This is a genomic window from Streptomyces sp. NPDC104106 (assembly GCF_055584345.1).
The window spans coordinates 1-55,906 of the sequence record NZ_JBVJMF010000032.1; the positions used below are offsets into that span (position 1 = coordinate 1).

At 69.0% G+C, this 55,906-nt stretch carries 52 protein-coding genes and 9 pseudogenes; 33 read left to right on the top strand and 28 right to left on the bottom strand.

The window, feature by feature from the left end; all coding sequences use genetic code 11:
* Positions 1–261 precede the first annotated feature (261 nt).
* Positions 262–731: pseudogene (locus ACZ60X_RS41565) on the top strand (TspO/MBR family protein).
* A gap of 103 nt (positions 732–834) precedes the next feature.
* Here ACZ60X_RS41565 and ACZ60X_RS41570 read toward each other — a convergent pair.
* A complete protein-coding gene (locus ACZ60X_RS41570; protein WP_469610624.1) occupies positions 835–1,131 on the bottom strand; it encodes a hypothetical protein in 297 nt (98 codons plus the stop codon).
* 534 nt (positions 1,132–1,665) lie between these two features.
* On the opposite strand from ACZ60X_RS41570, the gene ACZ60X_RS41575 reads away from it, so the two are divergent.
* Together ACZ60X_RS41575 and ACZ60X_RS41580 are read left to right on the top strand one after the other, a co-directional pair.
* Positions 1,666–1,884: a LexA family protein gene (locus ACZ60X_RS41575; protein ID WP_469610625.1), complete on the top strand. Its 219-nt coding sequence runs from the start codon at positions 1,666–1,668 to the stop codon at positions 1,882–1,884.
* Positions 1,881–2,081: a hypothetical protein gene (locus ACZ60X_RS41580; protein WP_469610627.1), complete on the top strand. Its 201-nt coding sequence runs from the start codon at positions 1,881–1,883 to the stop codon at positions 2,079–2,081. Before ACZ60X_RS41575 ends, ACZ60X_RS41580 begins: the two co-directional genes overlap by 4 nt.
* An 8-nt stretch (positions 2,082–2,089) precedes the next feature.
* Here the strand turns inward: ACZ60X_RS41580 and ACZ60X_RS41585 are convergent, their stop codons facing one another.
* The 4 genes and pseudogenes from ACZ60X_RS41585 to ACZ60X_RS41600 form a co-directional block, all read right to left on the bottom strand.
* A complete protein-coding gene (locus ACZ60X_RS41585; protein WP_469610629.1) occupies positions 2,090–2,326 on the bottom strand; it encodes a hypothetical protein in 237 nt (78 codons plus the stop codon).
* Between the two features lie 272 nt (positions 2,327–2,598).
* A pseudogene (locus ACZ60X_RS41590) lies at positions 2,599–3,078 on the bottom strand (formylglycine-generating enzyme family protein); the annotation flags it as partial.
* Positions 3,062–3,479 (bottom strand): annotated as a pseudogene (locus tag ACZ60X_RS41595) (integrase); the annotation flags it as partial. The pseudogenes ACZ60X_RS41590 and ACZ60X_RS41595, both read right to left, overlap by 17 nt.
* Before the next feature lie 462 nt (positions 3,480–3,941).
* The gene (locus ACZ60X_RS41600) at positions 3,942–4,397 is read right to left on the bottom strand and encodes a DUF4232 domain-containing protein (RefSeq protein ID WP_469610631.1); all 456 of its coding nucleotides are present in this window, start codon (positions 4,395–4,397) and stop codon (positions 3,942–3,944) included.
* A gap of 75 nt (positions 4,398–4,472) precedes the next feature.
* Here ACZ60X_RS41600 and ACZ60X_RS41605 point away from each other — a divergent pair, with 75 nt between their 5' ends.
* From ACZ60X_RS41605 to ACZ60X_RS41630, 6 genes are all read left to right on the top strand, one after another.
* Positions 4,473–4,805, top strand: coding sequence for an SRPBCC family protein (locus ACZ60X_RS41605; protein WP_469610632.1), 333 nt, complete (start codon positions 4,473–4,475; stop codon positions 4,803–4,805).
* Positions 4,805–5,011 carry a hypothetical protein gene (locus tag ACZ60X_RS41610; protein ID WP_469610634.1) on the top strand — a complete coding sequence of 69 codons (207 nt, stop codon included), beginning with the start codon at positions 4,805–4,807 and terminating at the stop codon, positions 5,009–5,011. Before ACZ60X_RS41605 ends, ACZ60X_RS41610 begins: the two co-directional genes overlap by 1 nt.
* A complete protein-coding gene (locus tag ACZ60X_RS41615; protein WP_469610636.1) occupies positions 5,008–5,232 on the top strand; it encodes a MarR family winged helix-turn-helix transcriptional regulator in 225 nt (74 codons plus the stop codon). Before ACZ60X_RS41610 ends, ACZ60X_RS41615 begins: the two co-directional genes overlap by 4 nt.
* A gap of 106 nt (positions 5,233–5,338) precedes the next feature.
* A complete protein-coding gene (locus tag ACZ60X_RS41620) occupies positions 5,339–6,508 on the top strand; it encodes an IS630 family transposase (RefSeq protein WP_469610638.1) in 1,170 nt (389 codons plus the stop codon).
* A 147-nt stretch (positions 6,509–6,655) separates the two neighbouring features.
* Positions 6,656–7,774: a YncE family protein gene (locus ACZ60X_RS41625; RefSeq protein WP_469610640.1), complete on the top strand. Its 1,119-nt coding sequence runs from the start codon at positions 6,656–6,658 to the stop codon at positions 7,772–7,774.
* Between the two features lie 375 nt (positions 7,775–8,149).
* Positions 8,150–9,067, top strand: coding sequence for a cupin domain-containing protein (locus ACZ60X_RS41630; RefSeq protein WP_469610641.1), 918 nt, complete (start codon positions 8,150–8,152; stop codon positions 9,065–9,067).
* A 182-nt stretch (positions 9,068–9,249) separates the two neighbouring features.
* On the opposite strand, the pseudogene mihF reads toward ACZ60X_RS41630, so the two are convergent.
* Positions 9,250–9,561 (bottom strand): annotated as a pseudogene (gene mihF, locus ACZ60X_RS41635) (integration host factor, actinobacterial type); the annotation flags it as partial.
* A 236-nt stretch (positions 9,562–9,797) separates the two neighbouring features.
* Between mihF and ACZ60X_RS41640 the strand changes: the two are divergent.
* Entirely contained in the window at positions 9,798–10,124 is a 327-nt protein-coding gene (locus ACZ60X_RS41640) for a nuclear transport factor 2 family protein (RefSeq protein ID WP_469610643.1), read from the top strand.
* 592 nt (positions 10,125–10,716) lie between these two features.
* On the opposite strand, the gene ACZ60X_RS41645 is transcribed toward ACZ60X_RS41640, so the two are convergent.
* The 4 genes from ACZ60X_RS41645 to ACZ60X_RS41660 all read right to left on the bottom strand — a co-directional run bounded on the left by ACZ60X_RS41645 (position 10,717) and on the right by ACZ60X_RS41660 (position 13,199).
* The gene (locus ACZ60X_RS41645; RefSeq protein WP_469610644.1) at positions 10,717–11,127 is read right to left on the bottom strand and encodes a preprotein translocase subunit TatB; all 411 of its coding nucleotides are present in this window, start codon (positions 11,125–11,127) and stop codon (positions 10,717–10,719) included.
* A 624-nt stretch (positions 11,128–11,751) separates the two neighbouring features.
* Positions 11,752–12,477, bottom strand: a complete 726-nt coding sequence (locus tag ACZ60X_RS41650; RefSeq protein ID WP_469610645.1) for a hypothetical protein — start codon at positions 12,475–12,477, stop codon at positions 11,752–11,754.
* 185 nt (positions 12,478–12,662) lie between these two features.
* Positions 12,663–13,067 carry a hypothetical protein gene (locus tag ACZ60X_RS41655; protein ID WP_469610647.1) on the bottom strand — a complete coding sequence of 135 codons (405 nt, stop codon included), beginning with the start codon at positions 13,065–13,067 and terminating at the stop codon, positions 12,663–12,665.
* 3 nt (positions 13,068–13,070) lie between these two features.
* Positions 13,071–13,199, bottom strand: a complete 129-nt coding sequence (locus tag ACZ60X_RS41660; RefSeq protein WP_469610649.1) for a hypothetical protein — start codon at positions 13,197–13,199, stop codon at positions 13,071–13,073.
* Here ACZ60X_RS41660 and ACZ60X_RS41665 point away from each other — a divergent pair.
* Positions 13,185–14,663 carry a serine/threonine-protein kinase gene (locus ACZ60X_RS41665; protein WP_469610651.1) on the top strand — a complete coding sequence of 493 codons (1,479 nt, stop codon included), beginning with the start codon at positions 13,185–13,187 and terminating at the stop codon, positions 14,661–14,663. The genes ACZ60X_RS41660 and ACZ60X_RS41665 overlap by 15 nt on opposite strands.
* Positions 14,627–15,022, top strand: a complete 396-nt coding sequence (locus ACZ60X_RS41670) for a hypothetical protein (protein WP_469610653.1) — start codon at positions 14,627–14,629, stop codon at positions 15,020–15,022. Before ACZ60X_RS41665 ends, ACZ60X_RS41670 begins: the two co-directional genes overlap by 37 nt.
* Before the next feature lie 780 nt (positions 15,023–15,802).
* Here ACZ60X_RS41670 and ACZ60X_RS41675 read toward each other — a convergent pair.
* The 6 genes from ACZ60X_RS41675 to ACZ60X_RS41700 form a co-directional block, all read right to left on the bottom strand.
* Entirely contained in the window at positions 15,803–16,360 is a 558-nt protein-coding gene (locus ACZ60X_RS41675; RefSeq protein WP_469610737.1) for a class I SAM-dependent methyltransferase, read from the bottom strand.
* Positions 16,361–16,453: 93 nt separating this feature from the next.
* The gene (locus ACZ60X_RS41680; protein WP_469610655.1) at positions 16,454–16,897 is read right to left on the bottom strand and encodes a hypothetical protein; all 444 of its coding nucleotides are present in this window, start codon (positions 16,895–16,897) and stop codon (positions 16,454–16,456) included.
* Between the two features lie 126 nt (positions 16,898–17,023).
* Complete coding sequence (locus ACZ60X_RS41685) at positions 17,024–18,031, bottom strand: glycosyltransferase family 2 protein (protein ID WP_469610657.1); 1,008 nt, start codon at positions 18,029–18,031, stop codon at positions 17,024–17,026.
* Between the two features lie 284 nt (positions 18,032–18,315).
* Complete coding sequence (locus ACZ60X_RS41690) at positions 18,316–18,546, bottom strand: hypothetical protein (RefSeq protein WP_469610659.1); 231 nt, start codon at positions 18,544–18,546, stop codon at positions 18,316–18,318.
* A 430-nt stretch (positions 18,547–18,976) separates the two neighbouring features.
* Positions 18,977–19,201, bottom strand: coding sequence for a hypothetical protein (locus ACZ60X_RS41695; RefSeq protein WP_469610661.1), 225 nt, complete (start codon positions 19,199–19,201; stop codon positions 18,977–18,979).
* Complete coding sequence (locus ACZ60X_RS41700; RefSeq protein ID WP_469610663.1) at positions 19,202–20,701, bottom strand: NB-ARC domain-containing protein; 1,500 nt, start codon at positions 20,699–20,701, stop codon at positions 19,202–19,204.
* A gap of 264 nt (positions 20,702–20,965) precedes the next feature.
* On the opposite strand from ACZ60X_RS41700, the gene ACZ60X_RS41705 reads away from it, so the two are divergent.
* Genes ACZ60X_RS41705 through mctP form a run of 5 tightly spaced genes read left to right on the top strand, consistent with a single transcriptional unit; the run spans position 20,966 to position 28,306 of the window.
* Positions 20,966–21,376, top strand: coding sequence for an OsmC family protein (locus ACZ60X_RS41705; protein ID WP_469610665.1), 411 nt, complete (start codon positions 20,966–20,968; stop codon positions 21,374–21,376).
* Between the two features lie 33 nt (positions 21,377–21,409).
* Positions 21,410–23,452, top strand: a complete 2,043-nt coding sequence (locus tag ACZ60X_RS41710) for an FAD/NAD(P)-binding protein (RefSeq protein ID WP_469610739.1) — start codon at positions 21,410–21,412, stop codon at positions 23,450–23,452.
* Entirely contained in the window at positions 23,452–25,116 is a 1,665-nt protein-coding gene (locus ACZ60X_RS41715; protein WP_469610667.1) for a histidine phosphatase family protein, read from the top strand. Before ACZ60X_RS41710 ends, ACZ60X_RS41715 begins: the two co-directional genes overlap by 1 nt.
* Positions 25,117–25,118: 2 nt before the next feature.
* Complete coding sequence (locus ACZ60X_RS41720) at positions 25,119–26,687, top strand: MFS transporter (protein WP_469610669.1); 1,569 nt, start codon at positions 25,119–25,121, stop codon at positions 26,685–26,687.
* Positions 26,684–28,306 (top strand): monocarboxylate uptake permease MctP, encoded by a 1,623-nt coding sequence (gene mctP / locus ACZ60X_RS41725; RefSeq protein WP_469610671.1) that lies wholly within the window; start codon positions 26,684–26,686, stop codon positions 28,304–28,306. The genes ACZ60X_RS41720 and mctP overlap by 4 nt, the downstream gene beginning before the upstream one ends.
* Positions 28,307–28,325: 19 nt before the next feature.
* On the opposite strand, the gene ACZ60X_RS41730 is transcribed toward mctP, so the two are convergent.
* Positions 28,326–28,925 (bottom strand): TetR/AcrR family transcriptional regulator, encoded by a 600-nt coding sequence (locus ACZ60X_RS41730; protein WP_469610673.1) that lies wholly within the window; start codon positions 28,923–28,925, stop codon positions 28,326–28,328.
* 166 nt (positions 28,926–29,091) lie between these two features.
* Here ACZ60X_RS41730 and ACZ60X_RS41735 point away from each other — a divergent pair, with 166 nt between their 5' ends.
* The 3 genes from ACZ60X_RS41735 (at position 29,092) to ACZ60X_RS41745 (ending at position 30,875) form a co-directional block, all read left to right on the top strand.
* Entirely contained in the window at positions 29,092–29,238 is a 147-nt protein-coding gene (locus ACZ60X_RS41735) for a hypothetical protein (RefSeq protein WP_469610675.1), read from the top strand.
* A 112-nt stretch (positions 29,239–29,350) separates the two neighbouring features.
* Positions 29,351–30,001, top strand: coding sequence for a peroxiredoxin-like family protein (locus tag ACZ60X_RS41740; protein WP_469610677.1), 651 nt, complete (start codon positions 29,351–29,353; stop codon positions 29,999–30,001).
* 376 nt (positions 30,002–30,377) lie between these two features.
* A complete protein-coding gene (locus tag ACZ60X_RS41745; RefSeq protein WP_469610679.1) occupies positions 30,378–30,875 on the top strand; it encodes a GNAT family N-acetyltransferase in 498 nt (165 codons plus the stop codon).
* Positions 30,876–30,911: 36 nt separating this feature from the next.
* Here ACZ60X_RS41745 and ACZ60X_RS41750 read toward each other — a convergent pair.
* The 3 genes and pseudogenes from ACZ60X_RS41750 to ACZ60X_RS41760 all read right to left on the bottom strand — a co-directional run.
* Positions 30,912–31,361 (bottom strand): annotated as a pseudogene (locus tag ACZ60X_RS41750) (transposase); the annotation flags it as partial.
* 90 nt (positions 31,362–31,451) lie between these two features.
* Positions 31,452–31,598: pseudogene (locus ACZ60X_RS41755) on the bottom strand (phosphatase); the annotation flags it as partial.
* 117 nt (positions 31,599–31,715) lie between these two features.
* Positions 31,716–33,473, bottom strand: a complete 1,758-nt coding sequence (locus ACZ60X_RS41760; protein ID WP_469610681.1) for an alpha/beta fold hydrolase — start codon at positions 33,471–33,473, stop codon at positions 31,716–31,718.
* 196 nt (positions 33,474–33,669) lie between these two features.
* On the opposite strand from ACZ60X_RS41760, the gene ACZ60X_RS41765 reads away from it, so the two are divergent.
* The 7 genes and pseudogenes from ACZ60X_RS41765 to ACZ60X_RS41795 all read left to right on the top strand — a co-directional run bounded on the left by ACZ60X_RS41765 (position 33,670) and on the right by ACZ60X_RS41795 (position 42,809).
* Positions 33,670–35,079, top strand: a complete 1,410-nt coding sequence (locus tag ACZ60X_RS41765; RefSeq protein ID WP_469610682.1) for a hypothetical protein — start codon at positions 33,670–33,672, stop codon at positions 35,077–35,079.
* Between the two features lie 93 nt (positions 35,080–35,172).
* Positions 35,173–35,487, top strand: a complete 315-nt coding sequence (locus tag ACZ60X_RS41770; protein ID WP_469610684.1) for a helicase associated domain-containing protein — start codon at positions 35,173–35,175, stop codon at positions 35,485–35,487.
* A 333-nt stretch (positions 35,488–35,820) separates the two neighbouring features.
* Positions 35,821–36,900, top strand: a complete 1,080-nt coding sequence (locus tag ACZ60X_RS41775; protein ID WP_469610686.1) for a hypothetical protein — start codon at positions 35,821–35,823, stop codon at positions 36,898–36,900.
* Positions 36,901–37,094: 194 nt separating this feature from the next.
* Positions 37,095–37,939, top strand: a pseudogene (locus ACZ60X_RS41780) (integrase); the annotation flags it as partial.
* Positions 37,934–38,242, top strand: a pseudogene (locus ACZ60X_RS41785) (integrase core domain-containing protein); the annotation flags it as partial. The pseudogenes ACZ60X_RS41780 and ACZ60X_RS41785, both read left to right, overlap by 6 nt.
* Before the next feature lie 638 nt (positions 38,243–38,880).
* A complete protein-coding gene (locus ACZ60X_RS41790; protein ID WP_469610688.1) occupies positions 38,881–41,241 on the top strand; it encodes a discoidin domain-containing protein in 2,361 nt (786 codons plus the stop codon).
* Between the two features lie 62 nt (positions 41,242–41,303).
* Positions 41,304–42,809 carry a protein kinase domain-containing protein gene (locus ACZ60X_RS41795; RefSeq protein ID WP_469610690.1) on the top strand — a complete coding sequence of 502 codons (1,506 nt, stop codon included), beginning with the start codon at positions 41,304–41,306 and terminating at the stop codon, positions 42,807–42,809.
* Positions 42,810–43,240: 431 nt separating this feature from the next.
* On the opposite strand, the gene ACZ60X_RS41800 is transcribed toward ACZ60X_RS41795, so the two are convergent.
* Positions 43,241–43,381 carry a hypothetical protein gene (locus ACZ60X_RS41800; RefSeq protein WP_469610744.1) on the bottom strand — a complete coding sequence of 47 codons (141 nt, stop codon included), beginning with the start codon at positions 43,379–43,381 and terminating at the stop codon, positions 43,241–43,243.
* Between the two features lie 104 nt (positions 43,382–43,485).
* On the opposite strand from ACZ60X_RS41800, the gene ACZ60X_RS41805 reads away from it, so the two are divergent.
* Both ACZ60X_RS41805 and ACZ60X_RS41810 read left to right on the top strand, forming a co-directional pair.
* On the top strand, positions 43,486–43,854 hold the full coding sequence (locus tag ACZ60X_RS41805) for a hypothetical protein (protein ID WP_469610692.1): 369 nt from the start codon (positions 43,486–43,488) through the stop codon (positions 43,852–43,854).
* Between the two features lie 200 nt (positions 43,855–44,054).
* Positions 44,055–44,636, top strand: a complete 582-nt coding sequence (locus ACZ60X_RS41810) for an RICIN domain-containing protein (protein ID WP_469610694.1) — start codon at positions 44,055–44,057, stop codon at positions 44,634–44,636.
* 296 nt (positions 44,637–44,932) lie between these two features.
* On the opposite strand, the gene ACZ60X_RS41815 is transcribed toward ACZ60X_RS41810, so the two are convergent.
* On the bottom strand, positions 44,933–45,484 hold the full coding sequence (locus ACZ60X_RS41815; RefSeq protein ID WP_067045205.1) for a helix-turn-helix domain-containing protein: 552 nt from the start codon (positions 45,482–45,484) through the stop codon (positions 44,933–44,935).
* Between the two features lie 207 nt (positions 45,485–45,691).
* Between ACZ60X_RS41815 and ACZ60X_RS41820 the strand changes: the two genes are divergently transcribed.
* Positions 45,692–46,846 carry an alpha/beta hydrolase family protein gene (locus tag ACZ60X_RS41820; RefSeq protein ID WP_469610696.1) on the top strand — a complete coding sequence of 385 codons (1,155 nt, stop codon included), beginning with the start codon at positions 45,692–45,694 and terminating at the stop codon, positions 46,844–46,846.
* 1,210 nt (positions 46,847–48,056) lie between these two features.
* Here ACZ60X_RS41820 and ACZ60X_RS41825 read toward each other — a convergent pair.
* Together ACZ60X_RS41825 and ACZ60X_RS41830 are read right to left on the bottom strand one after the other, a co-directional pair.
* Positions 48,057–48,470 carry a nuclear transport factor 2 family protein gene (locus ACZ60X_RS41825; RefSeq protein ID WP_469610698.1) on the bottom strand — a complete coding sequence of 138 codons (414 nt, stop codon included), beginning with the start codon at positions 48,468–48,470 and terminating at the stop codon, positions 48,057–48,059.
* Positions 48,467–48,988 carry a peroxiredoxin-like family protein gene (locus tag ACZ60X_RS41830; protein WP_469610701.1) on the bottom strand — a complete coding sequence of 174 codons (522 nt, stop codon included), beginning with the start codon at positions 48,986–48,988 and terminating at the stop codon, positions 48,467–48,469. Before ACZ60X_RS41830 ends, ACZ60X_RS41825 begins: the two co-directional genes overlap by 4 nt.
* A gap of 171 nt (positions 48,989–49,159) precedes the next feature.
* Between ACZ60X_RS41830 and ACZ60X_RS41835 the strand changes: the two genes are divergently transcribed.
* Positions 49,160–49,774, top strand: coding sequence for a TetR/AcrR family transcriptional regulator (locus ACZ60X_RS41835; protein WP_469610703.1), 615 nt, complete (start codon positions 49,160–49,162; stop codon positions 49,772–49,774).
* 840 nt (positions 49,775–50,614) lie between these two features.
* On the opposite strand, the gene ACZ60X_RS41840 is transcribed toward ACZ60X_RS41835, so the two are convergent.
* A protein-coding gene (locus tag ACZ60X_RS41840; RefSeq protein WP_469610705.1) for an IS630 family transposase occupies positions 50,615–51,696 on the bottom strand; the annotation gives its coding sequence in 2 pieces (ribosomal slippage) (positions 50,615–51,192 and positions 51,192–51,696; 1,083 coding nt in all).
* A gap of 239 nt (positions 51,697–51,935) precedes the next feature.
* Between ACZ60X_RS41840 and ACZ60X_RS41845 the strand changes: the two genes are divergently transcribed.
* Entirely contained in the window at positions 51,936–53,078 is a 1,143-nt protein-coding gene (locus ACZ60X_RS41845) for a helix-turn-helix domain-containing protein (protein WP_469610707.1), read from the top strand.
* Positions 53,079–53,226: 148 nt separating this feature from the next.
* Here the strand turns inward: ACZ60X_RS41845 and ACZ60X_RS41850 are convergent.
* From ACZ60X_RS41850 to ACZ60X_RS41860, 3 genes and pseudogenes are all read right to left on the bottom strand, one after another.
* Positions 53,227–53,808, bottom strand: a pseudogene (locus ACZ60X_RS41850) (transposase); the annotation flags it as partial.
* Positions 53,726–54,256, bottom strand: coding sequence for a hypothetical protein (locus ACZ60X_RS41855; RefSeq protein WP_469610709.1), 531 nt, complete (start codon positions 54,254–54,256; stop codon positions 53,726–53,728). The pseudogene ACZ60X_RS41850 and the gene ACZ60X_RS41855, both read right to left, overlap by 83 nt.
* Positions 54,257–54,392: 136 nt before the next feature.
* Positions 54,393–54,872 (bottom strand): cupin domain-containing protein, encoded by a 480-nt coding sequence (locus ACZ60X_RS41860; RefSeq protein WP_469610711.1) that lies wholly within the window; start codon positions 54,870–54,872, stop codon positions 54,393–54,395.
* A gap of 105 nt (positions 54,873–54,977) precedes the next feature.
* Here ACZ60X_RS41860 and ACZ60X_RS41865 point away from each other — a divergent pair, with 105 nt between their 5' ends.
* A complete protein-coding gene (locus ACZ60X_RS41865) occupies positions 54,978–55,634 on the top strand; it encodes a TetR/AcrR family transcriptional regulator (protein ID WP_469610713.1) in 657 nt (218 codons plus the stop codon).
* Positions 55,635–55,906 lie beyond the last annotated feature (272 nt).

Below are 55,906 nucleotides of genomic sequence, written 5' to 3' on the forward strand. Positions count from 1 at the left end.
CCAGCGCCTGCTGGAGAACCGCGTCCACATCGAACTCGTCCACCACAACCACCCGCATCCGCCCGACATGACCCCCTTGATCCACATTCTCCGCCATCGCCGTGTCAGCCAACGTCCGAAAGGGAACGGACTCGAGGCTGGCGTGATCACCGTCTGTGCCGATCCGCGACCTTCGGTACGCCCTGTGCGGGGTAGGGAAGCCGTATCAGCATGAGGCTGATCAGCGATCGGACAGGCCCAAGACGGGCGCCGGGACCGTGGATGCGCTACGGAGCCAGCGGCGTGGCAGTGGCCGCCGCGGCCGTGGCCGGAGCCGGCGCCGTCGACCCCGACAGTGCCTGGTACAGGTCCCTGCGCAAGCCTGCATGGCAGCCGCCGTCATGGGCGTCGGCGCCGTGTGGACGCCGCTGTACGCCACGATCACCTACGCCGCCGGCCACGCTCTGGGCACCGTCCCCGACCCGCGTCAGCGCGCCCGCCTGGTTAGCAGCGTGGCCGTCAATCTGTCACCTAACGCGGGGTGGAACTGGCTCTTCTTCGGTCTGCGCAGCCCCAAAGCCGGTCTGGCCGGCACGCTGCTGCTCAACCTCCGCAACGCGCAACTCATCCGCCACACCGCCCGCACCGACCCGCCCGCGGCTCGTGCGCTCCGCCCTATGCAGGCTGGTGCGCCCTTCGCCACCGCCCTGAACGCCGCCCTCGTCCAGCAGAACACCGGAAATGCACGGTGACTCTCCGCCCGCCCGAGCCGGAAGCCAGGTGGACGACGATCCGCTGCTCGCACCTTCCAGCGTGTTCTCGGAAAGGGCCGGCCTGGCGAGTGCTCTGTCACGGTCAGGGCGTATCGCCGGAGTAATAGAAGCGGCAGCTGACGCCGGGGCCGGGTCTGCAGGGTTCGCCGGGGCGTGGGTCGTACAAGGCGCGGCCGCCAGGCCAACGTCCGGGTTCGGTGGACAGGGCGACACCGTCGTCGACTTCCTCGGTCCGCCACCCGTGGATGTCCAGCAGCAGGCCGCCCAGCGGCCCGCCGACCAGTTCGGCGTAGGTCCGGTGTGGGAGCGGGCCGGGGTTGGGGTCGTCGTGTTCCGCGCCGTAGACCCGGCCGTTCAGCAGCTGCTCATCGCCGTTCATCTGATCAGCGTTGCAGCCGCCACCGACCGCGGGCTTGCCCAGGGCTGCCCTGGGCTTGCCCGCGTGGTCGGTGGCCGCGGCTTGCCCGGGTCAGGTGCGGAAGCGGGAGAGCCAGCCGCCGGCCTTCTGCGCGGCGGCCTGTTCCTCTGCCTCCTGGCGCGGGCGCATCCTGCTCCTGGCGCTCGCGTTCGTCGGCTTGGGCCTGCGCTTGTGCTGCGACGGCCCGGTCCTGGCATTCCTCGCACAGGTGCGGGTGTGACTGGCGCTTGCTCCAGTCCGGGGTGTAGCCGATCGCCTCCCACCTGGCGTCGGTGAACTTCTGCCCGCAGTCCGTGCACACCGGCCGCCGCGCCTCCCGCTCCGTACGGCGCCGCTGTTCTTCCCTGGCGGCCTGGCGGCGGCGGGCGAGGTAGGCGTCCCGGCGGGCGTTGCCGATCGCGTTCAGCAGCGGCTGGCGGTGGTCGCGGGTTGGGAGGCAGGTCGTTCACGTGTCTAGCTTGCACCCCAAATTCGAACAGGTGATCTATTCGAGGCGTGCGACAGGTCGACTACCTCACCGAGGCGCAGGAGCGCGTGCTCCGATGCATCCGCGATCACATCACCGACCACGGGGAAGCCCCGACAGCCGCCGAGATCGGGGCTGCGGCCGGCCTACGCAGCAACTCCTCGGTCCACTATCAGCTGGTCGAGCTGGAGGCGAAGCAGGCCATCGTCCACGAGCCCGGCCGGTCACGAGGAATTCGGCTCGCATGACGAGCGCCGACCGGTACCACCTCCTGCTCGCCTCCGGCGGCCGGTCGGTACAGCGCGGCTGGTGGAACAGCGAGGAGACCGCGCGCCGGAAGTTCACCCGCTGGATCGGCGAGTACGGCAGCATCCCGGACGCCCGCATCACCCTCACCGACGAGGGCGCCGACGGGGAGTTGGCCGCGTGGCCGGAGCCGGAATGACACCGGCCCTAGTCACCCGTCCCGGTGCTCATCCGCACGTACAGGCCCTGGCATTCGCCGAACCACTTGTGGCCCTCGGCGAGAGCGCGGGCGCCCTCGGTGCGCATCCGGTCACTCATGGGGATCACGCACGAGCGGACCACTTCCTGCTGCCGGTCCGTCCCGAAGTGAGAGGCCGCCAGTTCCACGCTCTTGGCCATGGCTGTGGCGGCATCGTTGACGGACTCGAAATCGGCTCCTGCCATCCCGTCGACTTCCCACGCCCATGACATTCGCACGCCCATACCGCCAGCGTAGGCGCGGGTGGGAGGATGCGGCCCGGCGTTGTCAGTGGCGGATCGCAGGCTGAACACATCATCAGCCCATTGCTCTGGCGCTGATCCTGCCCCGGCCGTGATGCAGACGCTGTTGGCTCGCAAAGGCCCTCGGCTGCCACGACAGGACCGCCACCCGCCTCGTCACGGAAGTCGGCGGAACCTGGAGCCGATACGCCCCTGGGGATCACGCACGGTGAGCATCAGTCCCTGACAGACCGTGCGATGCGAAAGCCCACGTCGTCGACTTGGAAGGTCGGGTGGCTACGGCGGCGCACGGAGGCCCGGCAGCTCCAGTGCTCGTCGAACCAGCCACCGCCGCGCAGCACACGATAGGTGCCATAGACCTCGGCGTCGTAGACGTCCCAGCACCACTCCCAGACGTTGCCGAGCAGGTCGTACAGCCCCCACGGGTTCGGCCGCTTGCCGCCCACGTCATGCACTCGCTCCTGCGAGTTGCCGCGATACCAGGCGACCTCGTCGAGCGGCCCGTAACGCGGTCCGGTCGTCCCGGCCCGACAGGCGTGTTCCCACTCGGCCTCGGTCGGCAGCCGGTACCCATCGGCGGACGGATCCGACGCGATGCCTTCGCCCTCGGCAGGAAGGCGGTAGGCGGGTGTGAACCCGTCCCGCTGCGACAGAGCGTTACAGAACCGGACCGCGTCCCACCAGGAAACACCCGTGCACCCGGCGGTAGCCCCAGGACGGGTTCTCCCGGGCCAGGCGCAGGATCAGGACGCGGATCGAGCGGACGGTGGGCGGCCGCCCGGGCCGCTTCGGCCGGCAGGTACGGGCATGGCGCTGCTTCATGAGGCCGCGGTGCCAGCGCAGCACGGTGTCGGGATGGACCAGCAACCGGAAGCCGGCACAGCACTTGGCGGGGCAGCGGCACCAGCAGAGCGGCGAGGAGGGTCCGGTCTTCCGGAGCGAACTTCACCCGGGCTGCACCGAGCTGCCGCTCAAGGACGATGATCTGGTGGCGCAGGGCGAGGATCTCCGCATCCTTGTCGCGATCGCTCATCGGCAGCAGCCGCAGCGCGGCGAACGTGTTGATGCCGGTCAGGTAGGCAGGACGCAGCAACACGAGCGCTCATCCTGCCGTACCGCCGAACAAGCCGCTGAGCTGCACGGATGACATTCTCGGCAGGCGCAAGGCCGGAGAGCTCGACGCGTCCGGGCCACGCAGCGAATGGACGGCCGGCGCGAGGGCGCGGCCGGGTCTTGCCGGCGGCAAGTTCAGTTCCTCGGCAGGGAGCGGAGTGAAGGTGTTTCAGCCGTGGCGGCTGATCGTGGTCGCCGCTCGGGCACACCGGGCGTCATGACAGATGACAGGCTCGGCAGACGGCCCGACTCGGGCCGTTCAACGCGCGGGCCCTCACGTGTGGACAGGCAGGGACCCCGTGATCCAGTCCAGCGCACAGCGCACCCCTCCGATGCATTCCCCCGTGCCGCCCCGTGAGACGGCACCCGGTAGACCATGGTCAGCGGTCATCGGTGCCATCACGATCGCACGACAATCGAACATACGCACAGCTTTTATTGCCGTCTACCGCGGACGCGGTGCGCCCACGTGAATGGTGTCGCAGAACACCGGGGTCACATGCCGGCCGTGCGGGTCGGTGATCTGCAGCGAAGCGCCATAGTCGGTGGACGCGGGGTGCGGTGGCAGCACTTCGATGCGCGGGGCGTCGTCGACCGGGATGGCACAGGAACCGTCTGCGGAGGGGGATGCCGGGTAGAAGAGTGGGAAGTCCACCGTTTCGGCATGGTTCAACACCATCCGGACCGGCGCCTTGGCTTTCGGCTCCGACCAGACGGCAGGGCCTTTGCCGACGTACGCCTGCACCTTCGGACAGCCATCGAAGGCACAGGGCGCGGCGCTGGTGTTGGTCGCGCTCAGCAGAGCCGTCGGCGCCTTGCTCGGCTTATGGGTGAAGAGCGTCAGCTTCCATCGCAGCTGCGCGGTCCCACATGCGGCTCCCGCCGAGGCCGTGGGGGACACACTCGTCCGTCCCCCGCCGGGGGTCGCCGCCGTCGCCCGGGACGACGGCCCGGCGCCCGGCTTCCCGGCGTCCGGATGCGCTGGACCGCACGCCACGGCAGCCGCCATCACCGTACGTTCGCGGCGGGCACGCAGATCACGATGACGCCGCCCGGGGACGACCCGGTACTGCTGCGCATCGCCGAGGCGGTCGAAGACGAACTATTCGTCGACGAGGCGCGCTTCAACGGCCTGCTGCTGCGCACCATCCACCGGATCGACCGGATCGACCAGGACCGGATCCGCGTGGCGTACCGGATGGAGATCACCGGCGCCGGCGCCGACGAGGCCGGCCCGCAGATCGGCCCGGGCATCACCGCCGACTGGCCCGAGACAATGGCCTCGCTGGCCGAGCTGGCTCTGAGCTGATGCCCCTCAGCCCCGGCGACAGCCCCGGATTCCTGCTGTGGCACGCCACCCTGCGCTGGCAGCGCGACATCGCCACAGCCCTGACCCCGCTCGATCTCACCCACGTTCAGTTCGTGCTGCTCGCCTGCACCTGGTGGCTCAACACCCAGGGCGAGCATCCCAACCAGCTGGCCCTCGCCCCCAAGCCGGCACCGACGTCAAGATGACCTCCCAGGTACTACGCATCCTGGAACACAAAGGACTCATCGAGCGTGAAGTCGACCCGGCCGACACCCGCGCCAAACGACTGCGCGTCACCGACACCGGCGCCGACCTGGCCCCACGCGCGATTGCCGCCGTTGAGCGCGCCGACGCGCGGTTCTTCCAACCGGTGCCCCTCGACGACGCGGTAGCCCTGCTCGGCCGCCTGGCCCATCCCGAAACCTGAAACGCCCTCACCGACAACTGCAGGCCACCGAACCCGAACCCACCGGTCGGTGGCATCTGCAACAGGCCGGCCCCACCGCCCCAAAAGGAACGGCCGCCCTCCTCTCATGCCTGTCACCCCCGCCGTGGCCGTCGTGCTGACCGCCTCCGAGCGCCACCGGCTGAAGAAGATGGCCTATGGTCACACGACACCGCATCAGGCCCGGCAGCGGGCAACCATCGTGCTTCTGGCGGCCCGAGGCTGCCCCAACGCCCGGATAGCCGCGCAGACGCGGATGCACGTGGACACGGTGCGCACCTGGCGGGGCCGGTTCGCCGCCGGCGGCCTGCCTGCCCTGCCCGACCGCAGGCGCTCGGGGCGACCGCCCTCGTTCACCCCGCTGCAGGTCGCCGAAGTCAAGGAGCTGGCCTGCCAGTTACCCGCCGAGACCGGGACCCCGCTGTCACGCTGGTCGTGCCCGGAACTGGCCCGCGAGGTGGTCGCCCGGGCCATCGCCCCGGCCATGTCGGCCTCCACCGTGCACCGCTGGCTCAAGGCCCACGCGATCAAGCCCTGGCAGTACCGGTCCTGGATCTTCATCCGAGACCCGAGCTTCCAGGCCAAGGTCGCCCGCGTGCTGGACCTGTACGCCCGCACCTTCGACGGCGAACCCCTGGGCGAGGACGAGTACGTCATCTCCAGCGACGAGAAGACCTCCATCCAAGCCCGCTGCCGCTGCCACCTGACCCTGGCCCCGGGCCAGGCCCGGGCGATGCGCGTCAACCACGAGTACGGCCGCGGCGGCGCGCTGGCCTACCTGGCCGCCTACGACGTCCACCGCGCGAAGGTCTTCGGCCGCTGCGAACCCAAGACCGGCATCGTCCCCTTCATGAACCTGGTCACCCAGGTCATGAGCACCGAGCCCTACGCCAGCGCCAAGCGCGTCTACTGGGTCGTCGACAACGGCTCATCCCACCGCGACCGAAAGGCCATCGCCCGCCTGACCAGCGCGTTCCCGAACGCGGTCATGGTCCACACCCCCGTCCACGCCTCCTGGACCAACCAGATCGAGATCTTCTTCTCGATCGTCCAACGCAAGGTCGTCTCACCCAACGACTTCACGGACCTGGCCCAGGTCCGGAACCGGCTCCGAGCATTCGAAGACCGCTACAACGCCACGGCACAGCCGTTCCAGTGGAGGTTCACCACCACCGACCTGGACGATCTGCTGGCCCGACTCGACCGACACACCCTCGCCGACCGACAAGAAGAATCCTCCGTCGCCCTGGCTGCCTGATCAACCCCGAAGGACTTCGAGAGCCGACCACTAAGACACGCTCACGTGGCTCATTGTGTTCGAACGAACACATACTGTGCTTGTGGGTATGGAGCGGGGGGCAGACCTTGAAGCGTCCCAAAGTCGCGTGGAAGGACGCTTGGTTTCATGGCTCACCGCAAGGTGTATCTCGCCGTCGGCAGGACCAGCACCCGGATCTACCGCTTTGACCCCATCGACGGAGACACCCGCGTCGTCGACAACGTTGCGCCCTACGCGAGCGGCTACACCGCCATGGGGGCGCAGTACCGCGGCGACGACACCGAGCCCTTGTTGCTGGCGGTGAGCCGCAACAAGCTCATCACCATCGACGTAGCGGCCGGCACCCTGAAGGAGCAGGTCATCGACGGACTGCCGAACGGTCCCTGGTTCGACGGCGACATGGACCCCGACGGCAAGACACTCTTCGTCGTCAGCAACCCCGACACACCCAGCTACGCCATCGATGTGGCTACCGGGAAGATCACGTCCCGTAACGCACCGGGAGGCGGCCGGTGGGACGACTTCGCCTACCACCCCAAGGACGGCCGGCTGTACTCGGTGGAGGGCGACAACGGCGACCTGCTGCTCATCGACCCGGACCGGCAGCCCATGAAGACCGTCCTCAAGCAGGGTGTCTTCCCGCCCGCGCAAGCCAGCGCCGCGGCAGGCTCACGCAAGGCGTACGCGGCCACCTTCTTCGACCAGGACGGCAACTTCTACGCCGTCGACTCCGCGGGCAACGTCAACCACCTCGATCTGACCACAGCGAAGATCCCCGACCACTCGCAGCGCATCGGACGGGGGACGGTACCGGTCGGCGCCCTGGAGATCGTGAACGGGGCCGGGCGCATCACCCCGCTGCCCGCCCCGCCCAGTTACGACGAGATCGTCGTGACGAAGAAGTTCAAAGGAACATGGGAGAACAGCGAGCCCCGGGGCAGGGTCTACAGCTTCGACCTCACGCTCACCGCCGTCAGCAAGGACAGCGGCACGGCGGAGGACGTCAGAAAGTTCCGTATCTCCTTCGACCTGCCTACGATCAAGGGTGCGAAGGCCGAAGCATCCGGCGTTGAGGTCATCGCTCAGGACGGCAAGGCATACCTGAACTCGGTGGGCGACCAGTTCCTCGCCGCAGGCACGGCCCGGCCGATCACCGTGCTGATCACCGTGCCGGGCGACCCGGCTCACCTGCCCCGGGAATACCCCCTCGACGGCCTCAGGGCCACGCGCCTGCCCAGCCACTGACTCCACCGCACGGGACAACGCCTGCAGAGCGCGAACCGAAGATGCATGGCGTCACCTCGCCCGCCGGCAACCCCTGCCTCGCAACGACGGGCGACCCACGGCGTCAGCAGCCCAACCGATCCGCACTTCTTGACGGATCAGAGGAAACGTTCACGGGCCGTGGAGCGCATCGGCTCGAAGACGACACGAGCTGACCTGCTTCTTGCGCAGGCGAGCCCGACCCCGCGTATGCGTCCATCCGCCGGACGGGATTGCGCCGCCACGTGCACGCGAGTGCGCCGGCCCCGAGCAGTCGCCCGTCCAGTCCAACCCAAGTTCGGCGCGGCGCGCCCGTGCGCGCTGCCCCCGGCACACACGAACACGAAGGAGCCCCTCATGAGCATGACCGCCGCCCAAACGCCCGCCGGGCAACCGGGATACGGTGATGCGAAGTATCCCTTCCACATCACCAAAGAAGAAGAACGGCAGTTGCGTCTCCAAGGCGCCGAGGCCGCCCCGTCGCTCGTGGTCGGGCAGGCCACGTCCTTCGACGAGTACGCCCGCCAGCTGATGATCCCGCCGGCCGTCATGGACCTCGCGCGCAAGGCCGAGGACCTGCGCCTGTCGGCGTGGGAAGTCGAAGCCATGCGCAAACATCTCGCCCCCGCCACCGAACCCGGCGAGAAGGTGGGACTACTGCGGCAGATCCTGGTGGAGAAGTACAGCCACGACCAGTCTCACCCGCCGTACATCCGCGTCGCCTGCACCGGCCGGGGCGACTACGACCACCTGGCCGCCGAACACGGCCACCTCCACCCCAACGACCACCCCAAAGGCGACATCGGCTCGCCCGTCGTCCTGGAGATCTGGCCGGCGCAGCACTACTCGCCCATCCATTCCCACGGCCACACCACCGGCATCGTCTTCTGCCTCGCCGGCCAACTCGACGTCATGGTCTACGAGCACCTCAACTGGAACGCCCGCAAACTCGGCCTGATCACCCTCACCCCCGGCCAGTGCGCCTGGCTGTCCAAGGACAACTACGCCGTGCACCGGGTGTACTGCCCGATGGACGGCGGCGGAGGCACCACCGGCCCCGGCTACATGAACGCCACCGCCGACTTCGGCGCCAGCTTCCATGTCTACCTCAACCCGGAGCAGACCGGCATCCAGGACGACGACGGCAACAGCTACAGCCGCGACGCCTTCGACTACATCGATGAGGAGTCCAAAGAGCGGCGCGTCTTCGCCACCGAGTCCGACCTCTCCTGGAGCATTCTGCGCCGGGTCCTGGCCAACACCCCGCTGTCCTGAGTTCAGCGAAGGGGTACCGCACTCTCCAGCGTGGCTGCGTCCGTCGCTACTCGACCAGGCGAACTACGCCGACGCTGTCCATCCGCAGCAGGGCCCAGACCCGCGTACCCCACGGGCGTACGCGGCGACCAACAGAACGGAGGACCCGGCGTCAGGGCCACGTCCCCATGCGCCGGGGCGCCGGGCTGCGTCGCGAACCGTTGGAGAAGGCGGTCGCGCTGCTGGATGCCCAGGCCGCGTACGCGCCGACGCTCGGAGACCTCCATCTCCGAAAGGAGCTTCTGGGCCCGCACCTTGCCGATGTCGGGGAGCGATTCGAGCAGGGCGCGGACCGTCATCTTGCGTATGGCCTCGGAGTCACTGGCCAGTACCTCGGCCAGGGACATCCTGCCGTGCTTGAGAGCGTCCTTTGTCGCGGCCCGCTCCTTGCGCGCGGCGGCGGCCTTCTCAAGAGCAGCCCGGCGCTGTTCGAGACTGAGCGGGGGCAGAGCCACTGTACGACAGACACGAACGACCCCATCATGTCTACGAGTCAGGGGCTTTGACCAGCAGGTATGAGGACTTTCAAGGATTCGCCACCGATCTCGGCCGGCCCTTCACCGCGACCGAAGCCTGGCTTCAACCTGCCGCGCAGCCTGGCCTCCCTTCACCGACCACGTCCACCTCGCCACGGGCGACCTGCGCGCCTACCCTGGACGGCGGTACGCGGCACGTCGCATGATCACATCTCATGACGGACGCTCAGGAGATGGTCGAGCGGCAACTCGCCGCGTACAACGATCACGACATGGATGCCTTTGTCGCCACCTACGCCGGCGACGTGCGCGTGCGTCTGCGTGATGGGACCTGCCTGCGGGGGCGCGACGCTCTACGGGAACGGTATGCAGCCCAGTTCGCCGAAGGCCGGTGCCGGGCGGAGATTGTCGGCAGGCTCACCGAGGGCGAGTGGGTCGTGGACCACGAGATCGCCCACGGGCTGGGCGACGTTCCCCTTCGTGTCCTGGTCGCCTATCGCGTGCGCGCAGGGCTCATCGACCGCGTCAACTTCCTCGGCTGAATCAGCGCCCCGCGGATGTGAACTGGGCTAGACCCGGTAGAAGTTGAATAGCAGACGACGTGGCGCCAACGGGCCGGCCGTCCACAAGACAGACCAAGATCCTCGTCCGCCTATACCGACACGCCGCCCACGCAATGCCCCGGACCCGCAGACCTGAGCGGACTCGACGACGAAGAATTCCCGAGCGCACGAGCCCGCCTTTCCGGGCCGGCGGCGTGCGCCCTCGACCCCGCCAGGAGCTGGGGTGCTGGCTCTCAGCACGAGAGCGGAGGGCGAGGCAGCGGTGCCCTCCCCCCTCCCAACGTCGCCCCGAACGGGTGATGGTCCCGGCACGGGGGCGGGCCTAGGCTGACAGCCGGGCCTCGTAAGGGTTCGGGGCCTCCCCACGGCCTGCGGGCTCCGGCCTCATGTTGTGAGGTCGGAGCCCGCAGGGATGTACCGCTTGCTTCGCAGATGGCCGGAGCGGATCTGCTGCGATCGGCCGCACAGGCGGCTGGTCGTCTTGCCGTCACGCGGGAAGTGCCTCCCCGGCGCAGCGCTGGGCCCTATGCGTGCCTGCTGCTGGAGGCTGCCCTCGTGGTCCGCGTGGTGGTCACACGCAGATGCTCAGGGCGCAGACGCCGACGTTGACCGGCAGGATGGTGATGCCGAACTGGCTCAGGTAGGTGTTGACGACCGCGGTCTGCAGCGCGGTGAGCTGGGTGGCGATGGGGGCGTTGACGTTGTTGTCGGCGACGTTGGCGAGCGCGACCTGCAGGTCGTTCAGCTGGGTTCCGTTCAGGACGTTGATGTCGTGGACGTTGACCGTGGTGTTGTCGAGCACGTTGTTGACGGTGATCAGTCCGGAGCAGGTGACCGTGTGGTTGGAGCCGCCGCCCTGGTTGGAGCAAGTGTAGGGGTGGCTGGTGGCGGGGCGCTGCTGCTGCGCCGCCGCGGGTGCGACCGCCGCGCCGGTCAGGGCTGCGGTAGCGGCGACGGCGGCGGCGAAACGAGCAAGCTTCACGGGTCGTCTCCTTCATCCAGGCCACTGGCCTGTGCCGGTGGCACGTGTGGTGCGGGACGCTGGAAGTCTTCCGCCGTAAGCAGCCCAGGCCCAAGAAGGATTTCGGCACGCCGGACACGCCACACGAACGACACGCCTGCCAACCGAATGGCCGCTGGTGGGAGCCTGATTCATCGATGAGCGCCGTATTGAAAGCTGTAGGTTGCTTCTCGGCCCCACTCCCTGACCTTGCAGGCAAAACCCCAGACCGCGGTGCTGCACCACCGGCGGGATGACGCCACGCTTGCGCACGTCAACCACGTCCCAAAACGCCACGCCGCCAGGCGAGGAGGTCCCGCGTCCCGTCGCACACCACACGCCCGCAACCTGTGGGTGGAGGAGCCTGACCCGGGGCATCGGGCGGGCCGGCCACCGCGTGACGCTGGGGGCGCGCCGTCGTTGGACAGCGCGACTCCAGACAGGGCCCCGGGGATGTCATGGCTCACCCGCCGGGGCCCGAGGTGTATCCGGCTCAACTCGCAGGGGCAAGAGCACCATCGCCAGCATGAAACAGGCAGGCGCGTCACCGAGCCCGAGCCCCGGTCGCTGTCTCCAGCCGCCCTTTAGCCCCTGTCGGCCGGGAATTCAGGGGCCGAGCACGACCGCTGGGACCTCGCGCTCCAACACGGCCAGCGCCTTGGCGTGGCCCCCCACGGCGTCGTAGTCAAAGGTGAAGGTCACCACCCGGACCCGGACCTGGTCGGCCAGCGGCTGGACCAGCTCCCACTGCCGTATCCGCCGGGCGGGGCGGTTCGGCAGGGGCGCCTCGGTGTCCTGTCCCAGGCGGACGGTGATGGTGGTGTCGTCATCGGTGACGTCGTCGATGGTGAGGCGGACGATGCGGCTGACGGGCTGGGCATAGAGGAGAACGAGCGCGGCAACGATCCGGCTCCGCAGCGGCAGGGAGTCGTCGTTGAGGGTCCGCCGGAGGAGGGCGAGTCGGCGGTGCTGGGGCAGCGACGCCTGGTCCTGGGTGATGGCCTGGGGTGGAAGGGTGAGGCGGGGCATCCGGCCGGTCCTCATGCACCAGCGCAGGAAGGTCTGGGCCGGCCGCCGGGCGGCCGGCTTCTCGGTGTGCCAGGCGTCGAGGTCGGCCTGCCGGCAGTCCTCGATGGTGCGGCCTCGGTCGGCGAGCCAGGCAAGGAAGGCGCCGGCCTGGGTGGTCTCCTGCTTGGCCTGGTGGGTCTGGGAGCGTCCCAGCGGCCTCTTCGCCGCCGTGGCCCGCAGGCGTCGCATCTGGTGCCAGGTGGCGAAGTGCCGGAGAAGTCGGTGGTGTTCGGCGTCCTCGATGGCGGCGAGCCGTTCGGTCAACCAGCGCTGATAGAGCAGGATTTGACGGTCGACGCGTGGAAGGACGCCGCTGTCCATGAGCAGGTCGCGCAGGTGGTGGACGGTTCGCCAGGGTGCTTCCGGGTGCAGCCCCTCGTGAGTAAGCGGGATGGTGCCAGCGGCCAGGCCTCGTAGCAGTCGGACGACGTTGGGGTTGCGGAGCCAGATCAGGGGCTCTTGGGCCGGTCCGTCTCCAGCAGGGCGGTCACCAGCGGCAATAGTGGAGGGGCGACACGGCCGGTGCCGTCGTCGAGGAGGCGGGCGAGGATGTCGGCGAGGGTGCAGCGCTCGCAGAGGCGCCCACCGAGCAGGAGCCCCTCGAAGCCGCAGCGGTCGCAGAAGAAGTCGCGGCTGATGCCCGCGCAGTCGCGGCAGATCGGTGTGCCGGCGGTGTCCAGTCCGGGCAGCAGCCGGTCGGCTCGGCAGCGGGGGCAGCAGCCGCGGACGCGCATCGCGCGGTCGTAGCAGGTCCGGCAGATCGGGCCGTCCGACCAGTCCGCCGACTTCGCCGCCCGCCGACCGCAGCGTGCGCAGTTGCGGACGTGCCACCGCTCGTACTCCTCCGGTGTCATCGCTCACGCCTCGGGCGTCAGCCGGACCCGTGTGGGTCGGCGGGCGGCCAGGTTGATCGGCGCCTCCTCGCCGACGGCCCGGCGGGCCGGGAGGTTCTGGGCCGAGGTGGCGATCAGGTGCAGGGCTATCACGTGGTCCCCGTGGTCGACCACGACACCACCGGCACCATGCCCTGGCTCGCCTGCCGCTACGTGCCCGGCCTGGCACTGAACGAGACACTCACCCGGTTCGGCCAGCTGTCACCGGTGGCCGTGCTGCAACTGGTCGGCTGTGTCGCCGAGGCACTGCGCGCCGTGCATGCGGCCGGTGTGATCCACCGTGACCTGAAGCCCAGTAACATCCTGCTCGGCACGGACGGCCCGTGGGTGACCGACTTCGGCATCGCCCGCGCCACCGACGGCACCCAGCTCACCATGAGCGGCGGTCTGATCGGCACCCCCCAGTACATGTCCCCCGAGCACGCCCTCGGTGAGACGCTCACTCCGGCCACCGACGTCTTCGCGCTCGGCCTGATCGCCGCCGTCGCAGCCACCGGCCGCCACCCGTACGGAGGCAGCGGCGCGATCACCCTCGCCACTCAGATCGCCAACACCGCGTTGCGGCCGCCGGATCTCGCCGGCTATCCGGCCGTAATCCGGCCGGTGCTGGAGCGCTGCCTGGCCGCCGACCCCGCGTCCAGGGCCACCCCCGCAGAGCTGGCCGAGCTGTGCGAGGAGGCGGCAGGCCGTTCGCTGCGCGACTTCGACGGCTGGCTGCCCACGGCACTGACCACGGAGATCGCCCAGCGAGAGGCAGCCGTCCAGCAGGCCCTGGCGGCCGGGCCCACCCCGGCTCCGGGGTACACCCCGACCGTGAACACGGCGCCGCCTGGCTACACACCGACGGTGAACGCGGCGCCGCCCAGCTACACGCCGACGGTGAACGCGGCGCCGCCCAGCTACACGCCGGGTGCCACCGCAGGCCACCCCGGCCACACGCCGGCGCCGTCGGCCGCGCCAGGCGGCCGGGTCCCGCCGGGCGATGCCCAGCCCGCCAATCGCCGACGGCTACCGCTGCTCATCAGCGCGGCCGTCGCCCTGGTCGTGGCCAGCGGCCTGGTGTACGCATCGACCGACCATGGACAGAGCCCGAACACCTCCGCCGGCCAGCACCCGAGCACCGGCCGGGCTCCGGCGAGCGGCATCCCAGCGCCGGCCGGCAGCGGCGGCGGCACCAGGCAGGCGAGCCCGGATACCTCAGCCGCGAACGCGAAGGACGCCGCACCCGCTACACCCTCCGGCCGCCCCTCCGGCCGGACACGCGGCTGCGGCATCCGGCCGAGGCCGCCAGGGCAACACGACGGTGATCCTCACAAACGGCCGGGGCACGCCGCAACAGGCCACCCTCCAGTAGCGCCGCAGCCTCCGACCGCGGCTGGTGTGTCCGGGGCGTCAGACACGCGGACACCGGGGACATGCACATGGCCCCCGTGCGACGTGCCGGCCGCCGCGAAGGCCACGCCCGACACACGACCGCTCCTTACCCGCCCCCGCCGGTCCGCCCTGTCACGATCCGTCCCATGCAGCCACTGCCCACACCCTGCCCCGCCGCACTGATCCCCGACGCCACCGGCACCGAAGCCTTCCACCACGCCTATCGGCAGGCCATGGCACACCACACCGTCTTCGTCGCCATCGAAACCGAAAGGCGTCAGGGGTGGACCGTGAAGGCGGACACCCTCACCGCCGGCCCCGGCCACACGGTCGACGACACCGTGAACGAGGCCGTGCGCGCCGCGATCACCCGGCTGGTCCACAACCGCGAGGTCGACCTGGACGCCTACGCCGGCCCCGTCTACTTCATGATGCACAGCGTGCGCAGCGAACAACGAGCCCGCGAACTCGCCGCCGCACTCCACGCCGCCCTCTACGGCGACCTCGAACCCCTGACCCGCGCCGTACCTCCCCCTTCGTGACCCGGCACACCCGAGGTGAGAAGCAGCCTCTCAATACCTCGCGGTGCAGTCGATGCCGGTCAGCTCCATGTCGAGGCTGTGGGCGCGGGTGCCGCGCCCACGGAAGTACAGATCCAAGGCACCGCACAGGCCGCCGAACTACTCGACGCTGGAACCCCGGGCTGTACCGGGGGCTGCGCGCGGACCGGCCGTCCTTCCTCGACCGATGTGGTGAAGCCGGCTGGCGTCACCGCACTTACCGTCGCGCGCCGGAGTCTCGACACGGAGCGCATCGTGGCCGCGCCGCGCTGCGCCGCCGCAGGGTTCGGGCCCGCCCGGCCCGGGTGTCTGCCAGTAGGCGTTGCGCCTGGTGCTGCCGATGCCCAAGTGGAGGCGATCTGTGCTCTGTCAGGCGCTGGAGAGAGCTGCGATGAATGGCATCAGATCCGTTACGAGCATCTGACGTTCGGGCGCGATCCACAGAGCGCGATCTTCACCTTCATCATCCCGATCGTCGTCGAGGACAGCCGCGGTGGCCTGTGTCCTGGCATGGCACCGGGGTACAGGCCACCGCGGCCACATCAGGCGAGGACACCGATCGCACCCGTCCGCCCTCAAGAAATCGCCCGGTGCCGGCCAGCCCACGGTGCTCCCCGACGACCCGCGCTCGGCGCTCCGGCCCCGGCGAGCAGCCGCCCATCCGTGGCCCGGCACCCGCCTCTGCTCCACCGGCGGGGCGGGTGCCGCGGAGGCGGGCGCCATCGCGGTGCTGCGGGGGTGATCAGACGGCGCCCTGGGCGGTCACCAGGAGCGTGCCCAGCGCGGCGGGTCCGGGTGGGGCAGCACGCGGGCCGTGATGTTCGTGAAGCCGTGCCGTTTGAGGATGTCGGCCCACTGCTCGGCGCTGTACTGCCACCGGTAGACGGTCAGTTCGCTCTCGCGGCCCTGGAGCCACTTGCCGCTCATGCGCTGGGCGCCCCACTGGCCGGGGGCCGGCTCGCGGTGGGAGACGACGAAGACGCCACCCGGCGCGAGGCGCCGGCGCACGCGGGGGAAGAGGTCGTCGGGGTCGGTGAACCAGACCGCTCCCTGGGTCGAGTAGACGGCGTCGTACGCGCGCGGCTCCCGGTCGAGGTAGGCGCACGCTTCGGCCTGCACGAGGGTGAGGTTGGGCAGGTCGGACCAGAACCGGCGGGAGCGCTCAACCTGGACCGATGAGAAGTCGACCGCGGTCACCTCGATGCCGGCGCGGGCGAGGTGGGCGGCGTTCTCGCCTTCGGCCGGTCCGAGGTCGAGCGCGGTCCTGGGCCAGCCGAGGAGTTCGGCGCCGGACCTGGGTGGTCGGGGATGCCGGTCCAGTCGAACCGGGAGGCCGGCGGGCGCTGCTGGGGGTGCTCGCCGTGATTGGCAGTGGTGGGCGCGTCTGCGGCGACCGCGTTGAGGGGGCTACTGTCAGTCGAGGCCGCCGGTCTCTTCGATGTGTTTGACGAAGGCCGCCACGATCCGGGGGCGTGTGGCATCGGGGACGAGTGTGTCATCGAGGTCTTCCTCGATTCCCCATTCCGTGTTGAACATGACGGGGACGTCGGCTGGTACCACATTTTTCCTAAGCCACAGGGCAAACCGTGCTGCCAAGTGGGCGTTGCAGTCCAGGACGGACACGCCTTCAGGGACCAGGCTGGCCAGCCCTTCCAGGTCCTCGTCATCGAGAGTGATTCCGAAGCTCATCGATGCCCCGCGGATGGGTCCGCCGCTGTCATCGACACGGATGAATTCGTCCGCGTTCCGCTCCCGTAGCCGTGCTGCCAGTCCGTCGAAGGTCAGGCCCCGACTCTGCCCGTGGGGCGGGGTGAAGACGAACATGGTGCGGAGTTCCGCGATCTGTTCCGGTTCCATTGTGGTGCTTCCTGTGCGTGCCGGCTGAGCACGACACGTGGACGCGCTGACCCGGCCGTGCAGGGTGCGTTACATGCGGCGCCGCTCTGTCGGCGGCAGTAACGGTCGAAGTCACCCAGCCCGGGGCTACCGTCCGCGGACGGCGGCGCCCCGGGAGACGAGACTCCGCGCGCGCTGAGGGAGACTGGCGGCCTCCAGCGCACTGTATCTCCCGCTCGCCACGAGCTGGAACTTGACACCCTCCCGACCCTCGGGGTGCTCGTAGCCGTCGGGGAGGAACCGCCGGTAGTGCTCGCTGGCGCGTTGGAAGAACTGCGGGCGCTCGGAGCGGGAGAGACATCCCTCGAGATTGAGAAGGAAGAGGTAGTGACGGATCATACGAGTGAAGAGGAAGGGAGCCACAACCTCCAGGGCGCCGCGCTCCTCGAGCAAGTCGAAGCTGTCTTCGTACCGGCCGAAGACGTCGAAGTGGGTGCCGCCCGGTGAGCCTGCGGGGTGTTGAGTGTGCCGACGGCGGATCTGGACGCAGTTCCACTTCAGGACAGCGACCCGGTCGGCGGCGAGCATGGCACGGTGGACCACTGTGACCTCCTCGTGGAGACCGTCAGGGAACGCGAGTTCCTGCCGGATCCACAAGTCGCGGCGGACCAAACGGTCCCAGGAGTAGGCGGGAGCACCGAACAACTCGGGCTGGTCCGTCGAGGCGAAGGGCTCACGTCCCTGCCGGGCAAGCAGGCCGGCGGCGGCACCGGGCCATGAGCGGCCGCGATGGAGGCGAGTGTGCCCGAAGAGAAGAACATCCGGCTCGTCTGCCGATTGCAGCCGATCGACCATCGCCTGAAGCGTTTCACCCCCGATGATGTGATCGCTGTCCAGGAACAGCAGGTAGTCACCGGCGGCGCGCTCCGCCCCCGCGTTGCGTATCCGGCCGATGCCGGCGACGCCCGTCAGCCGCACGACCGAGACCCGCCCATCCCGCCGAGCATAGTCATCCACCAAGCCCGCAGGGCATTCAGCAGACTGGTCCAGGACCGCGACAACCTCCACGTCCCGGAAGGATTGGTTCAGTATCGAATTCAGGCAGACCCCCAGCTGTCCCTGAAGGTCGTACGCGGCGACTATGACGCTGATCATCGGCGTGAACTCCGCTCTAAGCAGTGCGAGATGAACAGGGGCGGGCCCGCCACGGGGGTAAACGGGCCCGCCCCTGTCTTGATGCGGCCCGCGTACCTCCCCCCGGAGAGCAGGCGGCGTGACCCCGACCGGGGTCACTGTGTTCAGCGCGTCCCAGGTCCTGCGTGTCACAGGGGGCGGCCCATCGTTACAAGATCACCAAGCTTGTGCTCGATCTCCTGCTGCTGACGAACGCGACTTCCGGCAGAGTCAGGAGCAGCCCCCGCAGTCCGCCTGAAACAAAATCACCTGACTCTACGAGAATCGGGGTAGCTCAACTCCCATCCGTCGGTGCCTTCGCCGATGTCCGCCACGATGACGTCGTCGATGAAGTGGTCCTCGAAGTCGCTGTCGGTGAGCTCGCCTGCCAGCCAGAGTTCCTCGATTGCGTTCCAGTCGCCGCGGCTGCCATCGACGGCACCATCATCGAGACCGGCACCGACTCCTAATGGGCCGTGATCTGCGCTCGCGTGCACTTACTCGTTTGCAGCGGGGGTGCTGCCCTCCAGGTGCTGGCGAATGCTGACGTACTGCTCGGGCTCTCACTCGGGCGAGGCGACCAGCTGGTCTTCGACCCCGGCGTCCATATCTCTGTCATGCCCTTCTTGTGGTGGGCGGGACGGCTGGACGCCTCACCGGTAGCCAGGGCGCGCCCGACGTCGTGCAGGGTACCGGAGTACGGTTCTTGGAGCCCGATGGTCGGCCGGGGCCGGGGCCGGGCCGGGTCGGTTTCGGTGCTGGGCCCTTCCAGGCGGTGATCACGGGCTCGATCAGCGCCCAGCGTTCGTCGGTTAAATCGCTCTTGCAGGGCTTGCGGTTACTCACCCAGCCGCCTCAGCACGGCACTGGCCCGGCGCCCTGCCAGGGACGGCAAGGCCACACGTTCAGGCGACGACAGAACAGATATCAGCTCACATTCCGCCCTCTCAGGGCGAATCCGTCCCGCAGTACCCCGGCGAACCAAGTCGGCAGATGCCCGGGGGCACCGATGTCCTCGAAGCGACCGCGCAGCGGTGTGAGGTCACTGAGCGTCTCGTTGACGTCGAGGACGAGGACCTGGTGCTGGCCGGCGGGCGTACTCCTCTCCTCTCCTCCTGACGTCCGTACGCGGATGCCGGACGTCGTGCCCAATCAGGCTGCCAGTACCCGCCCTGCATGCAGTTGCTGCAGCAGGCCGCCTTCCCCGTCTACTGCAGCGTGCTGCCGCGGTAGGGGCAATCGGAATCCGCGGACGGTTCGAGTTTCGAGTCGTACGTTGGCACCGCGGTTGTGGCCATGTTCCGACAGGCGGCTCAGGGCCTGGTGGATGCGGGTCGCAGGCTCGTCGATGCAGAGACGTTCCTCCGCGTAGGCGTGGGTGAGCGGGTGAACCCGGAAGCGGTGGAGTGCGGTGCGTTCGATCAGGTGCTCTGCTGCCAGAGCGGCGAGGTGATGTTCGGCGGCGGCGGACGGTTCGCCCAGGAGTGCGGCGGCTTCTGCGATCTCCACCTCCGTCGGCGGATGGAGTGCCAGCAGGCGAAGGAGTCGCTGTGCACCCTGTGGCAGCCGTGCGTCGGTGGCGGCCAGTGCAGTGCGCACGCCGTCCTCCAGAGCCAGGGTGATCAGTGGCTCGCGGTAGTAATCGGCGAGCGCCCAGGCGGGATGGTCGCGCATGTGGCGGCCGATGACGGACAGAGCGAGCGGGAGGTGGCCCAGTAAGCCCGCGATCTGCTGGACAGCCGGGCGGTCTGAGGCGAGGCGTTCGGCTCCGGCCGCTGCCCGCAGCAGTTCGACGGAGTCGTCCGGGGCGAGCGGCGGGACCGGCAGACGGGCGGCTTCAGTCAGGCCATCCAGCGCGCGTCGGCTGGTGATGAGCGTTCGGCATCCCGGGGCCCCGGGCAGGAGCGGCCGCAGCTGTTCCTCGTCTGCCGCGTCGTCCAGGACGATCAGTGCGCCCGTTCCTGCCAGGAGTTGGCGGTAGAGAGCTGCTCGTGCGTCGAGGTCGTACGGGATGCGGTCGCCGGTCATGCCGAGCAGCCGCAGAAAGGTTTCCAGTACGGCAGCAGGGTCGGCGTCTGGGCCCTGAGCGACGGAGCCTCGCAGGTTCGCGAACAGGACAGGCACGTCGGTGCACTCCTGGGCGAGCAGCCGCTGGGCGACGTGCAGGACCACTGACGTCTTGCCCGCGCCTGCCATGCCCTCAAGTGCCAGCGTCGGTGCCTGCCCGTCGGAGGTCAGCAGTGCCTCCGCCTCGGCCACCAGACCGGTTCTGCCGACGAATACGGAAGGTCCCGCAGGCAGCCGGTCGTAGGCGCTGACGCGAGCGGCGGCTTCGGCCTCGCCGAGCACCGCACGCAGCGACTGCCGCCAGACGGAGACGACGGCTTCGTCAGCGCCGATGAGCGCCTTCACCACGGCAAGCAACAGGTCGGCGTTGGGGCGGCGGCGGCCCATCTGGAAGCAGTTGCCCACCGTGGAGCGGGCGGGCCATTCACCACGCGGGCGTCCCGTTCGCTGCCAGTCCCGGTGGATGCGCCTCGTGATCTCGGTGATTGACGGGTTGCCCGCCCACGCCTTCAGCAGTCTCAGTTCCGCGACGAATTCGTCTATTGTGCGGGCTTTTGCCGGATCCAACACCTGCGGCACGAACATCCTCCCCCATGGGACACCTGGGCCACAACCAACTTGGAATGCTCGTTTCAAGTTAGACGACATGGGGTCTCGACTGTCAAGCGGTATCCGAGGGTTGACCTCCCGCCACGGAGCGCATCCAGGATCATCCACGATCACTCCGGAAGCCCGCATTCCGTCCTGATGCTGAGGCCCGTCCCCGCTCACCGGCACCCCAGGCATCCCACTCGCCCCTGACGGCGAGCCTCGTGTGCCCCGTTCCAGGACAGGAGTCCGTGCATCACCATGCCCGAAATCGGTGTGTCCCTGCGCCCCGTCGGCGGCAGCGTCGTCGTGGGCCAGGCCAGAGACCACACGCTCACCATCGACCGGCCCAAGGAGAAAGGGGGCACCGACGCCGGCCCCATGGGCGGAGAGCTGCTGCTTCTGGCGCTCGGCGGTTGCTACGTGAGCACCTTCCTGGCCGCCTTGAGGGCCGAGGATCCGCAGGCCGACGCCTCCGAGATCAGCTTCCAGGTCGACGGAAGCCTCGTGAGCGCGCCGACCCGATTCTCCGAAATCACCGTGCAGGTGTCGGCGCCCACCGCCCTCCAGGACCTGATCGCCAAGCCCCTGCTCAAGGCCGAGCGGGGCTGCATCGTTCACAACTCGATCCGTGACGCCATAACGGTCCGCTTCACCCACGAGTGGCGCTGACACTCCCCCACCGAAGGAGACAAGACCGTGGAAATGCAGCACCCCACGATGCAGCACAGCCCGAGCCAGGACCGCGGCATGGCGGACATGGCGAAGCAGCCGAGCTGCATGCCGCACGACCCCATGGGCGCTACGGCCCCGGGCACGCGGCGCGTCACGATCGTCGGCGCGGGCTTCTCCGGCACGCTCACCGCCATCCGGCTGCTCCACTTCGCCGACACGCCCCTGGAGATATGCCTGATCGAGCGGGAGGAGGGCTACCGCTACGGCGGTATCGCCTTCGGCTGGGCGTCCACCAACTGGGAGCACATGCTCAACATCCAGGCCGGCCGCATCACCCTGCGCCGCGAGCGTCCGGAGGACTTCCTGGAGTGGGCCAACGAGGAGGCGGACCGCTCGGAGTGGCCGCAGAAGTGGCAATACCACACCTTCGGTGTGGCCTGCGTCGTGCCACGGCGGATCTTCCGGCAGTACCTGGCCGAGCGGCTGCACGACGCGGCCTCCGACGCCCACACCGAGGTGACCCTGCGCGAGCTTTCCGGTGAGGTCATCGACGTACGCGGCCAGGGTGGCGGCTACGTCGTCAAGTACGCCAACGCCGCAGAGCAGGGCGGCGTGCACGACCTGCCGTCGGACCAGGTGATCCTGGCGACCGGTCACCTCTCGCCGGAGCAGGCACCCTTCTACCACCGGATCAAGAACTCTGACCGCTTCCTCGCCGACCCCTACGCCCCCGGTGCGCAGGACTGGTTCCAGCAGGTCGGCGCTGAGGAGAGCGTCCTCGTCACGGGCTCCGCGCTGTCGGCCTTCGACACGGTGATCTCTCTCATCCACGCCGGCCACCGGGGACAGATCCTGATCTGCTCCCGCGGCGGCCACATGCACGGCACCTACCCCGTCGACCACGAGCACGACATCTGGCAGGCCCGCCGGCCACCCTTCCTCGACACCAAGAAGCTCACCCCCGAGACGGTCGTGGAGGGCATCAAGGCGGAGTACGCCCACCTGCGCGCCGAGCACGGGGTGGAGCCGGGCAGCGCACTCGACGCCGTCTTCCCCGAGCGGGTCATGAAGGCGTGGGAGCCGTACGTCATCGAGCTGATCTCCCGCATGGACGCCCGCGACGTGCGGATGCTGCTCGACCGCTACAAGAGCCTGATCGTCACCAACCGCACCAGCACCGTGCGGGAGATCGGCGGCGTCGTACGCAGCCGGATGCGCGGATATAACGGCGCACCGAAGACCGTCGAGGCCCTGTCCGCCGGCATCCAGGACATGCGACCCGCCGAGGACGGCACAAAGATCCGGGTGGTCTTCGCCGACCATCCCGACATCGTCGTCGACCGCGTCGTCAACTGCTTGGGCAACAAGACCGATTACGAGCGCCCCGACCACCCCCTGTGGCACGGCCTGGTCAACGCACACGGCTACGCGCAGCCGCAGACCAAGACCCACCGGGGCATCGAGGTCGGCCCCCACGGACAGCTCATCGCCGCCGACGGCACGGTGACAGCGGGCCTGTTCGGCGTCGGCCCGATGCGCCAGGGCGACGAGACCACCCGCCGGGGTCGGCTGGGTGCGTTCGTGTTCAGCATCGGCACCCTGCGCAACCAGTGCTTCGACACGGCGATGGAGGTGCTCCGCCGCCTCGAATCGGCCAGCGACGAGGAGCAGATGGACATCCCCGACGGCATCCACCACTGCCTGATCCGCAGCAGCGACTGGATCGCCGCCGACCTCGCCACCGAGGAACCGCAGGCCACCCGCCTGCGCGAGCGCCTGCAGAGCTACGCCCGCGACAACGCCTATCCCAACGCCGTCAACTACCTGCAGGCCCAGGACCGCACCGAGCGCCGCAAGTACCGCGCCATCCTCGACGACGACCTGGCCGACTTCGGCGCCGCCCTCGCCCGCGAGTTCGGCCTCACCGCACAGCAGGCCCGGCGGACCGTCTCCCTGCTGGCCACGCTCGTGCAGAAGCACGCGGTCCACAACCTGTGCGACATCACCAAGCTGGCGGGCTGGGACTCCCAGTACGCCGAGCAGGTCAAGCACGCCCCGAAGAAGGGCGCGTGATGGCAGAGCACGACGAGCAGGAGCTGCTGAGCCGGCTGTTCATGGTCCGGCACGGCGAATCGACCTGCAATTCCGTCCACCGCATCGCCGGACAGCGCGACGCACCCCTGACCTTCCTCGGCCGGATCCAGGCCGAGAAGGTCGCCAAGGGCCACCGCGGTCAGCACTTTGACCGCGTCTACGTCTCCCCGCTGACCCGCGCCTATGAGACCGCCGACACCATCTTCCGTCCCGACGCCCACGAGGCGGACGTCCCCGAGGTCGTGGTCGACGAGCGCCTGATGGAGCGCGACTTCGGCAACTACACGCTGGAGAGCAAATCCATCCTCCAGCGCCGCCACGGCATCGCCGAGTACGAGCGGGCCATGAACGCCGACAGTGCGACCATGCACGGCGGCGAGACGTTCCAGCAGTTCAAGGACCGTGTGCACGCCTTCTACGAGGAGGAACTGCTGCCCGCGCTGCGGCGCGGCGAGACGGTGTGCGTGGTCTCGCACAAGTATGTCGTGGAGTTGATCTGCCGGTTCACCCTGGACCGCCCGGCCGACGAGTCGTACGACCTGCGGCTGCCCAACTCCCAGATGCTGCAGGGCGACCGGATACACAGCTACGTCAAGAACGAGAACAAGACCATGAACATGGTCTACGACTGGATCGTCGTCAACCATCCCGTGGTCTTCTGCGCCGGCCTGGCCGCGGGCCTGCTCGCCAACCTGGCGGGAGCGCGGATCTCCACCTCGCCCTATGTGCTGCTCCTGATCCTGGTGCTGGCCAGCGTCATCACCATGTGCCGCATCGAACTGGAGAACGCGCGAGCCTTCGTCACCGACCGCGGCACGCTGAGGTCCGTCGCCCTGCGCTACCTCGTCCTGCCGATGGCCTTCGCGGCCCTGGTGCGCTGGTCGGACGCGGGCAGCACGAGTACGGCGGCGATCGCCGCGGTGTTCCTCGCCACGCCCAGCTCGGTGGTGGCGATGACCGTCAGCCGCTGCCTCGGCGGGATGATCATGCCGACGTTCGCGCAGGTCCTGCTCTCCTCGCTGGCCGCGACCCTGTCGTTCTCGGCCGTGCTCGCCCTGACCCTGCACGAGGACATCGCCCCAGCGATCGCCATCAGCGCCGCCACCTCGACCGGCGTCGTCACCGCCGTCTACGTCCTGGTCAAACGCCTGCGGGAACGCTCGCCCATCCGCACGGCCAAGTACGGCGAGCGCAACGGATACGTCGCGGTGCTGCTACTGACCGCGTTCATCGTGCTGGTCTGCCTCAAGCTCGACCTGGACGGCTTCACCAGCTACGCGCCCACCGCCGTAGGCATCGCCGTCGGCCTGCGCCTGGTCGCCGCGCTGCTCAAGCGGCGCCGCCACGTCCAGACGCTCGACGACTACACCGCCATGACCTACCCCAACGTGTTCGTGGTGGTCATCATCGCCGCACTGACCGGCAACGGGCCGCTGGAGCAGGTGGCGATCTGGACCCTGCTGCCGATGTTCGTCCTGTCCTTCTTCGACAGCTTCTACGCCCGCCACCTCGCCGTCGCCCCCGACGACCCGCGCTGGCCCGACGTACTCGGCCTCAAGGACCACCCGTCGGCCGAGCAGCGTGCCACCGCACCCGTCCGCGCCATTGAAGACCCCGACGCCCGGCTGTCCGCGAGGAGTTGACCTTGTCCGCGCCACCCGCTTCGTTGATACCCCGGCCGTTACTGTTCTGGACCGGTGTCGCCCTCACCTGCGTCGGCGTCGCCGAGCACTTGTGGATGTTCATCGACTCCGCATCCATGCACTTCTGCATGTCCATGATGGACATGTCACCGGCGATCATGTGGGCTGCCATGGCCGCCATCGTCGTCGGCGTGGTGCTCTCCGGCTTCGCCGTCGTGCAGCCGCGGACAGCCGGTCCCGCCGCCCCCGCTGCGGCCCAGGCCACGAGGGCGAGTCGGCGCCGCCTCATCGCCATCCTGACCTTCGCCCTCCTGGTCGACCAGATGAAGCCCGCCACCCTGGCATTCATCTCGCCGGGCCTGCGGGTTGAATACGGCCTCAGTGCCGCCGACGTCTCGTGGCTGCCCACGGTCGCGCTGACCGGCACCGTGCTCGGATCGCTCGTCTGGGGACGCGCGGCGGACCGCATCGGCCGCCGGGCCACCATCCTCATCGCCTCCCTGCTCTTCCTCGGCACCACGGTGTGCGGCGCCATGCCAACCTTCGCCGGCACCCTCGTCATGTGCGCCCTGATGGGCATGGCGGCCGGCGGCATGCTGCCCGTCGTCTACGCCCTGATGACCGAGAGCCTGCCGCCCGGCCGACGCGCAGCCATCATGGTCCTGCAGGCCGGGCTGACCACCACCGGCGGCTACATGGCCGCCTCCGGACTGGCCGCGATCCTCATTCCGCTGGCCGGCTGGCGCGTAACGTGGTTCGCCCAGCTCCCGCTGGTCCTGGTCCTGATCGCGCTGAACCGCTGGATCCCTGAATCGGCCGCCTTCACCGCCCGGCAGACAGGAGCGAAGCAGGTCCCCGCCTCCACCCTGTTCAAGCCCCCGCAGACGGCCAAGACACTGGTCGTCAGCGCTTACGCACTGGCCTGGGGCCTTGTCTACTGGGGCTTCATCACCTTCCTGCCCAGCCAGTTGGAATCCGCCGGCCGGCACGGCATGTCCGCTGCCACCCTGCTGTTCCTCTCCTCACTGCTGGCCATCCCCACCTGCGCGGTCGGCGCATGGCTCTACATGCACTGGTCGGCCAGGGGCACCATGGTCGTCTACGCGGCCCTCACCGTCGCCGCCCTCCTGACGCTGGCAGCCGTCGGCATGGACGGCAGCAGGCCCATCATGCTGACCACCGTGATGCTGCTGTTCGCCGGCACCGCCGGTGTCATCGCGCTCATCGGCCCCTACACCGCCGAGATCTACCCCCTGGCCATCCGGGGTACCGCCGGCGGCTGGGCCGCGGCCGTCGGCAAGTCCGGCGGAGCCTTCGGCCCGCCCCTGATCGCCCTGGTCCTCTCGGCACCGGGCGGCATCCGCACCGCCGCGGTGTTCGTGGCGCTCCCCATGGCTCTCGCAGGCATCGCCGTCGCCGTCCGCGGCAGCAACCCGCAGGCCGCTGCCCCGACCCCAGAGGGCACCACCGCGTTGGACGCCGAACTCGACGAACTCGTCAGCAGCGAGGTCGTTGGCGCCCAGGCTACAGCGATAACGCACCTGCCGGGCAAGGGAGGTACGCAGACATGACCGGCGCCGTCAACGGCGCGGCACTTGCTGTCTTCGCCCTGTTCTTCCTGCTCGTCACCGTCATGGGCTTCCTCGCCGCGCGCTGGCGCAAGTCCGGCGATGAGCACACGCTCGACGAATGGGGCCTGGGCGGCCGCTCGTTCGGCACCTGGATCACCTGGTTCCTGCTCGGCGGCGACGTCTACACCGCCTACACCTTCGTCGCCGTACCAGCGGCGATCTACGCGGCGGGCGCGGCCGGCTTCTTCGCGGTGCCGTACACGATCCTCGTCTACCCGCTGATCTTCACCTTCCTGCCCCGCCTGTGGTCCGTCTGCCACCGCCACGGGTACGTCACCACGGCGGACTTCGTCCGCGGCCGCTTCGGCTCGAAGGGCCTGTCGCTCGCCGTGGCCTTCACCGGCATCCTCGCGACGATGCCGTACATCGCGCTCCAACTCGTAGGCATCCAGGCGGTGCTGGACGTGCTGGGCGTCGGTGGTGGCGAGAACACCAGCTGGTTCGTGAAGGACCTGCCGCTGCTGATCGCCTTCGGCGTGCTAGCCGCGTACACCTATTCGTCGGGCCTGCGTGCCCCGGCCATGATCGCCTTCGTGAAGGACACGCTGATCTACGTCGTCATCGTCGTCGCGATCATCTACATTCCGATCAAGCTGGGCGGCTTCGACCACATCTTCGCCCAGGCGAGCGAGAAGTACGCGGCAGCTGGTGCGGGCGGTCTGCTCCCACCCGCAGAGGGGCGATGGACGTACGCCACCCTGGCGCTGGGCTCCGCGATGGCCATGTTCATGTACCCGCACTCGATCACGGCGACGCTCTCGTCCCGCAGCCGCGAGGTGATCCGCCGCAGTACGACGGTCATGCCCCTCTACACCCTGATGCTCGGCCTGCTGGCGCTGCTCGGTTTCATGGCGATCGCGGCCGGGGTCAAGGTAACCAACGGGCAGCTGGCGATCCCGCAGCTGTTCGAGACCATGTTCCCGAGCTGGTTCGCGGGCGTGGCCTTCGCGGCGATCGGCATCGGCGCGCTCGTCCCCGCGGCGATCATGTCGATCGCGGCCGCGAACCTGTTCACCCGCAACATCTACAAGGACTTCATCAAGCCGGACGCCACGCCGAAGCAGGAGACCAAGGTCTCCAAGCTGGTGTCGCTGCTGGTAAAGGTGGGCGCCCTGGTCTTCGTCCTGACCATGGACAAGACGGTCGCCATCAACTTCCAGCTGCTGGGCGGCATCTGGATCCTGCAGACCTTCCCGGCCCTGGTCGGCGGCCTGTTCACCCATTGGTTCCACCGCTGGGCGCTGCTCGCCGGCTGGGCGGTCGGCATGATCTACGGCACTCTCGCAGCGTACGGTGTCGCCTCGCCCACGCAGCAGCACTTCGGCGGCTCATCGGCGGCGATCCCGGGCATCGGCCAGACCGGCTACATCGGTCTGACGGCGTTCGTGCTCAACGTCGCCGTGACGGTGGTCCTCACCTTCGTCCTGAAGGCGGCCAAGGCCCCCGAGGGCATCGACGCCACAGCCCCGGGGGACTACACGGCCGATGCGGCAGAAACCGAAGCCGTGTCAGCTGCCGCCCTCCGTCCAGGCACTTCACCTGCCCCCAACCCCAGTTGAGAGCCCGAACCACGGATGCCTATGCCGCCGCCCTGACGCCGAGCGAGTCCAGGGCGGCGGCCACCGTCTTTCGCAACGACGCGGCGTCGGCACCGGCACGCGAGCGCAGGTTGACCCCGTAGGCGAGCAACGCCAGCAGATCCGCGGAAGCACCGGGATCGGCCCCGGGGGTTAGCTGACCCTGGCGCTCGGCGGTGACCAGTGCCGCGTACATCGCCTCGCGCAGCTCCCGGTGGTGCTGGTCCAGGACGCCGCGCACCTCCGGATCACTGTTCTCGGCCCCGGCGTGCGCGTTGGAGACCATGCAGCCCCATTGGGCGTACTCGCCCGAGCAGCGGGCCTCGATCAGGCCGGCGAAGAACTCGGAGACGGCCGGCAGACCTCGCTCGTCCTCGGCCAGGCGCCGGAACATCGGCTGGGAACGCTGCTCCAGGTACCGGCGCAGCGCGGCGAGGTAGAGCTCATGCTTTCCGCCGAACGTGGCGTACAGGCTGGAGCGGTTGAGCCCGGTCGCGGTCACCACCTCCTGGATCCCGGTCGAGGCCACGCCCTGCCGCCAGAACAGCCGCACCACGGTCTCCAGGGTGGCATCCGGATCGAAGTGCTTGATGTCCGGCACGTTTCACCCCACCATCCTGAAATAAGGATTCCAAGATACTCCCCGTTCACCACCCCGCAAAGGTGCTGACGGGTACAGAGCAGGACAGGCCGTCCACCTGCGCGAACGCATCCAGGTTCGTCCACGATCCACCCGCGGTGGCACCAATCGCCACGACCATGCCCCCATGAATCGCATACCAGCCCTCTGGGCGGCCGCGTACGGGTCGCAGACCCCCCGCCTCCGCCGCTACCTCGCCCGTCGCGCGGTCCAACTCGCCGCGTTCATCAAGGCTCTCGCGCTGGCCGACCATCGCCCCTTCACCAGCCTCTGACCCATCGGCACCTCCGCATGGCTGGCGCGGGACCACGCACGGCATTATCTTGAAACGGGCATTTCAAGATTGGGGTCCCGCTCCAGTCGCCGACCAGGAGGAACGAAGCGCCATGACCACCCTGAACGCCGAACTGCGCACCTTCTACGAAGCACGTCAGCAGCAGATCCCCGCCGAGATCCGGGAGATCATGCAGCGGGCTGGCCAGGCACTCGCCGACTCCGGCCAGGCCGACAGCGCCCTGACCGTCGGTGCGCAGGCCCCTCGCTTCAACCTCCCCACCGCGACCGGACAGACCCTGGCCCTGGACGACCTGCTAGCTGACGGCCCGGTCGTGCTGACCTTCTATCGTGGTGCCTGGTGTCCGTACTGCAACATCGCCCTGCGCTCCCTCCAGCAGCACCACGAGGCCATCACCGCCCGCGGCGCCCGCCTGATGGCCGTCTCCCCGCAGATCCCCGACGAGTCCCTCACTCTCACCGAGAAGCACGCCCTCGCCTTCGACGTCCTCAGCGACATCGGCTCAGACACTGCCAAGCAGTACGGCCTCGCCTTCGACCTCCCCGAAGACCTCGCCGCCGTCTACGACAAACTCGGCTTCGACCTCCAGCGCGTCAACGACGGCCACCCGCGCACGCTGCCACTGCCCGCGACCTACGTCATCGACCGCGATGGCACGATCCGATGGGCCTTCGTCAACACCGACTACACCACCCGCGCCGAACCGACCGACATCCTCGCCGCCCTCGACACAATGAGCTGATCGCGGGCAGCTGGTCTGGGCATTCTGACGGCCGCGAACGACCACGCGGGGCCAGAGCTGTGACCGGAAACGATCAACGGTTGGGTGTTGGCGGCCCTTTTACCCCGGTCAGGGACCGATGATGAGGAGATGACTGCTGGCTCACGTGCTCATCCGTTCAACTCTGCTGCCTCCCAGTACGAGGCGAGCCGTCCTCCTGAGCCGCCCCCCTGGCCGCTAGTGCCGTGACCGGATAGGTTCACCGAGGTCTCGTGGTCTGCGGGTGCATGAGGCACCACCGCTTCCCGGTTCCGACTGGTCGCAGGGTTGAACGACCTCGTTTGCGTGGTTGTAATCAACTTGCTGCCCGCCCCGTCGGGCGGGCAGGGTCTGAATCATGCTTGAACTACGCACCTTGGAAGCAGACGACTGGCTCCTTTGGCGGGAGTTGCGACTGGCCGCGCTTGCTGAGGCGCCCTACGCGTTCGGATCGACGCTGGCCCAGTGGCAGGGCTCCGGCGACCGAGAGGAACGCTGGCGTGCCCGTCTGTCGATTCCTGGCGCGCACGATCTCATCGCGCTCCTCGACGGCCTCCCAGTGGGCATGGCCAGCGGAGTGCCGGGCGAGGGAGCAGAGAACGTGGAGTTGATCTCGATGTGGGTCAATCCCACGGCTCGAGGCAAGGGCGTGGGTGACTACCTGATCCAGGCGGTCGAGCGGTGGGCGGCGGAGCGTGGTGCCACGACGCTGCGGTTGTCCGTCATGCCGGACAACCGCAAGGCGACCGCGCTCTATGAGCGGCACGGTTTCACGGACACGGGTGAGCCCGGCGATCTTCTGCCCGATGGCGTGGGCAGGGAGCGGGTCATGGCGAAGAGCCTGGCCGCTGTCTGATCTCCGCATCCGGGCACGGCGGGATCCCCCACGTGCTCAGGCTGCGGCGGCGAGGGGGCGTCCGCCCCGGCGAACCCTTCTCGCTGCGGACGCGAGCGCGTTGCCGGCGTTGTGCGGCGAGTATGTCGGGGTGGCGGGCGTTGGCATTGCGCCAGCGCAGGTAGGCGTGCAGCGCCCGGGTCCGCACCGTGTGATTCGGATGGTTGGAGTTGGCCAGGGTGAACTGCCGCAGCGGGCCGAAGTGCGCCTCGATCGGGTTGGCCCAGGAAGCGCAGGTCGGGGTGAAGCACAGCTCGGCCTTGTTCTTCTTCGCCCAGCGGCGGATGTCCGCGCCGGTGTGGGCGGAGAGGTTGTCCAAAATGATGTAGATCGGGGCACCGTCGGGCCGGGCGTCGCGGATCGACTTCAGCGCGGCCAGCGTGTTGGCGTTGCCCTTGCGTCGGCGGTTGACGCCCACAGCCGGTCGTCGCCGACGGAGTAGCAGCCCGTACCTTTCAAGGAGGCTCGATCGGGCATGAGCGGCATCCCCGGGACACCGGTGCTGCTGCTCGCCCTCGCTACTAATTAAGACGTCGTTTCAGTTGGATTCAGTCCGTATCGACCCGCCCACATATTCCAGACCTGGCGCTGGTTGTCCACCGCGCCGATCAACGTACCGTCGACATCAAACAGGACGTACTTCCCGGAACTGGGCTGAACGAGTTCGCTGATCCCGTTGATCATGCCATCGGCCCGCCCGGCAACGCAGCCAAGGCGAATCGGTCACATGATCCGCCGGACAGGCCGTGGCGCACGAGGTTGACCTTCGTGACGTTGAGTAAGCATCCTCCTTGCGTTCGTTCATACGGCGGTGGCGGTCTGGGGCGGCTCGCTGGTGGCAGCCTCGCGCAGGAGCCGCTGGAGGGTGCTGAAGGTTCGCTCATTGCTCAGGATGGTGAAGTGGTTGCCTGGCAGGGCGGCCGCGTTGGGAAAGCTGCTGCGGGCGGAAGCGGCCGAGACCACCCTGTCCTCCTCGCCTGCATAGACGGAGAAGGGTATTGGGCAGCTGCTTTCGGTGACGGCATGGGCATTGATGATGTGCTGGATTACGGCTGAGCGCGTGTCGTTCACCGGCTCGTCGAAGGGGCGCAGCGCTATCTCCTGCCGATTGCCGAGGGGGAGTCTCTTGCGTAGGACGAGAGCAAGGTCGGAACCGTGGTTGGGGCAGGCAAGCAAGACGACCCTGCGGATGCGGGCCAATTCAACTCCGCGTCGGCGGGCAAGCATGCGCGCGAGGAAGCGCTGGATGACGAGGCCCCCCATGCTGTGGCCGACCAGGACCAAGCGCTGGAAGTCCGCCGCTTCGGTCTCCAGGTAGGACACCAGGCTGTCGGCGATGGTGTCCAAGGACGGCAGCACGCGCAGGGCGCCGCTTAGGCTCAGAGGGTTCTTCAGGCTCAGAGGCTTGTTGCCAAACAGACCGGTCGCGTATTCGAATGGCGGTTGCGGCTCCAGATCGGCCAAGTCCGCGGTCCGGGCTAGAGAGGCACGCACGTCGTTCCACGTGGCGGCTGACGAAGTGATCCCGTGGACGAACACCACCCCCAGCGCCCCAGCTTCCAACGTGTTCGCCCTCGAAATAGGCCGGTTGTGTGGTGGCGCCACGTTGACCGAACGCGACATACCAAGGGGTGTGTCGTGGAGCGGCGGCTTCGATGGCATTGTCGGTTCCGAGGGCCAAGCTGACGTGGCATCGGTGCCCTCCGCCTCTCCGGGGTCCAGCCAGTCCAGGACGGCGCACAGCAGGAGCGGCAACTCGTCGTGTGCTTGTACGGCTGCGAACAGCCGGGCGTCCGGATCGAGGGTCCAGCGCTGCTCGCCCAGGTACCCCCGGATGGGATCGTCCGCCGCGAGTTCGGAGGCACAGTTGAACATCAACTGCGCCGCGGCGGGCCAGTACGCGGGTGCCGTGGCCACCAGTCGGCGTTGCTGGCCGGGGAGGTCGGCGCCTAGCAGGCAGGTCATGACGACCACGCCGGACTTCCTCAGCTCTCGGGACCTCTTCCTGAGTCTGGCCGCGCCGTCCCGATCGGACGGCTCCCCATCGGTGATGATGCAGAGCAGGGGCCGGCTTCCTCGGCGGGCGGCCGACGTCAGCGCCGGCGCGGCGATGTCCAGGGCTTCTGCCATCGGGGTGCTCGGGCCGAGCATCTGCCACCGCCGAGCGGACAGCCGGGCCTTGACTTGCGGCCACTCCTGGACGAGCGTGTCCATTCCCACGACGGCGTCCGAGGGGTTCTCGGAGGCGGTAAGCATGCTGCGGATCCGTCCGTCGCCGGCCGCCGGGGTGCTGGCTCCGCGAAACGGGCGGTAGCCGAACCCAAGCGTCAGCACGTTCAGTTGATTCAGCCGAGGAGCGTGGGGATCCTTCTGCAGCGCGCCAGCCCTGTGGACGACCTCGTCCAGCGCGGTTCGTACCGTCTCCAGCCGCGACCTCCGCTTTCCGCCGCTAGCGTCCAGCACCGGGTGCATCATGGAGAAGGAGACATCGACCAGCAACCCCAGGAACGAGGCCCCCGGGCCCTCCTCCTCGGCGAGATCCGAACCGTTCCCTGCCACCGGGCCCCCTTAAGCCATCGGTCCGTCCGGCGTGGCCGGGCGAAACCGCACTGCCGGAAGGACGTTCCCGATGAGACTGTGGCACAGGCGAAAGCCGGGGGAAACCATGCCCGTACCGCGGTCATCGCACCCCGAGCCATCGGTCTTGTCTCCAGTGTCGCCCGAGCCGGCATCCCCGTCCCCTGTGCTGCTCGGCGTGGTGCTCGATGTCTCCGGTTCCATGCAGCAGAGTGCGAACGCGCCGGGGGCGGAGGGGAGGTCCCGTCTCCGTCAGCTCCACGAGAGCCTCCAGGAGCTGCTGTCGGACGATTGGTCCTCGCAGGCCGCCGGATACCAGCGTGAGAGTCCCACCAAGATCGACGTGTTCGTGTACGCCTTCGGGCTCCGCCACGGCGGCGGAGGCGGAGCACTGAGCCAGGCCTTCCATGCCGCGATCGACGAAGCGGGCAGCGGCACTGTCACCCGATCGTTCTGGCACAGCTTCGTGGACGGCTTCACCGAGGGCTGGCACAGCGAGAAGGGGAACCCGGTCGCGCCCGCAGCCTGCGACGTACTGTCACTGCTCACGCTGGTCAACGGCGCACCGGTCGAGCAGCCAGCGGGCCCAGGCCGTCCAGCTGTACCGGCTGTACCGGCTGTGCGGGTTCCCTCGTGGAGCAACCCGGACCTGGAGGAACTGCGTCAACTGGCCGGCGAGTACGGCCGTGAGGGCTGGGAGCAGGTTGCCGCCGCCTACCTCACTCAACCCGGCCAAGTGACCACCGTTGTCCGCCGCCTACGCCAACACCCCGACCTGGCCGCCACGCTGGCCAGGCTGACACCCACCCTGACACCTGACCAACTCCGTCTGGTTCTCGCGCACTTACAAGCCGACAATCCCTCGGAATCGGTGAAGGCACTGCGCGGGGCCGCCGGGGACATGGGCGCGGTCAACGCACTCTGGCAGGCGGGCCAGATGATGAGGCACGTCGCACACCTGCGGCTGGTCCGCGAAGCACTGCTCCAGCTGGCGGCGCCGGGCAATGTGGCCCCCGAGGAGATCCTGACCACGTTGCGGATGACCGTGACGCCGTTGCTTCTCGAGGCGGTGGTCGACGCAGGAGACACAACACTCCCGCTGGACCGGGCTCTGCGCCTGGCCGAGGGTGCCCGGCGCGGCAATGCCACCTTGCTGGAGGACCTCATCTACGGCGCCACGCCGATGCGGCAGGCACTGCAGACAACCGCAGAACGCTTCCACCGCGAACTCTCCCGTGCAACCGAGGGGACCCGTCCCGTGCTCCTGATGGTCACCGACGGCTGGAGCACCGACGGCGACCCGGCCCTCGGATTCAGGCGGTTCGACGTCCCCGGCCTCACCACGGTGATCTGCTACCTGTCGGACGATGACCTCGACAGCGGGCTCACGCTGCACGCACAGGCGGATGAATCCTGGTCTGCCGCGGCCCGGTCCCTCTTCAACCACGCGTCCCCAGTACAGCCGGACCAGCCCCTCGCCGACGCTCTCCGGGAGGCTGGGTGGACTGTCGAGCCAGGCGCCCGGTACTTCTTCCAAGGCAACCACCCCGAACTGGTGGCCAAGCTGGTCAAGGCGGCAGCCCACTAACCTCGCAGAACCGGTCCTTGATCATCCAGCTTCCGAGCCGAATAGCGCAGGGTTGGAACACCGACTCTTCCCCAGTCAGGCGTCCAGCAGTGGATGTGTGAGCACATCCTCGGGATCGAGCCCGCGGCCGAGGACGAGAAGCCGCCGCCGCGCCGTACCCAGGCCGACAAGTGGGCGATGAACTACGCGGCCGCCAAGCAGTTCTACGAGCGCGAGGGACACCTGCGGGTGCCGCGCAAACACATCGAGACGATCGTCGTCGGCGACGGGAAGGGGGGCAGCGGCGAGGACCAGGAGGAGCGACAGCTCCGGCTTCGTGCATGGATCGGGAACCAGCGCAGCAGGGCCGCCACGCTGTCCCCGGAACACGTCGAGCAGCTGTCCGCGATCGGGATGCGCTGGGCGTAGCCAACTGGATCCGAACGCAGGACGACTGGCCCCCCGCCCCGGGCGGGGAAGACGCGACGGGCACACGGAACACCCCCACGTCGGCGGGGAGGACGGGGGCTTCGGCGCCTCCGCGGGAATGTTGATCGGAACACCCCCCGTCGGCGGGGAGGACTCGCCGAACTGTGCGGGCCGACGAGCGGCGTCGTGTCCCTGCCTACCCGCCTGCACTGGGGCCCGGACAACCGGTAACGTTCGCCGGTTTTCCACGGTCCGAAGGTAACCAACAGCGCCGTTTCGCCCTCTTTACAGGTGACCTACCTACTGGGGGGCACGATGAACTGGTCTAGGGCCGTGGCCGTCACAGCGGCCGGTCTCGCGCTGTGCGGGTGCGCCACCGCGGCCGGCACGGCCGGAGCGGCGCAGAGCGCGAGTGCCTCCGCGCACACCGCGCACAAGACCCCGTCCACCACCGCCGGCAGCCCCCGGGCCACGAGCGGCAAGCCCGACCTGATCCTCAACGGCCAGACCGACGCCCGCCCCGGACAATTGGTCCACATGATGCTCTACGACGTCAGTCGCACGCAGGGCGGCGACGCGGTGACCGCCCAGTCGCCCGCGTTCGGCGGGCCGGTACCGCTGCGGTGGGACGGCGATCACTACTGGGCTCTGGCGACCCTCAAGATGACGGACAAGCCCGGCTGGTATCCGCTGACGGTCGCAGTCCACGGCCGCACCGTGGCCCACGACAGGATCCAGGTCGTACCGTCCCTGCGGCCGTCCTTCACCCTGCCGGCGTCGTCGGAGGTGACCCGCCCCGGGGAGCCGGTGTGGGTGAGCTTCGACGACCTGTACCCCGGTGAGCAGGGCACCGACTTCACCGTGCGGTCCGCGGCCCTGCCCGGACCCGTGCGCCTCGTCCACGACGAGAACTTGGACTTCTACAACCCCCGGGCCTTCTCGGCGCGGCCGGAGCTGAAACCCGTCCTCGCGGACGGCACGTACAGTTTCGAGCTGTACGGCCCGAACGGCGACCGCATCGCGGTGAAGCACCTGAAGGTCCGCGCGTCGCGGCCCGGCGACCACGACTACCTGGGCAAGGCGTACGGACCCGAGTTCTACGACCCGGGCCGGGGCTACTCGGGCAGCACGCACGACTTCCGGGTCGGCGTCGGCCGGCAGGTCGCGGTCATGTGGCACGACGAGTACCCGGACCCGGGCGAGGAGACGCGGCTGACCGCCACCTCCCCGGCGTTCACCGGTGCGGTCCACCTCCGCCACGACGACAGCAAGGGCGCCGACGGCGACGACCCGCGTTTCTTCGGCACGGCCACCGTCCGCTCCGACCTCAAGCCCGGCCGCTACCCCGTGACGATCGTCGCCCATCACGGCCGAGTGAAGAAGACGGAGTACCTCACGGTGACGGCGCACTGAGCAAGGACAGGGCAAGCCGTTCGGGACCGGCTCGCCGAGGCGCTCCGTGAAACCGGAGGAGGCGCAGCTCGGCTCGGACTCAGGGTCGCGGCAGATGGCTTTGATGTTGTCCGTGCTAAGCAGCCCTGCGTCTGCCGAGAATGTCATCCGTGCAGCTCAGCGGCTTGTTCGGCGGTGCGGCAGGATGAGCGCTCGTGTTGCTTCGTCCTGCCTACCTGACCGGCATCAACACGTTCGCCGCGCTGCGGCTGCTGCCGATGAGCGATCGCGACAAGGATGCGGAGATCCTCGCCCTGCGCCACCAGATCATCGTCCTTGAGCGGCAGCTCGGTGCAGCCCGGGTGAAGTTCGCTCCGGAAGACCGGACCCTCCTCGCCGCTCTGCTGGTGCCGCTGCCCCGCCAAGTGCTGTGCCGGCTTCCGGTTGCTGGTCCATCCCGACACCGTGCTGCGCTGGCACCGCGGCCTCATGAAGCAGCGCCATGCCCGTACCTGCCGGCCGAAGCGGCCCGGGCGGCCGCCCACCGTCCGCTCGATCCGCGTCCTGATCCTGCGCCTGGCCCGGGAGAACCCGTCCTGGGGCTACCGCCGGGTGCACGGGGAACTCGCCACGCTCGGCATCAAGGTCGCCGCCTGCACCGTCTGGGAGACCCTCCACGCCCAGGGCATCGATCCCGCGCCGGAGCGGGCCGCGACCACGTGGGCAGGCTTCCTGCGCTCCCAGGCCGGCGCTCTCTTGGCCTGCGACTTCATCGAGACCGTCACCCTGACCGGCCGGCGCCAGTACATCCTCGCGGTCATCGAGCACGCCACCCGCCGCGTCCATCCTCGGCACCACCGCGCACCCGACCGCGCAACGGGTCGCCCAGGCCGCCCGCAACCTGGTCACGGACCTGGAAGACGCCCGAGCCACCGTCACCTACCTGGTCCGGGACCGGGACGCGAAGTACCCCGCGCTCTTCGACCAGATCCTCGCCGACGCCGGCATCCAGGTCATCCTCACCGGTGTACAGATGCCGCGTATGAACGCCATCGTCGATGGAGTGATCTTCCATGCGGACAGGGGCTCGCACTACACCTCAGCGGCGTTCACCCAGGTCAGCGATCGTTTCGGCATCCGCAGGAGTATGGGCCGGGTCGGGTCGAGCTACGACAACGCGCTGGCCGAGAGCTTCTGGCAGGGGCTGAAGCGAGAAGCCGTGCGCGGGGTGTTCACGACGGCGCGGCAGGCCCGGCTGGAGATCTTCCAGTGGCTGACGTACTACAACGCCCGCAGGCGCCACAGCAGCCTCGGCTACCTCTCACCCGTCGAGTTCGAACAGCAGCATCGGGCAGATGCATAGACTCACCCTCGCGGCATGAACCCCCGTGTCCACACTCCGGGGAACACCTCACCGGCCGCCTGAACTGCCCACTCCGCCTGTCCGTCTGTGGCCGGGCCCACGCCGGTGGCGGCCAGGTGTCCGCCGGCGGTGTGCGACGGCGGCGACTGTGCGCTCGCGCTGCAGGGCCCGTCCATGCGCGCAGGTCCGTGCGAAGACCCGCTGGCCGCCCGCAGAAGGCTCCGCGGGGACTCCCCCCATCGGCTGCGCTCGGGGCGCAGGTGGCCTCAGGGGCGTGCACGGTGACTGCATGAACAAAGCTGAATCCTGTGGACCCTTCCAAAGCCGTTTGCCGGATTCCGCGCGTATTCGCGGTGCGAGCCGCCCTGGGGCGTTGCCTGTGCGGCAGACGTGGTCGCGGCCCCTTGCTCACCGTTCGGAGAGACGCCATGACAGGTGCGCCAGGCAGGTTACGAGTGGCCAAGGTGCGAGCCCTCAGCCTTGTCCTCCTGGCTTCCGCGGCAGTGACCGGCGCGCTGCTGCGGCCGAACCCCGCCATCGCGGACGGTGCGACAGCCGCACACGGCACAACCCCACCCCCCGGCGGCCACGTGCCGACGCCCCCAGGAGCACACGCCGAGGTCGTCCCCAGGGAGGCGATGGAACCCGCCGCTCCCATCCTGCCGCGTGACGGGTGGACCGCCACCGTCAGCGACGAGGACACCGGCGCGGACATCCACCACGCCCAGGAGCCACAGCCGCACAGCATCACCATCGACATGCACCGCACCGCCGTCGTCTCGGGCCTGGTCTACCAGCCGCGCCAGGACGGCAATCCCGGTGGCCGGATCGGCGAATACGCCATCCACCTGAGTGCCGACGGCACTACCTGGGGGAAGCCCGTGGCCACGGGAACCCTGGCCGACGATGCGGCTGTCAGGAAGCTGCGGTTCGCGGCCGAACGAACCCGCTACGTGCGGCTGACCGCCACCTCCGAGCCCGGCGCGCGCGGGCCGCGGGTCTCGGCGGCGGAGATCAACCTGCTCGGGGATCCGAGCACGCCCGGACCCGGCGTCGATCTGCCGCGCGACGGGTGGACCGCCACCGCCGACAGCGAAGAGACCCAAGCGGGTGACGGCCGTGCCCAGAACGCACTGGACGGCAACCCCGGCACCATCTGGCACACCCAGTGGTCCGGTGATGCCCCACCGCTGCCGCACAGCATCACCATCGACATGCACCGCACCGCCGTCGTCTCAGGCCTCTCCTACGAGCCACGCCTGGACGCCGGCGCCAACGGTCGCATAGGCCAGTACTCGATCACCACCAGCACGGACGGCACCACCTTCGGGATACCGGTGGCGACCGGGACCTGGAAGGACGACGACACCGTCAAGGGCGCCACGTTCGACCAACCCGTCACAGCGCGCTATGTCCGTCTGACGGCCATCACCGAGGCCGGCGGCCGCGGGCCGTGGTCCTCGGCCGCCGAACTACGCCTGAGTGGTCCGGCCAACCCCGCTGAACACGGTGAGTGGGGCACGCTGATCGGCTTCCCGCTGGTGCCGGTCGCGACCGCCGTACTGCCCAACGACAAGCTCCTGGCCTGGTCCGCCTACGCCCCCGACCGCTTCGGCGGGAGCAACGGCTACACCCAGACCGCCATCATGGACCTGACCACCGGCAAGATCACCCAGCGCCGCGTCGACAACACCAAGCACGACATGTTCTGTCCCGGCATCGCGATGCTCGCCGACGGCCGGGTACTGGTGACCGGCGGCAGCAATGCCGAGCGCGCCAGTATCTACGACCCCGCCACCGACAAGTGGACCCCCACCAGCGACATGAACATCGCGCGCGGCTACCAGGCCATGACCTTGCTCCCCAACGGTGACGCGTTCGTCATCGGCGGTTCCTGGGGCCTCGACAACGCCCCGGACAAGGGCGGCGAGGTCTGGTCGGCCGCCACCGGCACCTGGCACAGACTGTCCGGCGTACCGGTCACCCCAACCCTGACCGCCGACCCGGCAGGCCCCTTCCGGGCGGACAACCACGAATGGCTGTACGCCACGTCCAACGGACGAGTCCTGCAGTTCGGCCCCAGCAAGCAGCTCAACTGGATATCCACCGATGGCGAGGGCGGTATCACCTCGGCCGGCACCCGCGCCGACAGCCTCGACGCGATGAACGGCGATGCCGTCGCCTACGACGTGGGCAAGCTCCTCACCCTGGGCGGCGCCACCGCGTACGAGAACGCGACGGCCACCAACCGCGCCTACACCGTCGGCGTCAAAGGCCCCGACGGGGCGCCCGTCAGCGTCCGCACCGGCGACATGGCCTACGCCCGCTCCTTCGCCAACAGCGTCGTCATGCCGAACGGAAAGGTCGCGGTCTTCGGGGGACAGTCCTACGCCAAGCCCTTCAGCGACAGCCACTCCGTTCTGAGCCCCGAGATATGGGACCCCGCCACCGGCCGCTTCACACCCATGGCATCCATGGCGCTCCCCCGTAACTATCACAGCGTCGCCAATCTGCTCCCCGACGGGCGGATCTTCACCGGAGGCGGCGGCTTGTGCGGCGACTGCGAAACCAACCACGCCGACGGTGCGATCTTCACCCCGCCCTACCTCCTCAACCCCGACGGCAGCGAAAAGCCCCGCCCCCACATCATCAGCGGCGTTCCCCCCGCCGTCGCACACGGGCAGCGGCTGACGGTGACGTCCGACATGCCCATCGACAAGTTCGCCCTGGTCCGAGCCGGAGCTGCGACCCACTCAGTCGACAACGACCAACGCCGAATACCGCTGACGTCCCGCAAGACCGCGGCCAACACCTACGAACTCGACATCCCGGCCGACCCCGGCGTGGCACTTCCCGGCACGTACATGCTCTTCGCGCTCAACCAGCAGGGTGTTCCCAGCAAAGCCGCAATCCTCACCGTCAACTCCGCAGGCACCCAAGTGAGCTCGGCAGCGCGCCTGTCCGCGCCGGCTCGGCAGTTCGCCGGCCTGCGGCGGTGACGACCGGCCCGCCGACGTCGCGCCGTAAGCTACTCCGCGGTCTGAATTCACGGGAGGCGTGTGTGGGGCGCGAAACAGTCCTGAGCGGCCGCTACGAGTTGGTCGAGAAGCTCGGGCAGGGTGGCATGGGAACGGTCCATCGTGGGGTGGACCGGCAACTGCGCCGCACCGTCGCCGTCAAGCTGCTCTCCTCACAATTGGCTCACGACCCGCAGTCGCGAGCCCGCTTCCGGCGCGAGGCCCACGCGGCCGCCGCGCTGAACCATCCGGCGGTGGCCACCATCCACGACGTCGGCGAGGAGCCGCACCCGGACGGCCCGCGGCCCTACCTGGTCATGGAGTACGTGCAGGGGACCACCCTCGCCGAGGTCCTGCGAGACGGCCCGCTGCCCGTCGCCGACGCGATCAACACAGCCTGTGCGGTGCTGGACGCGCTGGGGCACAGCCACGAACGCGGCATCGTGCACAGGGACGTCAAGCCCTCGAACATCATGCTCACCGCACCCGGCGCCGTGAAGGTCCTCGACTTCGGTATCGCCAAGGCGTTCACCGAGGCCGCCACCCGCATCACGGGCAGTGGCGCGGCCATAGGCACCCCCGCCTACCTCTCGCCCGAGCAGATCAGCGGTGCGGAGATCGACCACCGGGCCGATCTGTACGCGATAGGCTGCCTGCTGCACGAACTGCTGACCGGACAGACCCCGTTCCGTGGCGATTCGCCGTTCGCCGTCATGCACCAGCACCTGTACGCCGAGCCCGAGCAGGTCTCCCGGCTCCGAGCGCAGATACCGCCGGCGGTGGACGCAGTGATCCTGCGCGCGCTGCGCAAGGACCCGGCGGAACGATTCGCCGATGCGGGACAGATGCGCGCCGCCCTCGCCGACGCTCTGCCCCAGGCCTCCATGCCGACGGCCCAGTCCACCACGCCTCCGCCTCCGCCCGAGGGGACACCATTCGGCGGCCGAGCCGCTCTCCGGGACACGTTCCGGCCTTCACTTCGGCCTTCAGCCGACAGCGCTCTGGCTCTGCTCGGATGCCTGCTCTCGGTGCTGTGCGCCCGTGGCCACCTGGTGGACACCGCCCACTTCGGCCAGGTCGCCCTCGCAGCCGCCGCGCTGGGTGTGCTGACACTGCCGTGGTCGGCACGCCTGTCCTGCACGCTGGGCTGGGGACCGGTGGCCGAGGCTATGGCAGTCAACTCCCAACTGCGGCGTGCCGAGTTCGGCTGGAGCCACTCCTACGTCGCCATCGCTGCACTGCTGGCGTTGACCGCTCTCTGGTGCCTCGTCAGCGCGGTACGCAGCCAGGAGCGCGGCGCCGGCTCACTGGTCGCGTTCTGGTTCAGTGCCACCGCGTCGATCTGGTACTTCCTCGACGACCTCCGCAAGCTCTTCGTCTTCTACCTGCTCCTGCCGTCGGTGGCCCTTGCCACCGTCTCGCGGGAGACCGTCGCAGTCGTGCGGCGCCGAACCCGTGACAGACGGGCAGCACTGGAAGAGCAGGCCAGCGGCGCGACGCCACCTGGCCGCAGGCTCACGGCCACGTCGACCCGAAGCCCCAGGGCATGACGAGGTCGGCGGAGGTCAGCAAGTCAGCCGAGGCAGTCTTCACCCGGGCTGCCGGGCTCGCCCAAGGCGGCTGCAGGAGGTGCGCCGGACTCTACTCGTAAGTCCAGGGCCGGCCTGTCTCCCGGTACTCCTACACGGGGATCGGATCGACGCCGTTTCGCATGCGAGCGGTGTACAGCAGGTCCTCGAGGTGCGCGATCTCGTGGTGGATGAGGCAGGGAGAGGCCGCCCGCCACGGCGCGCCAGGTCCGAGAAGGGGCACCGCTGGGACAGCCGGTGCAGTCGAGTTCACAGCCGCTGCACGCCCGCCGAGCCGGTGCCCTTCGAAGCCTGTCTCGTCCACGTTCAGGACGCCGTCGCCGGTACCGAGGTGCTCACGAGTTGGTGCGTGATAGCGGGTGAGATGTGTCTGGCCTGGTCGTGGCCTGCTTTCAGGCGGTGACGGCGCGGTCGGAGACAAGGCCGGCGATGGCGCGGTAGGTGTCGGGCAGGCGGTCGCGGCGGTGGGTCCAGCGCAGTAGTTGTTTCCAGCGTTTGTGGTCGGCGAGGGCGTGTTCGACCAGTCGGATCATGCCACCAGCCAAGCGCGACACCTCACCCGCTGGGCCTTGACCCAAGGCCCCTTCCCTCGCTGCCCCCGCACCTGGTCCAGCTCGGCTTCGACTGCATCCTGGCGGTGGAGAGCGGAGACGACGCCGCTGCGGCGCGGCTCGCGCCCGAGGTGCAGCAGCTGCCGGGGCTGCTGCCGGGCATCGCGGAACTGATCGTCTTTCCCGTGACCGCGTTGTCCGACGACACCGACGCCTGCGCCGACTCCTTCGTCCTGGACGAGGTCGGCGTCATCTACCTGATGACGATCCGCGCGTGGGCCACGCACGCCCCCGCGGCCTCCGCGCCGGGGATCGCCCGCACCATGGCTCACTTCGTCAGCCAGATCCTCGCCGACTCACCGACGGACGCCGTGCGGGCTCTGCAGACGCTGCGCGATGAGCAGATGGAGCAGGCCCGTGCGGTGGTGGACACCGTGGTGGCTCTGCACCGGTGACCGCACCACCGTGCGGGTGGATGCGCAACTTTGATCACGGGGCCCTGCCTGCACTTTCCCGGCTCGCGGTGCACTGCGGCACCGGAATCCCCTCTTCACTGTGCAACCAGACACTCCACACGATGCGTTGCCGGTCCTAGATTGTCGTGCGAGCCAACAACGGCCCAGTCGAGGCCGCCATCAGAGGGGGAAGCTCACTCATGCTCAAACTCGGCAAGTCCATGCGCGCGCGGACCGAAAGAGAAAGCGGCTTGATCCGGATCAGGAAACTGCTGTCCAACCGCCTCGTAAAGCTGGCCGCGACTCTGACGGCGGCGCTCGCGATGCTGCTGGGCACCACCGGCACGGCGAACGCGGGCGCAACGTTCAACCTCCGGACCCCCTGGGGCGGCGGTCCGTGCCTCCGGCCGGACTCGTACGGGAACTTGGGGGTGAGCGTTCACGCGTATGGGTGCGACGGCTACTCCAACCACTGGACATTCGCGGACGTGCAACAAGATGGTTCGGGCCGGTGGAGGTACCGGTTCGAGTGGGTCCCCAACGGCGGCTGCCTTATCCCGAACTGGAATCGGCAGGCCTCGCCGGTGGTCGTCACCAATGGGAACAACGTCTGCAATAACAGCTCTTCGCAGTGGTATCTGAACGGGCTGTCCGACGGGAACACTCAGATCGTCAACGTTGCCACCGGCCTGGTGCTGGACTATGACTCGTCGGGCGCCAACCGCGGGCTCCAGCTATGGCCTGCGTGGGGCGACCTGAACCAGGAGTTCTTCGCATCCTGACCGCTCAGCTGGCGGCGGCGGTGATCTCTCCGCGAAACGGACATGATCACCACCGCCGCCGGGTGGGCACCGAGCACACCCCGGGCCCGCAGCTCGTCCAGGTCGGGCAGGTGGACTCCGGGAAGGCCGTCGAGAAGCCGGCCGCGGTGGGACAGCGGCCGTTTCGCCAGGGCCGCGGCGCGGGAGCCGGCCCCAAAGAAGATCGCGGATGCCGTGGTCGGAAGGACGCTGCTGATCTGGGCTGCTGCGTCGCGCGCTGGTTCTCGGCGATCTGTCATCTTTGAGTTATCGGCGTTTCAGGCGGTGGCCGAGTCTCTGGGCGGTTCCTCGATCGGAAAGAGGATCGGGCTGAGCAAGTACCGCGCGCGGTCGCCTGCGGGCTGGTTGGCCAGCCGGGGGGCGATCGCGCTGCGCAACTCACCGATCAGCTCATGAAGTTCGTCGCGGCTGAGCCAGACGGCGTGCTGCCGGTAGCCGACGAGATCCGCGGCCGGGTCGGCGTGGTCTTGTCCGAGGTACGCATTGAACTCGGCGGCCAGCACGGCGAGCGCGATGGCGAACGCGCCACGGTGATCGTCGAGGGAGAGCGACTTGACGGTGTCGGCGTCGATGACCGCCCGGTCCTGGCGCAGGCGGAAGACCCGTTCCACCGCGCCCCGCACCCGCCGCTCCTCGGCCACTTCGAGGATTCCGCCCCCGGAGAGCAGGTCGACGTGCCGGTAGACCATCGCCTTCGACACGTCCGGCACCAGCGCGCACAACTGGGACGTGGTCAGCATCCGCCCGCCACGCATGGCGTGCACGATCCGCAGGCGCACCGGGTGCGCCAGGAGTTCCAACGTGTCCATGAGCCAACCTTCTCTCAATCTGCTACCGTTCGCAAAAAATGAGAAAGGTAGTGGGGGATGGACGCGAGTCCGATACAGAGTGCGACGCGGGTCGTCGACCTGGCATGCAGCGGGCGCTTCGCCGAGATCGAAGAGCTCTTCGCGCCGCGGCTGCGAGCAGTTGTGTCCGCGGAAACGGTGCGGACGGCCTGGGCTACCGAGACGGGCATGAAAGGGTCGATCTCGCAGATCGGTCAACCGACGACCGAACAGCGCGACGCGGGCCTGGTCCGCGTGAGCGTCCCGGTGACTTGCGAACGCGGGGGCCTGAACGTGGTCATGTCGGTGGACGACACCGGCATGCTGCACGGCCTACGATTCGCACCCCTGTCCACCACCTCGTGGAAACCACCGCCCTACGCGGCCCGGAACAGGTTCACCGAGCAGGAGGTCACAGTGGGCACCGGCCCACTCGCCGTGCCCGGCACGCTGACGCTGCCCCGCAGGCGCGGCCTGCGGCCCGGCGTCGTACTCCTCAGCGGCGGCGGCCCCTTCGACCGCGACGAGACCAGCGGAGCGAACAAGCCGCTGAAGGACCTGTCCTGGGGACTGGCCAGCCGCGGCGTGGCGGTGCTGCGGTTCGACAAGGTGACCCACACCCACCCGGACGTCGCCTCCGCGCCCGATTTCACCATGTCGGACGAGTACGTGCCGCATGCGGTCGCCGCCGTCCACCTGCTCCACCGACACCCGGCCGTGGACGCCGAACGAGTCTTCCTGCTGGGCCACAGCATGGGCGGCAAGGCAGCACCGCGCGTAGCAGCCGCCGAACCCTCCGTCGCCGGCCTGATCATCCTGGCCGGGGACGCCCAGCCGATGCATCACGCCGCCGTCCGGGTCGCCCGCTACCTGTCCACCGTGAACCCAGGCCCCGACATCGAGGCCGCCGTCACCATCGCCGCCGAACAGGCCGCACGTGTCGACAGCCCGGAGTTGTCCGCCACGACGCCTGCCGAGGACCTTCCGTACGCCTTCCCCGCACCGTACTGGCTGGACATGCGCGGCTACGACCCGGTCTCCGCTGCGGCCGAGACGGACAAACCGATGCTCATTCTCCAAGGAGGACGCGACTACCAAGTGACCGTCGACGACGACCTCGCACGGTGGAGGCGTGGCCTCGTCCACCGCTCGGATGTCACGATCCGTATCTACGACGCCGACGACCATCTGTTCTTCCCCGGCGAAGGGCCATCCACGCCGACGGACTATGACGCGCCCCAACACGTCGACCATGCCGTCGTCACCGACATTGCACAGTGGCTGGCACCGAACCGCGGGAAGCTCACCCGCTTCCTTCCCACAGCCAGACGCCGCCGAAACTGATCACGGGCTCAGGCGCGACCACGTGTCGACTCGAAAGGCCGGACCTCGAATACGAACGCACCCGGGCCGGTGGGAGAAGCTTCGGTAGCCATCGCGGCTCAGTCCACAACTTGTGATGCGATGAAGGGGCGAAGCCCAGCCCTCCGCGGGTGGCCTGGGTAGACGCCAGTCACCCACTACGTGACGGCGAAGGAGCCCCAGGTGAGCGAGTACGACGGACACCAGTACGTCGGTGCCGACCTGCACCGCAGGCGGTCCGTGACCGTGCGTCAGACCGACGACGGCGTCCAACTGAGCGCAGTACGCATCCTCAACGATCCGGTGGCACTCGGTCTGCAGATCGAGCAGGCCGGGCCCGAAGGGGCCCACGAAGCTGACCGCGCCGGTGATGGCGGCCATCGGCGGCTGGCTGACCGCCGATACCTCCCTGACCTCGAAGGACCTCGCGGGCAGAGTCCTGGAGGAGTTCGGCTTCACCGTCCACCCGCGTTCCATCGAGCGCGCGCTGTCGCGTCGGCGCGAGGCGGAGACCAGCACGGCTGAAGGGCCCATAGCCCGCGGCCGCCCCGGGCGGTGCCGCGGCAGCCGCGGTCGCCGAGCACGAACGGCTGCGGGAGAACGCAGGCCGTGGCGGACGCCGGATGGGACTGGGGGTGCTCGTCGCCCGCGGCATGGTCGCGTACTTGACGGCGGCCGCCGCGCTGGGCGCGGCAGCGGCGCCGAGGAGACCGGTTCCGCCGGCGGCACCGACGGTGATGGTCGACTCGTCAACTTCTTCACCCCCGTCACCCCGGCGGCCATCGAAAAGTTCGCACGTTGACGCCACGCTCAGCCGCTCACGGGGGAGCCCTGGGGCCCCAGGGCTCCCGGCGAATGCGGTCGCCGAGTGCAGGGCGGCGCACGCGGACAGGTGCATCGCGCGCGTGAGCTGTCGGCTGCCGCCTCCGGGCGCGTGTTCGCCGTGGATGGAGGTCCCTGACGAATTCGTCGTCGCCGGGCGGGTCCGGCGTAGGCTTCCGCAGCAGGCGTCAGCCCTTCAGGGGCGCCTTCCCCTGCTCGCCGACGCAACGGATCTCGGCGTGGGTGGTGTTGTGCCGTCGCCTCCACCGCTTGAGCCGACGGCGCTCGGAGCGGTCCGAACCAGATCGGCCAATGTCCGTCGGCCGCCGACGACATGTCCCACGATGTCTCGCCCGGTTTCCCGGCGGCCTCACCTCCCGGTGCCGTCGCCGGCCTGGTCCGGCATGTCACGGGTGATGGAGTGGACGCGGCGCAGCCGTCCGTCCGGAGCCAGTTCCCCGAACAGGTAGATCTCGTTGCTCAAGCGACGCCATTTTCGCATGGTGGAGCGCAGGGTGTACCGGGCGGCGACGCGGTCGCCGGCCACCAGAGTGTCATGGACTTCGACGTCGAGGGCGATCGCGCTCTTGCGTGCAGGGCGGGCATGGGCGATCAGCCTGTCCCGGTCCAGCCGTATCCCATCGCTGTGCCACTCGATGTCCGGGGTGTGGTACCGGTCGATGACCACGCCGGGGTCCTCGTTGCCCAGGCCCATCTCCCGGATGTACGACCTCAGGTACCCGGCGAGCTCCTGCGCAGGGGTAGGCCGGGGATTCTCACTCATGACACTCCTTCGGGACGGGACCTTGGCGGCAGTGGTGTTCGGGCGGCCAGTTCGAGCAGTTCGTCGACCGTCCACTGGTCGTAGGCGTGTTCGCCGTACTTGGCGGCGAGGACGCGGCCGTCGGGCGCGATCAGGAAGTCGGCGGGAAGGCCGAGCCGTCCGCCGCGCGGCCTGCGGGCCGGAGCACGCTCCCGCCCGCGGGCGATCGTCCACGCGCTGCGCAGAATGGCCCGGGCGGTTGGTCCCCAGGCGCGCGGGCTCAGCAGCGCGCGAGGCGCCGACTCGACGCCGAACTCGGTGTACAGCCGCTTGGCCGGGTCGGCGATCACCGCGAAGGGAAGGTCGGATACGTGGTCCCGCAGTTCTTCTGCGGGGGAGTGGAAGATCGCGACCTCGCGGATTCCGGCCTGAGCGATCTCCGCGTGTCGCCGCACCACCGATCGCAGGTGCAGGTTGCAGATCGGGCAGCCGGCGAACCGTCGGAACTGCACATGAGTCAGCCGGTCTTGGTCGGGCACAGTGACCGGGGCGCCCGACACGGCCGTGAGCCCGCGGGAACCGACAGTGGCACCAGGCCCTAAGGTCCCTCCCTGCGTGCGCCTTCGAGACGTGCGCATCATCTCCCCCTCACTTTAGGCGTACACCATACGCTTACCAGCGTAGGCGTATGCCGTACGCTGTCAACCGTCATGCCTCGCCCTCGTTCACTCACCCCGGATCAGCTCGCCTCGGCCGCCCTCACCGTCATTGATCGCGAGGGGCTCGCCGGCCTGTCGATGCGCGCGGTCGCGCAGGAACTGCGGATGAGCACGATGGGGCTCTACCGCTACGTCGCCGACCGCGAGGAACTCGAACGGCTGGTCGTCGAGTCCGTCCTCGGAACCGTCGACACCGAGCCGGCGCCTTCGTGCACGCCGTGGGAGGAGCGGATCGAGGCCCTGGTGCGGCGCCTGCGCGACACCATCAGTGCACACCCCGCGGTCGTGCCGCTGACGGTCACCCACCGGCACCAGTCCCGCGCAGTGTTGCGCTGGTCGGAAGCAGTACTCACCGTCCTCGCCGAGGCAGGCTTCGACGGCACACGACGCGTCATCGCGCTACGGGCCCTGCTGAGCTACATCATCGGGGCCATCCAACTGGAACACCTGGGGCCCCTGGCAGGCGAGGGCACGGTCGCCATCTCCGCGCTGCCGCCCACCGAGTTCCCGCACCTGGCCCAGACCGCGCAGCGCGCGCGTGACGTGGGTGCCGACGAGGAGTTCCTGGGTGGGCTCGCCGCGCTGATGCGTGGCCTGCACACGTAACACCCACGCTCCCCGTTGGCGGTCGGAGCCCCCACTGCCCTCGCATACCGGTGCGAGGGGCCGGTCAAGACGTCAGGAGAGGCGAAGAGGGTTCGCGTCGGCGCGGCCGCCGGTGCCAAGGGTCCGCCGGTGTGCCGGGGGCATCTCCGGGATCTCCCCCACCGACCCTGCGGCCGACGCCGAACCCGACGGCCCGGCAGCAGACGCCCCGTTCTTCCCCGCCGACCCCCCACCTCCATGCGACCCGGCCGACGAACACCCCGCCAGCGCAAGACAGGACAGCACCACCAGCGGAACAGCACGACGACCCAACAAACCCATGTCATCACCACGCCCCGACTCCGGCCTGTCACGGGATCCCACAGCTGTACCTTGCCAGCCGTGTCGGCACTGGCCAGGAGCTCGTCCTTGGGGGCCCCGGTGCCGGGCAGACCGGAATCTATGACGGCTGCGAGCGGCGCGAAGGACCTGTTTGCACGGTGAAGCGGTCCCTCCGGTGTCGGTCTGCACAGCGAGCCTTGTTGTGCCCCTGCCAGCACCTGCTTACCCTGCGACCGAACCGACTTGCGAGTCTCTCGGGGGCGACATGCACGGTGATCTGCGTGTGGACACGGCGGCTGCCGGACGGATTCGCCGGGCCGACGACGTGCTGGACATGCAGCGTGCCGCCCGCAAGGGCGGCACCAAGGCGGTGCTTCGCTGGCTGGCGGGCCGCACCGGCGCCACCGTCTTTCTGATGAACTCTGCGGGTACCGCGGCCCACCCGCCCCACGCTCCCCTCGGCGGCACCGAGCGCGCTCTCGCGCTGCGCGGTACGCGAGAGTTACTGATTTCGGCGCTTCAGGGTGATGGTGCTGGGAGGTCGAGGGAGAGTCCGGTCCCAGCAACGAAACCGTCGAGGAGATCCGGGCGGTACTGGAGGCGTTTGAGTCGGTTGCGGACGAGGGCCTCGAGCCGGTCGAGAGCCACGCTCGCGAGGTTGGCGAGACTGCGTTTGACGTGGGCCCACAGGTACTCGACCGCGTTCAGTTCGGGTGCATAGGAGGGCAGGATGAACACCGTCAGCCACTCCCGTGCCTCGATCAGCTCGCGCATGGTGTGGGAGACATGGGTGTTCAACCGGTCCCATACGAGCACGATCGGTGCCTTGACCAGCTGGTGCATCCCGTCGATCAAGCGGATGTAGTCGTCCTCGGACAGGCTGCGGCGCTCGCCCTTGCGTCCGGTGTGCAGCCGCAGCCGGTTGCACAGCCGGGTCCTCGAGCCCGGGCGCGTCGCGATCAGCCCGGCGACGGAGACCCTCCCGGAACGGCGGCCGGACACTCTCACGACCGGGGTGATGCCCCGCCTGCCCCAGGTGCGGCCCTTCGGCGGCCTGCGGGTGAACCCGGCTTCGTCCTCGAAGCAGATGAAGCCGTCACAGGCCGCCCGGGCGCTTTTACCTCCCCCCACGTCGCCTCCTTCCACACGGCGATGGCCTGCTCGTCGCGTTCCGCGGCTCTGCGAGCAGGAACCTGCGGGGTGAACCCGAGCCGGCGCATCAGCCGGGTGGCCCCCGAGACGCTGTAGGAGACGTGGAACTTCCTGCCGATCAGCGTCGCCACCCGCGCACCGGTCCACACCTGGTCCTGGTCCCAGCCGTGCGCAGCCGGCCCCTCCTCCAGGTACGCGGCCAGCTTCTCCAGGCAGCGCGGGGACAGCCGGCACCGCGATCCGCTCGGGCCGCGGGAGGCCAGAGCCCGAACACCGCCGTCCCGCCATAGCTGATGCCATTGATAGGCCGACTTCGGGCTCACCCGCAGGCGCCGTGCCACCTCCAGCGGCTTGATCTTCTGCTCGAACAGCTCGGCCGCCTGATTCCGTACCGTCTCCCGGCGCCGCCGTCCCGCAGCAGACAGCCCGCCCCCATCCCCATATCTCACACACCACCAGATACAGCCAGCACTGCCAGCCCATCAGGGACTTCGAGCGAGTTCACCCTGACGAGCCGCAGTCAGTAACCGAGCGGCGGCTGGGGTCCGTTGCCATCGACCAGGACGGACTCACCTGCATCGTCCTTCCCCTCGATGGATCGCGGGGTGCCGCCGCGCCCCTTCTCGCTGCCGTTGCGCCCCATCCGGCACCACCTGAACTGCCGCTCCTGCTTGCGGATGCCACATCCGTGCTGAGTCTGAGTTGGCTGGCGGAACACACCCGGCGCAAGCAGCGTCGGCTGAGGATCGCCGAAGCCGGGACGCGCGAAGCGGTCCTGCATCTGCTGCTGAACGGACATACGTCCGCCGCGCGCCAGATCGCGCGGGCGCTGCGCCCGGCTCTGCCCGCGATGGTGCGGGTGTACGTCATCGAGGGTCCACCGAGAGTTCGCGGCCAACTGGTCAGGGATCTGACCGATACGGCCGACGGCGCGTGGATCGTGCCGTGCCCGGTGTACGCCGACCACCTCTTCATGCTTGCGCCCGGTGACGGCGCCCCGGCACCGGTCTGGCCCCCCGAGCTGGCGGCGGCCTGCTGGATCGGAGAGAGCAGTGCCGTGCCCCTGCGGGAAACCGCCACCGGCTACGCCCAGGCCTTCCATGCTCTCGCCGCCGCACGCGGCCGCCCCGAACGGCAGGCCTCGTTCGCGGCCAGCCCCGACCTGGCACTGACCATCGGGCCCGCTGTAGCGGCCTGGTCCGAGGCCTTCCTCTCACCGATCCGTACCCACCGCGCCAGGCGGGCCCAGGACCCCGACAGCGCGGAACTGCTGGCCACCGCCGCATCGTGGCTCAGCTTCTCCTCCCGTGCGACGGCCCACCTGGATATTCACCGCAACACCCTGAGCGCGCGCCTGACATGCATCCAAGAACTGCTCGGCCTGGACCTGCATCGGCTCGCCGACCAAGCCGCACTGGCACTCGCTCTGCGCACCATCGCCGCACAGATCCCGCCCCCGCCAGAAGGCGATGCCACACGCGCGGGGGAAATGTGGCCCACCCTGGACGAACTCCTGTCTCTGCCCCGCGTCGGGGCGTGGGCCCAACAACAGTTCCGCCCTGTCACCGCGCCCGACGTCCCAGCATGCATCGCGGAGACCCTCACCACCTGGCTGCGCCTCGACGCACGCATCGGCCCCACCGCGACCGCACTGTCCATCTCGGCATCCGCCGTACGCAAGCGCCTCACACGTAGCGAAGCACTGCTCAAACGCTCGCTTCTACGCTCCCCCAGCGCCACCCATGACCAATGGCTCGCACTACACGCCCTCGACCTGGCCCAGCCAAGCGAAGTGCCGCGCCACTTTGCCGGCCTCTCCGGGAGCACATGATGACGCTACCTGCGGCGGGGCGGGCACGTCGTGTAGGCCTAGGGAAGCTCCCGGCGCTGACCTGCCCTTTTGGGTTCAGAAACAGCAAGTCAGCCAGCACACTGTGGTGGAAGCCGGGACCGCCCAGTTCCATGGCCATGGCGTACTTGAAGTCGATGCGGCAGCGGACCGACTCGGCGGCCTGCCGGTCCGACAGGCCGAGCAGGAACCGCAGCACACAGACGGTGGCCAGTTGAGCAGGCGAGAGACCCGGACGCCCGTCCCGCGGGTACCAGTCGGCGAAGTCCTCGTCACACCACAGGCCAACCAGCCGGTCACGTACCCATATCGCCGTCGTACCACCCGGGTTGCTCGCCCGCGCAACCTGCACAGTCAGAGACGGGACCTGCTCACCGGAACGGGGACGAAGGGACAACGAGCACCTCGACAGCTGTATCAATCGGCGAAACCACCCGAGCATGCCCGTCGATCTTGCTGCCGCACCGGGAAGCTCCAAGATCCCCGACAGAGTCAAGAACCTCCGGCCGAGCACCGTCGCGGGCTGCCTTCGGGCTCCGCCCGCGGGGCCGTCCAGCAGCTGCTCGCGCACCGACGGCTCGAGGTCGCGCAGGGGGACCGATGCCCAAGCGGAGGCGACCTGGGCTCTGTCAGGCGCTGGAGAGAGCTGCGATGAACGGCTCGCGGACGGCTGGATCGCACCAGGCTTCCTCCAGTGCACGTTTGTCCGCATCCGCACTGATGCCGGCGACGTGGTCGGCTCCGGGCCCGCAGGCCGGCGGCATCGAGCTGCGACCGTCCCAGCGCACTCCGGAAGGGAACGTCACATCGATGACGATCCGGCGGCCGCCGATCTGGATCGTGAGGTAGCGGTGGACGTCCCACAGCCCGTCAGCGGGGACCGCAGCAACAGCCCGGAGGCCGAAGCTCCGCTCGGCCTGCTCGGGCGTGCACCGGTAGACGCGGTGGACCAGGCGTGGATCCGTCTCCGGCCACCGCTCAGCGAGCACCGCGGCCAGGAGGGCGTGCTTGGTGGAACACGTTCCGCGCCACTCGGCGAGCGCCCCTTCGGCGCTGCGGACCGCCGGTCGCCCGTAGGGCATCAGGTGCACCGCCTCGACCACATCGGCCATCGACGCGCCCTGCGCCAGCCCGGCCCGGCGCATGAACATCTCGAACACAGCCCTCCCTCGTCTGCTCCTCCTTGCTCTCCTGCGCAAGAAGGCAGAGCAGCCGGCGCGCCGGAGCGGCACACCGCGGCGCAACGAACTGCAGAAGAACACGAAACCGTCTGGGAGACCTGGACGGGCGCGGCCTCTAGTCCAAGGTCATCGTGCCGTGCGTGTAGCGCATGCCGTATTTCCCGCCGATCTCGTTGACCTTCTCCAGGTCCATGGCTCCCGTGTCGGTCCTGACGGCAGGTCCGGCCTCGAAGAGATCCTCCATGAACTGGTCCCAGCCGCCCGGTGTGGACACCTGCAGTGCTCGTGCCGGGGGCTGGGAGGCGTTGCGCATGGCGTGCGGGACGCCGTGCGGCAGCAGCGCGCACATGCCAGGTGTCAGGCGGTACGTCCGCCCCTGGAAGTCGATCTCCATCTCGCCTTCCAGTACGTAGACGAACTCGTCCATGAGCTCGTGTACATGGGGCGGGACATCGACGTCGAGGCGGTTCTCCAGGACGGCGAGCCGGCCTTCGCTGTCCGTGGTGGTGACCTTGACGCCGAACCCGGGCGGCAAGGGGACCCGGGTCTGCCGGGTCTGTCCGGGCTGGAGCAGAACAAATCGGTCAGCGGACATGACTGAGTCCTCCCTGTCGGCCACATGATGCCGGTTGGCGCCTCTCACCCTACGCCCGAAGTGGAGAAAAATCTCCGGTTACTGGCGACCGTCTACGATCGCCGCATGACCACCGAGCCGCCCTTGCGCACCGACGCCCGGCGCAACCGCGAGAAAATCCTCGCCGCCGCTCGCGAACTCTTCCGGGAGCAGGGCACCGCAGTGGCCCTCGACGACGTCGCCCGGCGCGCCGGCGTGGGGGCAGGCACCCTCTATCGCCGGTTCCCCGACCGCGACGCGCTGATCCGGCAGGTCATGGTCGACGGCTTCGAAATCTGCCTGGCAGCGGTGGAAACGGCACGCCTGGAACTGGCCGATCCAGCAGCGGCGTTGGAGCAGCTGTTCCGGCGCGTGGTGGAACAGCGCGAACGCCTCGTGCTTCCGCTGATCGGCGGACCGGCGGTACGGGACCCACGGGTCCAGGAACTCCAGCACGCCATCCGCGACGGCGTCGAGGAAGTCCTTGCGGCCGCCCAGGACGCCGGCGTCGTGCGCGACGACGTCACCACAGAGGACCTGATCACCGCGGCCGCCATGGCCTGCCGCCCCATGCCCCACCTGCCCGGCGCAGTAAGCGCAGCTCTCGCCGTCCGGCATGTAGCGGTCTACGTGCACGGACTGCGCCCCGAAGGCGCCGCCCCCCTGCCCGCGGCCGCACCCTCACCCGAGAGCTTCGGCCGACGCGTCGCCATGGAGCAGCGTGAGGCGAAGGAAACACCCTGATTGCCGGGCTCACCGACGCCCCGCGCGGGATCACCCGCAGACACCATCCGCCTGCCGCTGGCAGTCGCGGTTGCTCGCGAGCGCCCTCGGCGCCGCGCTCCCGGGCTGCCGGACCCGGTACGCCCTGGTTGGGCCTGCCGGTTCAGCAGCTCCACCAACAGGGCTTCGCGTATCTGGCCGAGGGGCGGCTCCTCGCAAGCGCCGTGATCGCGGCCGCCGTCAGTGCGGGCCAGCCGCCCACGAGCCGGTCCATGATGCTGATGCCCAGTACC

Bases quoted from the DNA above. Each gene is read 5' to 3' on its own strand.
- ACZ60X_RS41570 (WP_469610624.1), bottom strand. From the start codon at position 1,131: ATGAACGGCGATGAGCAGCTGCTGAACGGCCGGGTCTACGGCGCGGAA.
- ACZ60X_RS41580 (WP_469610627.1), top strand. From the start codon at position 1,881: ATGACGAGCGCCGACCGGTACCACCTCCTGCTCGCCTCCGGCGGCCGG.
- ACZ60X_RS41585 (WP_469610629.1), bottom strand. From the start codon at position 2,326: ATGGCAGGAGCCGATTTCGAGTCCGTCAACGATGCCGCCACAGCCATG.
- ACZ60X_RS41605 (WP_469610632.1), top strand. From the start codon at position 4,473: ATGCGCTGGACCGCACGCCACGGCAGCCGCCATCACCGTACGTTCGCG.
- ACZ60X_RS41610 (WP_469610634.1), top strand. From the start codon at position 4,805: ATGCCCCTCAGCCCCGGCGACAGCCCCGGATTCCTGCTGTGGCACGCC.
- ACZ60X_RS41615 (WP_469610636.1), top strand. From the start codon at position 5,008: ATGACCTCCCAGGTACTACGCATCCTGGAACACAAAGGACTCATCGAG.
- ACZ60X_RS41620 (WP_469610638.1), top strand. From the start codon at position 5,339: ATGCCTGTCACCCCCGCCGTGGCCGTCGTGCTGACCGCCTCCGAGCGC.
- ACZ60X_RS41625 (WP_469610640.1), top strand. From the start codon at position 6,656: ATGGCTCACCGCAAGGTGTATCTCGCCGTCGGCAGGACCAGCACCCGG.
- ACZ60X_RS41630 (WP_469610641.1), top strand. From the start codon at position 8,150: ATGAGCATGACCGCCGCCCAAACGCCCGCCGGGCAACCGGGATACGGT.
- ACZ60X_RS41640 (WP_469610643.1), top strand. From the start codon at position 9,798: ATGACGGACGCTCAGGAGATGGTCGAGCGGCAACTCGCCGCGTACAAC.
- ACZ60X_RS41655 (WP_469610647.1), bottom strand. From the start codon at position 13,067: ATGACACCGGAGGAGTACGAGCGGTGGCACGTCCGCAACTGCGCACGC.
- ACZ60X_RS41670 (WP_469610653.1), top strand. From the start codon at position 14,627: ATGCAGCCACTGCCCACACCCTGCCCCGCCGCACTGATCCCCGACGCC.
- ACZ60X_RS41680 (WP_469610655.1), bottom strand. From the start codon at position 16,897: ATGGAACCGGAACAGATCGCGGAACTCCGCACCATGTTCGTCTTCACC.
- ACZ60X_RS41685 (WP_469610657.1), bottom strand. From the start codon at position 18,031: ATGATCAGCGTCATAGTCGCCGCGTACGACCTTCAGGGACAGCTGGGG.
- ACZ60X_RS41700 (WP_469610663.1), bottom strand. From the start codon at position 20,701: ATGTTCGTGCCGCAGGTGTTGGATCCGGCAAAAGCCCGCACAATAGAC.
- ACZ60X_RS41705 (WP_469610665.1), top strand. From the start codon at position 20,966: ATGCCCGAAATCGGTGTGTCCCTGCGCCCCGTCGGCGGCAGCGTCGTC.
- ACZ60X_RS41710 (WP_469610739.1), top strand. From the start codon at position 21,410: ATGCAGCACCCCACGATGCAGCACAGCCCGAGCCAGGACCGCGGCATG.
- ACZ60X_RS41715 (WP_469610667.1), top strand. From the start codon at position 23,452: ATGGCAGAGCACGACGAGCAGGAGCTGCTGAGCCGGCTGTTCATGGTC.
- mctP (WP_469610671.1), top strand. From the start codon at position 26,684: ATGACCGGCGCCGTCAACGGCGCGGCACTTGCTGTCTTCGCCCTGTTC.
- ACZ60X_RS41735 (WP_469610675.1), top strand. From the start codon at position 29,092: ATGAATCGCATACCAGCCCTCTGGGCGGCCGCGTACGGGTCGCAGACC.
- ACZ60X_RS41740 (WP_469610677.1), top strand. From the start codon at position 29,351: ATGACCACCCTGAACGCCGAACTGCGCACCTTCTACGAAGCACGTCAG.
- ACZ60X_RS41745 (WP_469610679.1), top strand. From the start codon at position 30,378: ATGCTTGAACTACGCACCTTGGAAGCAGACGACTGGCTCCTTTGGCGG.
- ACZ60X_RS41770 (WP_469610684.1), top strand. From the start codon at position 35,173: ATGTGTGAGCACATCCTCGGGATCGAGCCCGCGGCCGAGGACGAGAAG.
- ACZ60X_RS41790 (WP_469610688.1), top strand. From the start codon at position 38,881: ATGGAACCCGCCGCTCCCATCCTGCCGCGTGACGGGTGGACCGCCACC.
- ACZ60X_RS41800 (WP_469610744.1), bottom strand. From the start codon at position 43,381: ATGATCCGACTGGTCGAACACGCCCTCGCCGACCACAAACGCTGGAAA.
- ACZ60X_RS41810 (WP_469610694.1), top strand. From the start codon at position 44,055: ATGCTCAAACTCGGCAAGTCCATGCGCGCGCGGACCGAAAGAGAAAGC.
- ACZ60X_RS41815 (WP_067045205.1), bottom strand. From the start codon at position 45,484: ATGGACACGTTGGAACTCCTGGCGCACCCGGTGCGCCTGCGGATCGTG.
- ACZ60X_RS41820 (WP_469610696.1), top strand. From the start codon at position 45,692: ATGAAAGGGTCGATCTCGCAGATCGGTCAACCGACGACCGAACAGCGC.
- ACZ60X_RS41825 (WP_469610698.1), bottom strand. From the start codon at position 48,470: ATGAGTGAGAATCCCCGGCCTACCCCTGCGCAGGAGCTCGCCGGGTAC.
- ACZ60X_RS41835 (WP_469610703.1), top strand. From the start codon at position 49,160: ATGCCTCGCCCTCGTTCACTCACCCCGGATCAGCTCGCCTCGGCCGCC.
- ACZ60X_RS41860 (WP_469610711.1), bottom strand. From the start codon at position 54,872: ATGTCCGCTGACCGATTTGTTCTGCTCCAGCCCGGACAGACCCGGCAG.
- ACZ60X_RS41865 (WP_469610713.1), top strand. From the start codon at position 54,978: ATGACCACCGAGCCGCCCTTGCGCACCGACGCCCGGCGCAACCGCGAG.